The 47,684-nt window shown below is 66.4% G+C and carries 47 protein-coding genes (1 of these 47 only partly in view); 32 read left to right on the plus strand and 15 right to left on the minus strand.

The genetic code is table 11. From position 1 onward, the window contains the following. The 4 genes from AB4Z37_RS23895 to AB4Z37_RS23910 form a co-directional block, all read left to right on the plus strand. Positions 1-82 carry the 3' end of a hypothetical protein gene (locus tag AB4Z37_RS23895; protein WP_441519241.1) on the plus strand. It extends 1,037 nt beyond the left edge of the window, so only the last 82 of its 1,119 coding nucleotides appear in the window; its start codon lies off the left edge, out of view; it ends in the stop codon at positions 80-82. A 415-nt stretch (positions 83-497) separates the two neighbouring features. Continuing rightward, a complete protein-coding gene (gene ilvD / locus AB4Z37_RS23900; protein WP_441519242.1) occupies positions 498-2,222 on the plus strand; it encodes a dihydroxy-acid dehydratase in 1,725 nt (574 codons plus the stop codon). Next, on the plus strand, positions 2,209-3,027 hold the full coding sequence (locus tag AB4Z37_RS23905) for a tetratricopeptide repeat protein (RefSeq protein WP_441519243.1): 819 nt from the start codon (positions 2,209-2,211) through the stop codon (positions 3,025-3,027). Before ilvD ends, AB4Z37_RS23905 begins: the two co-directional genes overlap by 14 nt. Positions 3,028-3,113: 86 nt before the next feature. Beyond that, positions 3,114-3,296: a hypothetical protein gene (locus AB4Z37_RS23910; protein WP_393011743.1), complete on the plus strand. Its 183-nt coding sequence runs from the start codon at positions 3,114-3,116 to the stop codon at positions 3,294-3,296. Between the two features lie 87 nt (positions 3,297-3,383). Here AB4Z37_RS23910 and xth read toward each other — a convergent pair whose 3' ends face one another. Continuing rightward, positions 3,384-4,175 carry an exodeoxyribonuclease III gene (xth, locus tag AB4Z37_RS23915; RefSeq protein ID WP_441519244.1) on the minus strand — a complete coding sequence of 264 codons (792 nt, stop codon included), beginning with the start codon at positions 4,173-4,175 and terminating at the stop codon, positions 3,384-3,386. 194 nt (positions 4,176-4,369) lie between these two features. On the opposite strand from xth, the gene AB4Z37_RS23920 reads away from it, so the two are divergent. The 3 genes from AB4Z37_RS23920 to AB4Z37_RS23930 all read left to right on the plus strand — a co-directional run bounded on the left by AB4Z37_RS23920 (position 4,370) and on the right by AB4Z37_RS23930 (position 8,938). Further along, complete coding sequence (locus tag AB4Z37_RS23920; protein WP_441519245.1) at positions 4,370-5,500, plus strand: efflux RND transporter periplasmic adaptor subunit; 1,131 nt, start codon at positions 4,370-4,372, stop codon at positions 5,498-5,500. A 4-nt stretch (positions 5,501-5,504) separates the two neighbouring features. Then, positions 5,505-8,633, plus strand: coding sequence for an efflux RND transporter permease subunit (locus AB4Z37_RS23925; protein WP_441519246.1), 3,129 nt, complete (start codon positions 5,505-5,507; stop codon positions 8,631-8,633). Between the two features lie 65 nt (positions 8,634-8,698). After that, entirely contained in the window at positions 8,699-8,938 is a 240-nt protein-coding gene (locus AB4Z37_RS23930) for a hypothetical protein (RefSeq protein ID WP_441519247.1), read from the plus strand. Between the two features lie 66 nt (positions 8,939-9,004). Here AB4Z37_RS23930 and erpA read toward each other — a convergent pair whose 3' ends face one another. Next, on the minus strand, positions 9,005-9,334 hold the full coding sequence (erpA, locus tag AB4Z37_RS23935) for an iron-sulfur cluster insertion protein ErpA (RefSeq protein WP_441519248.1): 330 nt from the start codon (positions 9,332-9,334) through the stop codon (positions 9,005-9,007). 112 nt (positions 9,335-9,446) lie between these two features. Here erpA and AB4Z37_RS23940 point away from each other — a divergent pair, with 112 nt between their 5' ends. From AB4Z37_RS23940 to surE, 11 genes are all read left to right on the plus strand, one after another. Beyond that, positions 9,447-10,655 carry a deoxyguanosinetriphosphate triphosphohydrolase gene (locus AB4Z37_RS23940; RefSeq protein WP_441519249.1) on the plus strand — a complete coding sequence of 403 codons (1,209 nt, stop codon included), beginning with the start codon at positions 9,447-9,449 and terminating at the stop codon, positions 10,653-10,655. A gap of 46 nt (positions 10,656-10,701) precedes the next feature. Continuing rightward, complete coding sequence (argS, locus tag AB4Z37_RS23945) at positions 10,702-12,492, plus strand: arginine--tRNA ligase (RefSeq protein ID WP_441519250.1); 1,791 nt, start codon at positions 10,702-10,704, stop codon at positions 12,490-12,492. A gap of 122 nt (positions 12,493-12,614) precedes the next feature. Next, positions 12,615-14,108: an SPOR domain-containing protein gene (locus AB4Z37_RS23950; RefSeq protein ID WP_441519251.1), complete on the plus strand. Its 1,494-nt coding sequence runs from the start codon at positions 12,615-12,617 to the stop codon at positions 14,106-14,108. A 48-nt stretch (positions 14,109-14,156) separates the two neighbouring features. Beyond that, positions 14,157-15,185 (plus strand): beta-N-acetylhexosaminidase, encoded by a 1,029-nt coding sequence (gene nagZ, locus AB4Z37_RS23955; protein ID WP_441519252.1) that lies wholly within the window; start codon positions 14,157-14,159, stop codon positions 15,183-15,185. Further along, a complete protein-coding gene (locus AB4Z37_RS23960; RefSeq protein WP_441519253.1) occupies positions 15,182-16,021 on the plus strand; it encodes a segregation and condensation protein A in 840 nt (279 codons plus the stop codon). Before nagZ ends, AB4Z37_RS23960 begins: the two co-directional genes overlap by 4 nt. Positions 16,022-16,576: 555 nt before the next feature. Continuing rightward, positions 16,577-17,377 carry an SMC-Scp complex subunit ScpB gene (gene scpB, locus AB4Z37_RS23965; protein WP_441519288.1) on the plus strand — a complete coding sequence of 267 codons (801 nt, stop codon included), beginning with the start codon at positions 16,577-16,579 and terminating at the stop codon, positions 17,375-17,377. A 174-nt stretch (positions 17,378-17,551) separates the two neighbouring features. After that, positions 17,552-17,779: a twin-arginine translocase TatA/TatE family subunit gene (locus tag AB4Z37_RS23970; RefSeq protein WP_441519254.1), complete on the plus strand. Its 228-nt coding sequence runs from the start codon at positions 17,552-17,554 to the stop codon at positions 17,777-17,779. 70 nt (positions 17,780-17,849) lie between these two features. Beyond that, entirely contained in the window at positions 17,850-18,338 is a 489-nt protein-coding gene (tatB, locus tag AB4Z37_RS23975) for a Sec-independent protein translocase protein TatB (protein WP_441519255.1), read from the plus strand. Then, positions 18,335-19,156 carry a twin-arginine translocase subunit TatC gene (tatC, locus tag AB4Z37_RS23980; RefSeq protein ID WP_441519256.1) on the plus strand — a complete coding sequence of 274 codons (822 nt, stop codon included), beginning with the start codon at positions 18,335-18,337 and terminating at the stop codon, positions 19,154-19,156. Before tatB ends, tatC begins: the two co-directional genes overlap by 4 nt. Positions 19,157-19,313: 157 nt before the next feature. Further along, a complete protein-coding gene (gene serS, locus AB4Z37_RS23985; protein ID WP_441519257.1) occupies positions 19,314-20,753 on the plus strand; it encodes a serine--tRNA ligase in 1,440 nt (479 codons plus the stop codon). Positions 20,754-20,757: 4 nt separating this feature from the next. After that, positions 20,758-21,525, plus strand: a complete 768-nt coding sequence (gene surE, locus AB4Z37_RS23990; RefSeq protein WP_441519258.1) for a 5'/3'-nucleotidase SurE — start codon at positions 20,758-20,760, stop codon at positions 21,523-21,525. A gap of 137 nt (positions 21,526-21,662) precedes the next feature. On the opposite strand, the gene AB4Z37_RS23995 is transcribed toward surE, so the two are convergent. After that, positions 21,663-22,040: a response regulator gene (locus AB4Z37_RS23995; RefSeq protein ID WP_441519259.1), complete on the minus strand. Its 378-nt coding sequence runs from the start codon at positions 22,038-22,040 to the stop codon at positions 21,663-21,665. A 190-nt stretch (positions 22,041-22,230) separates the two neighbouring features. Here AB4Z37_RS23995 and AB4Z37_RS24000 point away from each other — a divergent pair, with 190 nt between their 5' ends. The 3 genes from AB4Z37_RS24000 to AB4Z37_RS24010 all read left to right on the plus strand — a co-directional run bounded on the left by AB4Z37_RS24000 (position 22,231) and on the right by AB4Z37_RS24010 (position 24,587). Further along, complete coding sequence (locus tag AB4Z37_RS24000; protein ID WP_441519260.1) at positions 22,231-22,884, plus strand: protein-L-isoaspartate(D-aspartate) O-methyltransferase; 654 nt, start codon at positions 22,231-22,233, stop codon at positions 22,882-22,884. Positions 22,885-22,957: 73 nt separating this feature from the next. Then, on the plus strand, positions 22,958-23,167 hold the full coding sequence (locus tag AB4Z37_RS24005; RefSeq protein ID WP_441519261.1) for a hypothetical protein: 210 nt from the start codon (positions 22,958-22,960) through the stop codon (positions 23,165-23,167). 22 nt (positions 23,168-23,189) lie between these two features. Further along, positions 23,190-24,587 (plus strand): peptidoglycan DD-metalloendopeptidase family protein, encoded by a 1,398-nt coding sequence (locus AB4Z37_RS24010; RefSeq protein ID WP_441519262.1) that lies wholly within the window; start codon positions 23,190-23,192, stop codon positions 24,585-24,587. A gap of 102 nt (positions 24,588-24,689) precedes the next feature. Here the strand turns inward: AB4Z37_RS24010 and AB4Z37_RS24015 are convergent, their stop codons facing one another. Then, positions 24,690-25,667 (minus strand): ATP-binding protein, encoded by a 978-nt coding sequence (locus AB4Z37_RS24015; RefSeq protein ID WP_441519263.1) that lies wholly within the window; start codon positions 25,665-25,667, stop codon positions 24,690-24,692. 207 nt (positions 25,668-25,874) lie between these two features. Here AB4Z37_RS24015 and yajC point away from each other — a divergent pair, with 207 nt between their 5' ends. From yajC to AB4Z37_RS24045, 6 genes are all read left to right on the plus strand, one after another. Beyond that, positions 25,875-26,222, plus strand: coding sequence for a preprotein translocase subunit YajC (gene yajC, locus AB4Z37_RS24020; protein WP_441519264.1), 348 nt, complete (start codon positions 25,875-25,877; stop codon positions 26,220-26,222). A 52-nt stretch (positions 26,223-26,274) separates the two neighbouring features. Further along, complete coding sequence (secD, locus tag AB4Z37_RS24025; protein WP_441519265.1) at positions 26,275-27,876, plus strand: protein translocase subunit SecD; 1,602 nt, start codon at positions 26,275-26,277, stop codon at positions 27,874-27,876. A 17-nt stretch (positions 27,877-27,893) separates the two neighbouring features. Then, positions 27,894-28,949, plus strand: a complete 1,056-nt coding sequence (secF, locus tag AB4Z37_RS24030) for a protein translocase subunit SecF (RefSeq protein ID WP_441519266.1) — start codon at positions 27,894-27,896, stop codon at positions 28,947-28,949. Next, a complete protein-coding gene (locus AB4Z37_RS24035) occupies positions 28,949-29,332 on the plus strand; it encodes an Mth938-like domain-containing protein (RefSeq protein ID WP_441519267.1) in 384 nt (127 codons plus the stop codon). The genes secF and AB4Z37_RS24035 overlap by 1 nt, the downstream gene beginning before the upstream one ends. Continuing rightward, entirely contained in the window at positions 29,329-30,186 is an 858-nt protein-coding gene (locus AB4Z37_RS24040; RefSeq protein WP_441519268.1) for a phytoene/squalene synthase family protein, read from the plus strand. The genes AB4Z37_RS24035 and AB4Z37_RS24040 overlap by 4 nt, the downstream gene beginning before the upstream one ends. A 190-nt stretch (positions 30,187-30,376) precedes the next feature. Beyond that, positions 30,377-31,303 carry a M12 family metallopeptidase gene (locus AB4Z37_RS24045; RefSeq protein ID WP_441519269.1) on the plus strand — a complete coding sequence of 309 codons (927 nt, stop codon included), beginning with the start codon at positions 30,377-30,379 and terminating at the stop codon, positions 31,301-31,303. Between the two features lie 27 nt (positions 31,304-31,330). Here AB4Z37_RS24045 and AB4Z37_RS24050 read toward each other — a convergent pair whose 3' ends face one another. The 3 genes from AB4Z37_RS24050 to AB4Z37_RS24060 all read right to left on the minus strand — a co-directional run bounded on the left by AB4Z37_RS24050 (position 31,331) and on the right by AB4Z37_RS24060 (position 34,211). Beyond that, entirely contained in the window at positions 31,331-32,407 is a 1,077-nt protein-coding gene (locus AB4Z37_RS24050; protein ID WP_441519270.1) for an AMP-binding enzyme, read from the minus strand. Positions 32,408-32,453: 46 nt separating this feature from the next. After that, a complete protein-coding gene (gene trmFO / locus AB4Z37_RS24055) occupies positions 32,454-33,887 on the minus strand; it encodes a methylenetetrahydrofolate--tRNA-(uracil(54)-C(5))-methyltransferase (FADH(2)-oxidizing) TrmFO (protein WP_441519271.1) in 1,434 nt (477 codons plus the stop codon). A 171-nt stretch (positions 33,888-34,058) separates the two neighbouring features. Continuing rightward, on the minus strand, positions 34,059-34,211 hold the full coding sequence (locus AB4Z37_RS24060) for a DUF1127 domain-containing protein (protein WP_441519272.1): 153 nt from the start codon (positions 34,209-34,211) through the stop codon (positions 34,059-34,061). Positions 34,212-34,700: 489 nt separating this feature from the next. Between AB4Z37_RS24060 and AB4Z37_RS24065 the strand changes: the two genes are divergently transcribed. Both AB4Z37_RS24065 and AB4Z37_RS24070 read left to right on the plus strand, forming a co-directional pair. Then, on the plus strand, positions 34,701-35,108 hold the full coding sequence (locus AB4Z37_RS24065; protein ID WP_441519273.1) for a hypothetical protein: 408 nt from the start codon (positions 34,701-34,703) through the stop codon (positions 35,106-35,108). Between the two features lie 47 nt (positions 35,109-35,155). Then, the gene (locus AB4Z37_RS24070; RefSeq protein ID WP_441519274.1) at positions 35,156-36,181 is read left to right on the plus strand and encodes a DUF1775 domain-containing protein; all 1,026 of its coding nucleotides are present in this window, start codon (positions 35,156-35,158) and stop codon (positions 36,179-36,181) included. 59 nt (positions 36,182-36,240) lie between these two features. Here the strand turns inward: AB4Z37_RS24070 and AB4Z37_RS24075 are convergent, their stop codons facing one another. The 3 genes from AB4Z37_RS24075 to AB4Z37_RS24085 all read right to left on the minus strand — a co-directional run bounded on the left by AB4Z37_RS24075 (position 36,241) and on the right by AB4Z37_RS24085 (position 39,009). Beyond that, complete coding sequence (locus AB4Z37_RS24075) at positions 36,241-37,056, minus strand: lytic murein transglycosylase (protein WP_441519275.1); 816 nt, start codon at positions 37,054-37,056, stop codon at positions 36,241-36,243. A gap of 127 nt (positions 37,057-37,183) precedes the next feature. Continuing rightward, the gene (locus AB4Z37_RS24080; RefSeq protein WP_441519276.1) at positions 37,184-38,020 is read right to left on the minus strand and encodes a patatin-like phospholipase family protein; all 837 of its coding nucleotides are present in this window, start codon (positions 38,018-38,020) and stop codon (positions 37,184-37,186) included. 74 nt (positions 38,021-38,094) lie between these two features. After that, entirely contained in the window at positions 38,095-39,009 is a 915-nt protein-coding gene (locus tag AB4Z37_RS24085) for a DUF2189 domain-containing protein (RefSeq protein WP_441519277.1), read from the minus strand. Between the two features lie 536 nt (positions 39,010-39,545). Between AB4Z37_RS24085 and AB4Z37_RS24090 the strand changes: the two genes are divergently transcribed. After that, positions 39,546-39,944: a DUF3597 domain-containing protein gene (locus AB4Z37_RS24090; RefSeq protein WP_441519278.1), complete on the plus strand. Its 399-nt coding sequence runs from the start codon at positions 39,546-39,548 to the stop codon at positions 39,942-39,944. A 184-nt stretch (positions 39,945-40,128) separates the two neighbouring features. Continuing rightward, positions 40,129-40,902 (plus strand): molybdate ABC transporter substrate-binding protein, encoded by a 774-nt coding sequence (locus tag AB4Z37_RS24095; RefSeq protein ID WP_441519279.1) that lies wholly within the window; start codon positions 40,129-40,131, stop codon positions 40,900-40,902. Positions 40,903-40,963: 61 nt separating this feature from the next. Here the strand turns inward: AB4Z37_RS24095 and AB4Z37_RS24100 are convergent, their stop codons facing one another. The 3 genes from AB4Z37_RS24100 to AB4Z37_RS24110 all read right to left on the minus strand — a co-directional run bounded on the left by AB4Z37_RS24100 (position 40,964) and on the right by AB4Z37_RS24110 (position 42,052). Beyond that, a complete protein-coding gene (locus AB4Z37_RS24100; protein ID WP_441519280.1) occupies positions 40,964-41,257 on the minus strand; it encodes a DUF2218 domain-containing protein in 294 nt (97 codons plus the stop codon). Positions 41,258-41,453: 196 nt separating this feature from the next. Beyond that, positions 41,454-41,753: a GNAT family N-acetyltransferase gene (locus AB4Z37_RS24105; protein WP_441519281.1), complete on the minus strand. Its 300-nt coding sequence runs from the start codon at positions 41,751-41,753 to the stop codon at positions 41,454-41,456. 23 nt (positions 41,754-41,776) lie between these two features. Next, positions 41,777-42,052 carry a GNAT family N-acetyltransferase gene (locus AB4Z37_RS24110; RefSeq protein ID WP_441519282.1) on the minus strand — a complete coding sequence of 92 codons (276 nt, stop codon included), beginning with the start codon at positions 42,050-42,052 and terminating at the stop codon, positions 41,777-41,779. Positions 42,053-42,247: 195 nt separating this feature from the next. On the opposite strand from AB4Z37_RS24110, the gene AB4Z37_RS24115 reads away from it, so the two are divergent. Continuing rightward, entirely contained in the window at positions 42,248-42,631 is a 384-nt protein-coding gene (locus AB4Z37_RS24115) for an SPW repeat protein (RefSeq protein ID WP_441519283.1), read from the plus strand. A gap of 41 nt (positions 42,632-42,672) precedes the next feature. Here the strand turns inward: AB4Z37_RS24115 and AB4Z37_RS24120 are convergent, their stop codons facing one another. Both AB4Z37_RS24120 and uvrA read right to left on the minus strand, forming a co-directional pair. Continuing rightward, entirely contained in the window at positions 42,673-44,040 is a 1,368-nt protein-coding gene (locus tag AB4Z37_RS24120) for a hypothetical protein (RefSeq protein WP_441519284.1), read from the minus strand. Between the two features lie 63 nt (positions 44,041-44,103). Next, a complete protein-coding gene (gene uvrA, locus AB4Z37_RS24125; protein ID WP_441519285.1) occupies positions 44,104-47,103 on the minus strand; it encodes an excinuclease ABC subunit UvrA in 3,000 nt (999 codons plus the stop codon). Positions 47,104-47,684 lie beyond the last annotated feature (581 nt).

A 47,684-nucleotide genomic window follows, 5' to 3' on the forward strand; every position in this document is an offset into this window, starting at 1 on the left:
CAAGCTGACCCGCGCCGAGCCGCAGAGCGTGCCGATCGACGGTCAGGAGCGTCTTGCGCGCGCGCTCGCGGAGCCGCGCTGACGGTCCGCGCGAGGGCGGCCTGCCGGCGAGATCGCGGAGAGGAGCGCATCAACGCCGCGCCGCCCGTCTCCAGCCCGCCCGGCATCGATCGCCTTTGCCATGTGTGTTTGGTCGGGGCGGTCATCCTGCCCGGGCGCTGCGGGGCTGAACCTTTCGGCCGGTCCGGCGGACGTACCCTGAGACTGCCGAGGAGGGGTTGCGTTAAAGGTTGCTCGGCGGCAACGGATGTTGCGCGTCTGCCACACTCATTGGACATTTAACCTTGGGCGCATGTCGCGCTTGTGTCCGCCGCGATTTAGCCACACCCCTCCATGAAGCGTAAGTTGCAGGCCAAACGCTGCGACAACAACAAGCGCTGTGGAAGATCCTCCTCCGAAGGGAGGCGGTCCAGCGGGTGGCCGGGGAAACAAGCGTGATGGACGCGAAGACCGACATCAAGGGCAGGCTGCCCAGCCGCCATGTCACCGAGGGGCCCGAGCGCGCCCCCCATCGGTCTTATCTGTACGCCATGGGCCTGACGACGGCCCAGATCCACCAGCCCTTCGTCGGCGTCGCGTCCTGCTGGAACGAGGCCGCGCCCTGCAACATCGCCCTGATGCGCCAGGCGCAGGCGGTGAAGAAGGGCGTCGCTGCCGGCGGCGGCACCCCCCGCGAGTTCTGCACCATCACCGTCACCGACGGCATCGCCATGGGCCATGACGGCATGCGCTCGTCGCTGCCGTCGCGCGAGTGCATCGCCGACTCCGTCGAGCTGACCATGCGTGGCCATGCCTATGACGCGCTCGTCGGCCTTGCCGGCTGCGACAAGTCGCTGCCGGGCATGATGATGGCCATGATCCGCCTCAACGTGCCGTCGATCTTCATCTATGGCGGTTCGATCCTGCCCGGCACCTTCCGCGGCCAGCAGGTCACGGTCCAGGACATGTTCGAGGCGGTCGGCAAGCACTCGGTCGGCGCCATGTCGGACGCCGACCTCGACGAGATCGAGCGCGTCGCCTGTCCGTCCGCCGGCGCCTGCGGCGCCCAGTTCACCGCGAACACCATGGCGACGGTTTCAGAGGCGATCGGCCTCGCGCTGCCATACTCGGCCGGCGCACCCGCGCCTTACGAGATCCGCGACGCCTTCTGCATGGCCGCCGGCGAGCAGGTGATGCAGCTCATCACCGCCAACATTCGCCCGCGCGACATCGTCACCCGCAAGGCGCTGGAGAACGCTGCCGCCGTTGTCGCGGCCTCGGGCGGCTCCACCAACGCGGCGCTGCATCTGCCGGCGATGGCTCACGAAGCCGGCATCAAGTTCGACCTGTTCGACGTTGCCGAAATCTTCAAAAAGACACCGTATGTCGCGGATTTGAAGCCGGGTGGCCGTTATGTCGCCAAAGATCTGTTTGAAGCTGGTGGCATACCGCTTCTGATGAAAACCCTGTTGGATCACGGCTATCTTCACGGCGACTGCCTGACCGTCACCGGACGGACGATCGCCGAGAATCTGAAGTCCGTGAAATGGAATTCCCATCAGGACGTGGTTCGCCCGGCTGATGCGCCGATCACCGTCACAGGCGGCGTCGTCGGGTTGAAGGGAAACCTCGCTCCGGAGGGAGCGATCGTGAAGGTCGCGGGTATGGCCAACCTGAAGTTCACCGGACCGGCGCGCTGCTTCGATCGCGAAGAGGATGCGTTCGCCGCGGTGAAGAACCGCACCTACCGCGAAGGTGACGTGATCGTGATCCGTTACGAAGGCCCGCGCGGCGGCCCCGGCATGCGCGAGATGTTGCAGACCACCGCGGCGCTGACCGGGCAGGGCATGGGCGGCAAGATCGCCTTGATCACCGACGGCCGTTTCTCGGGCGCGACCCGCGGCTTCTGCATTGGCCATGTCGGCCCTGAGGCTGCGATCGGTGGCCCGATCGCGCTCATTCAGGATGGCGACATCATCGAGATCGACGCCGAAGCCGGCAACCTGAACGTCCGGTTGTCAGATGCCGAGCTCAACGCACGCAAGGCGAGCTGGGTGCCCCGGGCGACCAGCCATACCTCGGGCGTGCTGTGGAAATATGCCCAGCAGGTGGGATCCGCCGTGAACGGCGCCGTGACGCATCCCGGTGGCGCCGCAGAGAAGCAGCAATATGCGGACATCTGACCATATCGCCGCCGTCGCGCTGATCTCAGCCGTGCTGTGCGCGGCGCCGGCGCTCGCGTTCGAGGGTACGGCGGTCAGCGGAGCGGACGCCGCCCTTCCGGTGGTCGCTGCGCAGCCGAATGGTGCTGCGACACTCAAGAAAGCGGTTGCGCCGGTGACCCAGCCCACCGCGCTGTCGTCGCTGCAGTATGCCGCCGAGGGCGGCCATCCGGTGGCCCAGTGGAAGCTCGGTCAGATGTACGCGACCGGCGACGGTGTCGCCCAGGACGACCTGCGTGCGTTCGACTATTTCAGCAAGATCGCCAATGCGCACGCCGAGGACAGCCCATCCGCGCCGCAGGCCGCGATTGTCGCCAATGCCTTCGTCGCGCTCGGCCGCTACTATCTCGACGGCATCCCCAATACCCGCGTGAAGTCGGACCCGGAGCGCGCCCGCGAGATGTTCTCCTACGCGGCGTCCTATTTCGGCAATGCGGATGCGCAGTACAATCTGGCGCGGCTCTACCTCGATGGCGTCGGCATCCCCAAGGATCCGAAATACGGCGTGCGCTGGCTTGGCCTTGCGGCCCAGAAGGGGCAGCATCAGGCCCAGGCCCTGCTCGGGCAGATGCTGTTCAATGGCGTCAACCTGCAGCGGCAGGCGGCGCGTGGGCTGATGTGGCTGACGCTTGCCCGCGACAGTGCCACCGCGGACGAGGGCTGGATCAAGGAAAGCTACAACGCGGCGCTCGCCAAGGCCTCGGAGAACGACCGCGCCATGGCGCTGCAGATGCTCGAGCGCTGGGTCCAGGGCCGCCGCGACTGACCGGGTGGCTTGGCGTTCAAGTGACTTGGCGTTCACGTGACTTGGCGTTCAGGTGATTGGGCGTTCAGGTGAACGGAGACATGCCGATGTTGACCGCCGTCGCCATTCTCGTGACCATTCCGTCGATGCACCTGTCGGCCGGCATGGCCCGGCGGCGCGGCCGCTCGGTGCACGGGTGGATGGTGGTTGCGGCCACCGTCGGCCCCCTTGGGTTGCCGTTGCTGTGGCTGTTGCCGGCGCGTTCCGCCTCCACCCCCATCCAGGCCTGAGCGCTGTCGCCGGGCTGCCGTCAGGCGCCCCGACCGTCGTTTGCGCGTCCGTGGAGCACGTCAGGCCGCTGCGACCCGTTGCCGCGGTCAGGCGGCATCGAGATCGAGATCAATCCACACCGGCACGTGATCCGACGGCTTCTCCCAGGCCCTGACGTGGCGATCGATGCCGACCGCGGTCAGACGGTCGCTGGCCTGGGGCGACAGCAGGAGGTGGTCGATGCGGATGCCGTTGTTCTTCGGCCAGGCGCCGGCCTGGTAATCCCAGAAGGTGTACTGGCCGGGCTCGTCAGTCACCGCACGCAGCGCGTCGGTGAGGCCGAGGTCGAGCAGGGCCTGGAAGCGCTCGCGCGTCGTCGGCAGAAACAGCGCGTCGGACGCCCAGGCGGCCGGGTTGTGGACGTCGCGCGGCTGCGGGATGACGTTGAAGTCACCTGCGAGGATGAATTGCTCTTCTGCTTGAAGGTGCTTCTTCGAATACTCAAGAAGTCGTGACATCCATTTGAGTTTGTAAGGATATTTATCCGTATCCGGCGGGTTGCCGTTGGGCAGGTAGAGGCAAGCGACCCGCAGGCTGCCGCCCTTCACCGACACGATCCCTTCGAGGAAGCGGGCGTGGACGTCGTCCGGATCGCCGGCGAGGCCGGGCTGCACCTCGTCAAACGGCAGGCGTGACAGCAGCGCCACGCCATTGAAGGTCTTCTGTCCGTGAGTGACGACATTGTAGCCGAGCGCCTCGATCGGCTCGCGCGGGAACGCGTCGTCGAGGCACTTGATCTCCTGCAGGCAGGCGATGTCCGGCGAGGTCTCCTTGAGCCAGGTCAGCAGGTGGTCCAGCCGTTGCCGGACCGAATTGACGTTCCAGGTTGCTATCCGCATGGGTCTGTGCGCCGCCTCGCGCTCGATGAATGGCAGGTGCCGTGGCGTACCACGACTGAAACGGATGTGATAAGCCGGACGCCGCAGTTCGCGGGGACGAGGCCGTGATTTCTGCGGATAACACCACCATTGGGGGCGTCGGCCGTTCTGCGTGAGCGGGGCTGGCCGAGCGGGCATTCAAGAAAAACAAGCGCATGAAAACACATCGTCTGCTGGTTGCGGCGGGCCTGATCGGGGCGATCGGGCTGGGCGCGGTGGTCACCCGCGCGTCATGGCTGGGAAGCTCCGAGCGGGCTCCGGGGCCTGCGAAGGCCCGGAGCGTCTCCGTCGAGGTGGCGCGGGCCGAGCGCAGGACGGTTCCTGTCGAGGTGGACGCCATCGGCACGGTGACCCCGGTCGCCAGTGTCGCCCTGAAGTCGCGGCTCGAGACCACCATTGTCGCGGTGCATTTCGAGGATGGCGCGCCGGTGCGGGAAGGCGACCTGCTGTTCACCCTCGATGCCCGCCAGCTCGACGCCCAGATCGCCCAGGCCGAGGGCTCGCTGGCGCGGGACCAGGCGCAGCTCGCCGGCGCCGAGCGTGATCTGCGCCGTTACAGCGACCTCGTCGCCAAGGGGGCGACCACCCAGGTCAATCTCGACAATGCCAAGACCCAGGTCGACGTGCTGCAGGCGACCATCCAGGCCGACCAGTCGGCGCTCGACAACCTGCGGGTCCAGAAGAGCTTCACCGTGATCCGGGCGCCGATCTCCGGCCGGATCAGCGCTGCCGCGGTCAAGGTGGGCAATTTCGTCCGTCCGGCGGATGTCGCGCCACTCGCCACCATCAACCAGATCGCGCCGGTCTACGTCGCCTTCGCCATCCCGCAGCGGACGCTCGGCGAGCTGCGCGATGCCATGGACGCGGGCGCATCGCGGGTGGTCGCGACCATTCCGGGCACGCAACGCTCCGAGACCGGCAAGGTGGCGATGGTAGAGAACACCGTCGATGCGACCACCGGCATGATCACGGTCCGCGGCATCATGGACAACACGGCCGAGACCCTGTGGCCCGGCACGCTGGTGTCGAGCAAGCTGATCGTGCGCACCGAGCATGCGGTGGTGGTTCCCTCGGTCGCGATCCAGCGCAGCCAGACCGGCAGCTTCGTCTTCGTGATCAAGGATAATGTCGCGCGGGTGCAGCCGGTGACGGTGCTCCGTACCGCCCAGGGCCTGTCGGTGGTGGAGACCGGTCTGGCCGGCGACGAGCAGGTGGTGGTGGACGGGCAGCTCTTGCTGCTGGAGGGCACGAGGGTCGAGGTCCGGCCGCGCCGGGCGGGAGCGTAACGCCATGAACCTGTCGGAGCTGTCCATCCGCCGGCCGGTGATGACGACGCTGCTGACGGCGTCGATCATCGCGTTCGGCGTGTTCGCCTTCCGCCTGCTGCCGGTGTCGGCGTTGCCGAAGGTGGATTTTCCGACCATCGCCGTCACGGCCACGCTGCCCGGCGCCAGCGCCGACACCATGGCGGCCTCCGTGGCCGGCCCGATCGAGCGCCAGCTCTCGACCATCGCCGGCATTTCCTCGATGTCGTCGTCCTCATCGCAGGGCGCGACCTCGATCACCATCCAGTTCGATCTTAACCGCAACATCGACGCGGCCTCGCTCGATGTGCAGACCGCGCTGACCATCGCCCAGCGCCGTCTGCCGGTCGAGATGATCACCCCGCCGAGCTTCCGGAAGGTCAATCCGGCCGATTTCCCGGTGCTGTTCATCGCGCTGGGCTCGGACACGCTGCCGCTGTCGAGCGTCAACGAGTACGGCGACATCACCATGGCGCAGGCGCTGTCGCAGATCCCGGGCGTCGCACAGGTGCTGATCTATGGCAGCCAGAAATTCGCCATCCGCGTCCAGGCCGATCCCGAGGCCGCGGCCGCCCGCGGCCTGTCACTGGAGGACATCCGTGCCGCGGTCCAGCGCGCCAACTCCTCGACGCCGGTCGGCACGCTGAACGGCCCGCAGCAGGACATCGCGTTGCAGGCCTCCGGCCAGCTCGACAAGGCGCAGGACTACAGCCAGGTGGTGGTGGCCTGGCGCAACGGCTCGCCCGTCAAGCTCGAGGAGGTGGCGCGGGTCTACGACAGTGTCGAGAACGATAAGATCGCGACCTGGCTCGACGGCAAGCGCGCTATCGTGCTGGCGATCCAGAAGCAGCCGGACGCCAACACCGTTGCGGTGGTCGATGCCGTGCGGGCGAGGCTACCGTCGTTGCGCGCGCAGATTCCGCCGTCGGTCGAGGTCAATGTGATGATGGACCGCTCGGTCTCCATCCGCCAGGCGGTGACCGACGTCGAGGAGACGCTGCTGATCGCGATCGCGCTGGTGATTCTGGTGATCTTTCTGTTCCTGCGCTCGGCCTCGGCGACGTTCATTCCTGCGCTCGCGGTGCCGATCTCGCTGGTCGGCACCTTCGCGGCGATGTACCTGCTCGATTTCTCGATCAACAACATGACGCTGCTGGCGCTGACGCTGTCGGTGGGGTTCGTGGTCGACGACGCCATCGTCATGCTGGAAAACATCGTTCGCCATATCGAGGAGGGCATGCGGCCCTATGAGGCCGCGCTCAAGGGCGCGCGCGAGATCGGCTTCACCATCCTGTCGATCACCTTTTCGCTGATCGCGGTGTTCATTCCCGTGCTGCTGATGGGCGGTATCGTCGGGCGTGTGTTCCGTGAGTTCGCGGTCACCATCTCGATGGCGATCGTGGTGTCGGGCTTCGTCTCGCTGACCCTGACGCCGATGCTGTGTGCCCGGCTGTTGAAGGGTCACGACGCCGCGCAGCGGCCGAACCTCGTGCTGCGTGCCTTCGAGGCGATGTTCGCCCAGTGGCTGCGCGCCTATGAATGGGCGCTCGACCGTGTGCTCGCGCACAAATTCGCCATGCTGCTGGTGACGTTTGCCACGCTCGCCGGCACGGTGTGGCTCTATATCGTGGTGCCCAAGGGCTTCTTCCCGCAGGAGGACACCGGCTTTCTGACCGGCATCACCGAGGCCGCGACCGACACCTCGTTCGAAGCGATGTCTGCGCGCCAGCAGGTGCTCGCGGGTATCCTCAAGCAGGATCCGGCGGTCGAGTACGTCAACAGCACCGTCGGCTCCGGCGGTCCCAACACCACCGCGAACTACGGACGGCTGTTCGTGGCGCTGAAACCGATGAACGAGCGCGAGCCGGCGCCGCTGGTGATGGCGCGCCTGCGTCAGAAGGCGACGCAGGTGCCTGGGCTGCGGGCCTACTTCCAGAGCATCCAGAACCTGAATATCGGCGGCCGGGTGTCCAAGGGACAGTACCAGTATGTGATGCAGAGCAGCGACACCGCCGCGCTGTATCGCCTGGCGCCGGAGATGCGTGACCGCATCGCTGGAATCCCCGGGCTGCTCGACGTCAACGACGACCTCTACATCAAGAACCCGCAGATGACGGTGGAGATCGACCGCGAGAAGGCGGCGGTCTACGGCGTCACCGCCGACCAGGTGCGCAACCAGCTGTTCAACGCCTATGGCGCGCGGCAGGTCGGCACCATCTACATGCCGACGAACGATTACCAGATCATCCTCGAGGTCCAGCCCCGGTTCCGGATCGATCCGACCGACCTGTCCAAGCTCTACATGAAGACGGCTGACAACCGCGTCATTCCGCTCGACGCGGTGGCGCGGCTGGTGCCGACCGTGGGGCCGCTGCAGATCAACCATCAGGGCCAGCAGCCCGCGGCGACGATTTCGTTCAACCTGCCGCCCGGCGTGTCGCTGGGCTACGCGGTCGACAAGATCACCGCGCTCGAGCAGGCGTCGAACCTGCCGCTGACCATCGCCACCGGATTTTCGGGCACCGCACAGGTGTTCCAGGAATCGTTGCGCGGGCAGGGGGTCCTGATCCTCGCCGCGGTGTTCGCCGCGTTCGTCATCCTCGGCATTCTCTACGAGAGCTTCATCCATCCGATCACCATCATCTCGGGCCTGCCGTCGGCCGGCATCGGCGCGCTGCTGACGCTGATGGCGTTCAACATGGACCTGTCGGTGATCGCGATGATCGGCATCGTCATGCTGGTCGGCATCGTCAAGAAGAATGCCATCATGATGGTAGATTTCGCGCTGGAGCGTCGGCGCGCCGGCCTCAGCGCCGAGCACGCCATCCGCGAGGCGGCGCTGCTCCGGTTCCGGCCGATCATGATGACGACATTCGCGGCGATCTTCGGCACGCTGCCGATCGCGCTCGGCGCGGGCGCCGGCGCCGAGCTGCGTCAGCCGCTCGGCATCGCGGTGGTCGGCGGTCTGTGCGTGTCGCAGATCCTGACGCTGTTCATCACGCCGGTGATCTACATCTACCTCGATCGCATCGATCGTCGTCTCAAGCGGCGGCTCGATCCGGAACTACGGGAGATGCAGGAGGCGGAGCAGCCGCGTATCGTCGCGGCGGAATGAGCGTCGCCTCGACCGCACGCTTGCTGTATACTGGCGCGCGTGCGGAGTGAAAGACGGAGCCAAGCATGGCGACGATCGAGCGCGAGTTCTACCGTGAGGCGCGGGGACCGGCCCCCGAGGACGTCGACACCTGGCGGCTGATTTTCGATCAGTCGTGCGCGCGCCTGCTGGTTTGTCATGAATGGCAGACGGCGCGGCATGCCGGCGTCGATGAATTTGCGATCGACGATTTCCTGGCGGAGAAGGGCGCTGCGCCCGAGGCGCTGCGGGTGCTGCTGTTCGGCGAGGTCGCGGCCGACGTATAACAAGCAGCCGACTGCGGCCGGTGGGCCTGCGCTAGGGCGGCCGCTCCAGCCGTCAGTTCAAACAGATCAGATCGAGAAGCTGGTTCCGCAGCCGCAGGACGCGGTGGCGTTGGGGTTGTTGACGCGAAACGACGCGCCGATCAGGTCGTCGACGAAATCGACCTCAGAGCCTGACAGGAAATTCACCGAGGTCGGGTCGACCAGCACCACCGCGCTGTCGCGTGCGATCACGAGGTCGTCGTCCGCCTTGTCGCGGGCGATGTCAAACTTGTACTGGAAGCCCGAGCAGCCGCCGCCCTCGACGCTGATCCGCAGCATGGCGCCGCCGCCCTCGGATTTCAGAATCTCTCCGATCCGCCTCGCGGCCCGCTCGGAAATTGTCACGCTGCCGGTCATGCGGTGCTCCGTCATCTTCGCGCGGGGATCGAGATGGCAAGGTTTGAATCTCCCGCAACTCATAGTTAAGTGCGGAACGACCCGGAATCAAATGCTGGAGAAGGGAAAAACCGTGTCCGTCGGAATGGCTGCCCCCCGCGCGGATTATGCCTGCGACCCGGACAACAGCCGGGGACGGCTGGTTGCCGAGCCGCCGAGCCGCACCCGCAGCCCGTTCCGCCGCGACTGCGACCGGGTGATCCATGCCAACGCCTTCCGCCGCCTCAAGCACAAGACCCAGGTGTTCGTCTTCCATGAGGGCGATCATTTTCGCACCCGCCTGACCCATTCGCTCGAGGTCGCCCAGATCGCCCGCGCCATCGCCCGCCAGCTCGGCGTCGACGAGGACCTTACCGAGGCGCTGGCGCTGGCCCATGATCTCGGCCACCCGCCGTTCGGCCATGCCGGCGAACGCGCGCTCGACGCCTGTCTCGAGGCGCATGGCGGCTTCGACCACAACGCGCAGGCGCTGCGGGTGGTGACCCAGCTCGAGCACCGCTATCCGCTGTTCGACGGCCTCAACCTGACCTGGGAGACGCTCGAAGGCATCGTCAAGCACAACGGGCCACTGGCGGAGCGTGACGGCCGGCCGGCCGGCCGCTACCGCGACCAGGGCATCCCGCTCGATATCGCCAACTATGTGGCGGGGCACGATCTGGAGCTGTGGAGCTTCGCCTCCCTCGAGGCCCAGATCGCGGCGGTCGCCGACGACATCGCCTACAACGCGCACGACATCGACGACGGCCTGCGCGCGGGCCTGTTCATCGTCGACGACCTCAAGGCGATCCCAGCGATCGCAGACATGATCGAGCGGATCGGACGGCGCTATCCTGGCCTCGACGAGGGGCGGCGCGGGGCGGAACTGGTGCGCGACCTGATCTCGTTTCAGATCGAGTCGGTGGTGGCGGAAGCCCGCCGGCGGCTGGCGGGGGCGCGTCCGGCGTCGGCGCAAGAGGTGCGGAACCAGCCGGCTGCGCTCGTCGCCTTCGGGGCGGCGGCGGCCACAGCGGATACCGCGATCAAGGGTTTCCTGTACGAGCGCATGTACCGCCATGCCCGGGTGATGCGGATCATGGGCGACGCCGAGGACATTATCTGCGAGCTGTTCGCCCGCTACCAGAAGACCCCGCGGGACCTTCCACCGGAATGGCTGGCCTTTGCCGGCGCTGCCGGGGAGGCCGACCGAACCCGCCGGATTGCCGATTTCATTGCCGGAATGACTGACCGTTTCGCCATGGTCGAGCACGCCCGCCTCTTTGACTCGACCCCGGATTTGCGTTAGGCGGCGGCTCATCGGCCCCGCCTGGCCGAAGGGATGACCGACGACCATGACCACTTCCACCGCTCACATTTTCGCCGACGTGCAGGCGCGGGTGCACGACATCTGCCGCGCTCTGATCGCCGAGGGGACGCTGCCGGAGACGGCGGACCTGTCCCGCGTCGTGGTCGAACCGCCGCGCGATGCCAGCCATGGCGACATGGCGACCAACGTCGCCATGGTACTGGCCAAGGACGCCAAGGCCAGGCCGCGGGACCTCGCCGAGAAGGTCGCCGAGCGGCTGCGCGCGGATGCGCTCGTCGAGGCGGTCGAGATCGCGGGGCCCGGCTTTATCAACCTGACGCTGAAGCCGGCCGCCTGGGCGGATGCGCTGCGCGCGATACTCGCTGCCGGCCGCGGCTATGGCCGCAGCCAGATCGGCGCGCAGGAGAAGATCAACGTCGAGTATGTCTCGGCCAACCCGACCGGGCCGATGCATGTCGGTCATTGCCGCGGCGCCGTGTTCGGCGACGCGCTGGCGAGCCTGCTCGACTTCGCCGGCTACGACGTCACCCGCGAGTACTATATCAACGACGCCGGCGCCCAGGTCGACGTGCTGGCGCGTTCGGCGTTCCTGCGCTACCGCGAGGCGCTCGGCGAGACCATCGGCGAGATCCCGGAGGGCCTCTATCCCGGTGACTACCTCAAGCCGGTCGGCGCCGAGCTGGCGAAGGAGTACGGCGACCGCCTGACCAAGCAGCCCGAAGCCGAGTGGCTGCCGGTGGTGCGCGACAAGGCCATCGCCATGATGATGGACGAGATTCGCCTGGATCTCGCCGCGCTCAACGTCCGCCATGACGTGTTCTTCTCGGAGCGCTCGCTGCAGGGGGCGAACGGCGGCGAGGTCGCAGCCGTGATCGAGGGGCTGCGTGCCAAGGGCGACGTCTACGAGGGGCGCCTGCCGCCGCCGAAAGGCGCGCCGGTCGAGGACTATGAAGATCGCGAGCAGACGCTGTTCCGCGCCACGGCGTTCGGTGACGACGTCGATCGCCCGCTGAAGAAGTCTGACGGCAGCTTCACCTATTTCGCCTCGGACATCGCCTACCACAAGAACAAGTTCGACCGCGGCTTCGCCAACATGGTCGACGTCTGGGGCGCTGATCACGGCGGCTACATCAAGCGCGTGCAGGCCGCGATCAATGCGGTTACCGCTGGCAAGGGCTCGCTCGACGTCAAGATCGTCCAGCTCGTGCGGCTGCTGCGCAACGGCGAGCCGGTGAAGATGTCGAAGCGCGCGGGCGACTTCGTCACCCTGCGCGAGGTGGTCGACGAGGTCGGCTGCGATTCCGTCCGTTTCATGATGCTGTTCCGCAAGAACGACGCGCTGCTGGACTTCGATCTGGCGGAAGTGATCAAGCAGACGAACGACAATGCCGTGTACTACGTGCAGTACGGTCATGCCCGCTGCCACTCGATCTTCCGCAGGGTGCGCCAGGAGGCCATGCCGGACTTTCCGGAGGATGAGGCCGCGCGGATCGCGCTGCTGCAGCGTGCCGATGTCAGCCAGCTGACCGATCCGGCCCAGCTCAGCCTGATCCGCCGCCTGGCGCTCTATCCGCGGATCGTGGAGGCGGCGGCGCTTGCGCATGAGCCGCACCGAATCGCGTTTTACCTGTATGATCTGGCCGGCGAGTTTAACGCGTTCTGGACCAAGGGGGCCAATTTGCCTCATTTACGCTTCATTATAACTAATGATGCAGAAATGATGCTCGCGCGACTGACTCTGGTTCAGGGCGTCGTCTCGGTGCTGGCATCTGGTCTCGCCGTGCTCGGCGTCCAGGCACCGGACGAAATGCGATAAGCAAGGGGGATGCGCCGGTCACACGGGGACTGTGATGGCGGTCAGCGGCAGCCGCTCCTGGTTCAAGAAGATAATTCTTGAATGGCGTTCGGCGGTTTGCCCGAAGGGTACGCAACATCACGATGGCGGATCGATACCAGGGTAACAGGTCATATCGTGCGGACGACGGCTATGACCGCGCACGCAATCAGGCGCCGCAGGCGTCGGAGAGCGATCCGCTTGCGGAGTTGGCGCGTCTGATCGGCCAGACCGATCCGTTCTCGACATTCGCTCGCGATGCCCGGGCCGCGGCGCAGCCGCCGGCGGGCGCACACGACGATCTGCCCGAAGATGATACGCAAGGCGCGTCGCAGGCGGATTTCGACGTGCGCCCTGGACGTCCGTCCTGGATGCAGCGGGTTGCCCAGCGCGAAGCTCACCACGACAGCTATGACGAGCCGGCACCGGTGGTGCAGCCGCCGGGTGATCCCTACGCCCAGCAGCATCCGGCCGATCCTTATCAGGCGGGCCACTATCAGGCCGCCCACTATCCGGACGATCCCTATCATCAGGGCGCCGCGGCGGCGCCGGGCTATGCGGCCGCAGACCATGGCCATGATCCGGTCTACGATCAGCACGCCGATCCCGCGCGCTATGACGAGGTGCTGTACGGGCCGTCCGACGATCCGCATGGCCAGCACTATGCGCAGGAGGGGGGCTACCCGGACGGCGCCTATGGTGAGGGTTACGACGAGGGGGCTGAAGCGCCCAAGAAGCGCGGCGGCATGGTGACGGTGATCGTCGTGCTGGCGCTGGCCTTCGTCGGCACCGCGGCGGCCTATGCCTATCGCACGTTCTCCGGCACGCCGCGCAGCGGTGAGGTGCCGATCATCAAGGCCGATACCGGCCCGAACAAGATCGTGCCGCCGACCCAGCAGGCGTCCGACAGCGCCAGCAAGCCGATCCAGGATCGTGTCAACACGACACCCGGCGCAGAGCGGATCGTGTCGCGCGAGGAGCAGCCGGTCGACGTCAATACCGCCAAGGCGACCGGGCCGAGGGTGGTGTTTCCGCCGCTGGCTCAGAACCCGAATCCCAATCCGGCTGGTGCGTCGACCCCGGCGATGCCGCCGCAACGGCCCGCCGCGGGCGCTGCCAGCGGCAATTTCGCCGGTGACGAGCCGCGCAGGGTCCGCACGCTTGCGATCCGGCCCGACCAGGCGGACGGCGCGCCCGCCCGTCCGGCGCCGCCTCCCGCCCGGGCTGCTGCTCCGGCGCCCGCCGCGGCTGCCGCCAGCGCGCCGATGTCGCTGACGCCTCAGGCTCCGGCCCAGACCCGCACGGCCTCCAACACGCCGGCGGCGGCCACCGGCAGCACGGGCATGTCCGGCGGCTATGTGGTGCAGATCTCGTCGCAGCGCAGCGAGGCGGACGCCCAGGCGTCCTATCGGGCGTTGCAGAACAAGTTCCCGAACGTGCTCGGGTCTCGTCCGCCGCTGATCAAGCGGGCGGATCTGGGCGACAAGGGCATCTACTATCGCGCCATGGTGGGCCCGTTCGGGAGCCCTGAGGAGGCGTCACAGGTCTGCGGCAGCCTGAAAAGTGCCGGCGGACAGTGCGTCGTCCAAAGGAATTAATCGCCGTTTCCTTGACCCTGATGGCCGGCGCGGGCTAATCGCCCGACTATGACCTCGCGCGCCTTCATCACTGGGGTTTCCGGCCTCGTTCTGACCGCGGACGAGCGCGCCTTTTTGCGCGCCGCGCGGCCATGGGGTTTCATTCTCTTCAAGAGAAATATCGATAGCCCGTCGCAAGTATCTGGCCTGGTGGATGAATTGAGGCGCTCGATCGATGACGAGGGCGCCCCGGTCCTGATCGACCAGGAAGGTGGCCGGGTACAGCGCCTCGGCCCGCCGCATTGGCCGGTCTATCCGCCGGGCGCCATCTTCGCGATGCTCTATGGCGCCGACCCGAAAGCGGGCACCCGCGCCGCGTTCCTGGCCAGCCGTCTGATCGCGGCGGATCTCACTGATCTCGGGATCACCGTCGATTGCCTGCCGCTGGCTGATGTTCCGGTTGCGGGCGCCGATGCCGTGATCGGGAACCGGGCTTATGGCACGACGCCGGACCAGGTTGCCGTGATCGCCCGGGCGGTGACTGACGGGCTGGAGCAGGGCGGTGTCCTGCCGGTGCTCAAGCATATCCCGGGGCATGGCCGCGCCACCGCCGATTCCCATCATCGCCTGCCGGTGGTGGACACCCCCGCCGCGGAGCTCGACCAGACCGACTTTGCCGCGTTCCGGCCGCTTGCGGACCTGCCGATGGCCATGACCGCACATGTTGTGTTTAGCGCCCTGGATGCCACCCAACCGGCGACGACTTCTGCGACAATGATTGAACGGGTGATTCGCGGATCGATCGGGTTCCAGGGTTTGTTAATGAGTGATGACGTGTCGATGAACGCGCTCCAGGGAACCATCGCGCTGCGCACCAGCGCAGCGCTCGCCGCCGGATGCGACATCGCCCTGCATTGCAACGGCATTCTGGACGAGATGCGCGAGGTCGCCGCTGCGGCGCCGCTCCTCGCCGGCCTGCCGCTTCAGCGCGCGGATGCGGCTCGGGCCGCGCGCAAGCCGGCGCAGCCGCTGGACCGTGCCGCCGCGCGGGCGGAGCTGAACGACCTCCTCGCCCGGGCAGAAGGGTTGAGCGCATGACCGCAGAAATCCTGTCCTTCGAGACCGGCCTGCCGGCCGCCGAGAACGCGTCCGATGAGCCGGCGCTGGTCGTCGATGTCGAAGGCTACGAGGGGCCGCTGGACCTGCTGCTCGCGCTGGCGCGGCAGCAGAAGGTGGACCTCTCGAAGATGTCCATCCTGGCGCTGGCCGACCAGTATCTCTCGTTCATCGAGGCGGCCCGCAAGATCCGCCTCGAGCTCGCCGCCGACTACTTGGTGATGGCGGCGTGGCTGGCGTTCCTCAAATCGCGCCTGCTGCTGCCCGAGCCGGCCAGCGCCGAAGGCGGCGGCCCGTCCGCCGAGGAGATGGCGGCCGCGCTCGCCAGCCGGCTGCGCCGTCTGGAGCTGATCCGCGAGGCATCCAACCAGCTGATGACCCGGCCGCAGCTGATGCGCGACATCTTCCCGCGCGGGCAGCCGGAAGAGATCGCCGAGATCAAGAAGCCGAAATTCACCGCCACGCTGTTCGACCTGCTCTCCGCGTATGCGGTGCAGCGCCAGCAGCGGGTGCTGGCGTCGGTGCATCTCGCCAAGCGTACGGTATGGTCGCTGGCGGAAGCGCGCGCCACCATCGAGCGCCTGGTCGGCATGGCCGAGGACTGGAGCTGCCTCGACGAGTATCTAATCGGGTACGTCGCAGATCCGACCCAGCGCGCCACCGTGTTCGCGTCGAGCTTCGCCGCCGCGCTGGAGCTGGTGCGTGAGGGCGAGGTCGAGATCAATCAGAAGCAAGCTTTCGCCCCAATTTATTTTCGCAAGCGCCGGGCGCAGGTCGCCGCCGACGCCGTGTCGGCGCCGGACCTGTCGGCAGAGTAAGTGGAAGAAGGAGACCGAGCCATGGCGAGCCTGGCGGAACGACGCATCGTCGAGATCGACGAGCCTTCCGAACCCGTTTCTTCCAAGCAGACCAAGCACGCGTCCCCGCGACCTGTTTCGGTCGAGGCGGTGCCGGATGTGTCTGCCGACGAACCTGAGGCCGTCGAGGCCCGGGTGAATCACGAAGCCGTCGAGATCGAGGCGTCCGAGACCGAGCAGGCCGAGGCAGGCGAGGCCGAAGCGGCCGATGCTGGCGTGGATGTCGAGGCCGTCGAAGCCGAGCTCGCGGAAGCCGAAGTGATCGAGGCGGCCGAGGTCGGGTTTGCTGAAGACGAGGCCGATGGCGACACGGTCGAGGACGCCGAAGCCATCGAGGCGGAGGCGCTGGACGTCGACAACGAGGACGACGACGAGGTCGACGAGGACGATGTCGTCGACGAAGCGGACGCCTCGGACGAAGACGAGGAAGTCGACGCGACCGAGGACGGTGACGACGAGCAGGTCACCGTCGACGAGGCCGTGGCTGAATTGCCGGCGGATGCCGACGCCGCCGAGCTGGTCGAAGCGGCGGCCGCCGCGGCCGACGAGACACCGGCAGAGCCTCAGGAGGTCGGCAGGGCCGAAGCGGATGCCGAGCCGGCCGAGGCCGCGGCCACCGCGGCCAGCCGTCCGGAAGAGCTGCGGCTGCTGGAAGCGCTGCTGTTCGCCGCGTCCGAGCCGCTCGATCAGTCGGCACTCGCCAAGCGCATGCCCCAGGGCGTGAACGTCAAGGCGGCGCTGGAACAGCTGCAGGCCGACTACGCGATGCGCGGCGTCAACCTGGTGCGGGTCGGCAACAAGTGGAGCTTCCGGACCGCCAGCGACCTGTCCTGGCTGATGACCCGCGAGACCCACGAGACGCGCAAGCTGTCGCGTGCGGCGATCGAGGTGCTGGCGATCATCGCCTATCACCAGCCTGTGACCAGGGCCGAGATCGAGGACATCCGCGGCGTCGTCACCTCCAAGGGGACGATCGACGTGCTGCTGGAAACCGGCTGGATCCGCCCGCGCGGCCGCCGCAAGACGCCGGGACGGCCGCTCACCTTCGGTACCACGGAAACGTTCCTGTCACAATTCAGCCTCGAGGCGCTGACCGACCTGCCGGGTCTGGAGGAGCTCAAGGGGACGGGCCTGCTCGACACCCGCCTGCCGTCAGGATTCAGCGTGCCGTCGCCGTCGGACGACCCACAGCTGCGCGAGGACGAGGAACCGCTGGAGCCCGGCGATCTGGAGCTCACGCTGGCACCGGCCGTGGAGCCGGAGCCCGAGCCGGAACCCGCGGCGAAGCCGGAGAGCAGCGGCGACGAGGAAGGCTGAAACAGGCGGGGGCGGCCGTTTCGGTCCGCGCCGGCTGCCATGGATTAACGCTCGCGCGCAATGCGTCGCTTCACCCGGCGAGCGCGCGCGTTAAGTCCTTGTTTTTGACACCTCTGCAGCCTATTTTCCGGTCAGATTTGGCCGCAGTGGCGGTTCGCGTTCGGAGGTTTTCAAATGGGTTTGAGCTTTCCACACATTCTCATCCTCCTGGTCGTTGTCCTGTTGCTGTTCGGCCGCAATAAGATCTCCGACCTGATGGGAGACTTCGCCAAGGGCATCAAGTCGTTCAAGAAAGGCTTGGCTGACGACGAGGTCGCTGAACAGCCGGAGCCGGTCAAGCGCATCGAAAGCGCGCCGTCGACGCCAGCGTCGCGCACAGACGTCGGCAGCAAGGCTGTCTGAGCAGTCTAACGTCTCGTTCCGGTGGGTTCATCTGTGAGGAGCGGGACGTAAGCCCGCAAGCGGATTCTGTATGTTCGACATCGGCTGGGGTGAGATGGTCGTGATCGGCGTGGTTGCGCTGGTCGTGATCGGCCCCAAGGAGCTCCCGGGAGTCCTGCGCACGGTCGGCCGGGTGGTCGGCAAGGCGCGCCGTATGGCATCGGAGTTTCAGGGCCAGTTCAACGAGGCGTTGCGTGAAGCCGAGATGGCGGACCTGAAGAAGTCGTTTGACGACGTGTCCGAGGCTGCCAAGGGATTCTCCGCCCGCAATATTCTCTCATCTGTTACCAAGGATGTAGAGGATGCGTTGCGGGTCGATCCACCCGCGACCACTCCACCCGCGACCACTCCACCCGCGACCACTCCGCCCGCGACCACTCCGCCCGCGACCACTCCGCCACCGACCCCACCGGCCACGTCGGAGCCGACGCCGCCGCTCATCGAGACCACGACGCACACGCCCGAGATCGCTCCGCCGGTGGTGCCGCAGGACGGACCCGAAGCCGGGAAGGCGCCATGAGCCAGGAAGACATCGACGCCACCAAGGCGCCGCTGATGGAGCACCTGATCGAGCTGCGCGGCCGTCTGATCAAGGCGCTGCTCGCCTTCGGCGTCGCGTTCGTCGTCTGCTTCTTCTTCGCCAAGCAGATCTACAATGTCCTGGTGTGGCCATTCGTGTGGGTGGCGGGGCCTGAAAACTCGAAATTCATCTACACCGCGCTGCTCGAATATTTCGTCACCCAGCTCAAGCTGGCGATGTTCGGTGCCGGCTTCATCTCGTTTCCGATCGTCGCCACCCAGATCTACAAGTTCGTCGCGCCGGGCCTCTACCGCAACGAGCGCCAGGCTTTCCTGCCCTATCTGATCGCGACGCCGTTCTTCTTCGCGCTGGGGGCGCTGCTGGTCTATTTCATCGTGCTGCCGATGCTGGTGCGGTTCTCGCTGGGCATGCAGCAGACAGCGGGCGCAGAGACCGCGCAAATTGCGCTGCTGCCCAAGGTTGGCGAATACCTCTCATTGTTGATGTCGCTGATCTTTGCCTTCGGCATCGCTTTTCAGTTGCCGGTCGTGCTCACGCTCCTCGGTCGTATCGGGGTCGTCACCGCCAAGCAGTTGCGCGAGAAGCGGCGCTATTTCATCGTCGCTGCGTTTGCCATCGCGGCGGTCCTGACCCCGCCGGACGTGATCAGTCAGATGTCGCTCGCGATCCCGCTGCTGGCGCTCTACGAGGGGTCGATCATCGCGGTCGCGATGGTGGAGAAGAAGGCGGCGGCTGCCGCGGCCCAGAACTCCACGACCCCGCCGGCGGACACGTCGGACGCCTCGTCGACATCCTGACACGGCGCTTCGTGCCGTCTGCTAAATTACTCAGATTGCGGCGATTCTCGCCGCGACGCGGGGCGGTTGGCCGCCCTGCGGCGTTGGCGGTTTCAATCGTCGCAGGTTCGCGGTACTTGATGCCCGCTCGCGGATGAACTCGTTGGGATAGCTTGCCATGCACGACATCAAATCGATCCGGGACAATGCCGCCGCGTTCGACGCCGCGCTGAAACGGCGCGGGCTCGCGCCCGTGGCTGCCGCGCTGCTCGCCATCGACGACCGCCGCCGTGCCGCGATCACCGAGGCCGAGCGCACCCAGGCCCGCCGCAACGCCGCCTCCAAGGAAATCGGCGATGCCAAGAAGGCCAAGGACGACGCCCGCGCGGCGGCGCTCATGGCCGAGGTCGGCGAGCTCAAGTCCCGCCTGCCGGAGCTCGAAGCTGCGGCCAAGCTGGCCGAGGCGGAACTGTTTGAGGCGCTGGGCGCCATTCCCAATCTGCCGCTCGACGAGGTGCCTGATGGCGCCGACGAGCACGGCAATGTCGAGCACCATCAGTTCGGCGCGAAGCGCAATTACGCCTTTGCGCCGAAGCCGCATTTCGAGCTCGGCGAGGCGCTCGGCTTCATGGACTTCGAGGCGGCGGCGAAGCTGTCGGGCGCGCGCTTCGTGGTGCTGAAGAAGGGGCTGGCGCGGCTCGAGCGTGCGATCGGCCAGTTCATGCTGGACCTGCACACCACCGCTCACGGCTACACCGAGATCAACCCGCCGCTGCTGGTCAAGGACGACGCCATGTTCGGCACCGGCCAGCTGCCGAAATTCCGTGACGACCAGTTCGGCGCCGCGCCGCCGGTCAACAAGGCCGAGGTCTACGAGCAGATCCGCGCCAAGGCCGTCGACATGGCGGTGCGCGAGCTCAACAAGCCGGCGGCCGAGCTGCAGCTCGACGATCTCTTCGTATTCGAGATGCGGGTGATCGAGGACCTGCCGCCGGAGGTGAACTACTGGCTCATTCCCACCGCCGAGGTGCCGCTGACCAACCTCGTGCGCGAGTCCATCCTCGACGAGAAGGAGCTGCCGCTGCGCCTGACGGCGCTGACGCCGTGCTTCCGCGCCGAGGCGGGGGCCGCCGGGCGCGACACCCGCGGCATGATCAGGCAGCACCAGTTCACCAAGGTCGAGCTGGTGTCGGTGACGACGCCGGAGACCAGCCGCGACGAGCACGAGCGCATGCTCGCCTGCGCCGAGGAAGTGCTGCGCAAGCTCGACCTGCATTACCGCGTGGTGACGCTGTGCACCGGCGACATGGGCTTCACCTCGCAGAAGACCTACGACATCGAGGTATGGATGCCCGGGCAGGGCGAGGGAGGCATGTACCGCGAGATTTCGTCGTGCTCGGTGTGCGGCGATTTCCAGGCCCGTCGCATGGATGCGCGCTCGCGCGGTCCGGACGGCAAGCCGCGCTTCGTCCACACGCTGAACGGCTCGGGCACCGCCGTCGGCCGCGCGCTGATCGCGGTGATGGAAACCTACCAGCAGGATAATGGCGCGATCGCCGTGCCTGAGGTGCTGCAGCCCTATATGGGCGGACTGAAGATCATCGAGAAGGGCATGTAAGGCGATGCGCATCCTCTGCACCAATGACGACGGCATTCATGCCTACGGCCTCAAGATCGTCGAGGAGATCGCGCGTGAGCTGTCCGACGACGTCTGGGTGGTGGCGCCCGAGCTCGATCAGTCCGGCGTGTCGCACTCGCTGTCGCTGAACGATCCGCTGCGTTTGCGCGAGGTGGGGCCGCGCCACTTCGCCGTGCGCGGCACGCCGACCGACTGCGTCATCATGGGCGCGCGCCACATTCTCGGCGACAAGAAGCCCGATCTCGTGTTGTCCGGCGTCAACAAGGGGCGCAACGTCGCTGAGGACGTGATCTATTCCGGCACCATCGCCGGTGCGATGGAAGGCGTGATCCTCGGCATTCCCTCGTTCGCGCTGTCGCAGGAGTTCGGCGTCGACAGCCGCCGCAACCCTCATTGGGACACCGGCCGCAAGCTTGGTCCCGACATCATCCGCAAGGTGCTGGCCGCCGGCGTGCCTGCCGACACCGTGATCAACATCAACTTCCCGAACTGCGCGGCTGAGGATGTTCAGGGCGTCACGGTGGCGCGGCAGGGCAAGCGCAACCAGGGCTTTCTCAAGATCGACGAACGCCGCGACGGCCGCGGCAATCCCTATTACTGGATCGGCTTCGAGCGTCTCGCCAACATCGACCCGCCGGGCGAGGGCACCGATCTCGCGGCGCTGGCGAACCGGCAGGTGGCGGTGACGCCGCTGCATCTCGACATGACCTCTGCCGGGTTTTCCGGCCGGCTGACCGAGGTGCTGAAATAGCCGTTCTGCGGCGGGTGGCGCCCGCGCAGGGCTGCACGGCAGATCAGCTGCGACGCCTGCGCGTTCAGCGCTCGCCCGACCATTTCCGGTTGTGAAAACTCGCCGTGGCCCGGCACCGGCCAGGTAACACCGCAGCGCTAATTGGTCTTGCGTTGCAAGGCGTCCTCGATCGCCTCCTGCAGCGTTTCGATCTTGAATGGCTTCTGCAGCGCCGGATAGTCGCGGTATTTTTCCGGCAGGCCTTCGGCGCCGTAGCCGGTGGCGAACACCAGCGGCAGATTGCGTAGCGCAACCACTTCGGCGACCGGCGAGATGTTCTTGCCGTTGACGTTGACGTCTAAAATAGCAAGGTCGAACTTGGTCGACTGGGCCAGCTTGATGGCCTGGTCGAGGTCACCCGCCTCAGCGGCAACAATATAACCGAGATCCGACAGCATGTCGGCCACGAGCATGCGGATCATGGTCTCGTCTTCGACCAGAAAAACCGAGCCGCGCGATGGCGCCGGTGCCGTCATCGGTGGAATGTTCCCGCTGCCACTGAACGTGGCCTGACTATGTCGGTGCGTCAGCCTATTGGCAATAAGCATTATTGCGACAAAGGCCGGCGGTGTGTGGCGAGGCTGCTGTTAGGGATCGCATGATCACCGGTTCGTGCTTGCCAGGGAAGCGCCGTTCGGTTTTCGTGGTCCGTGGGGGACGACAATGATGATCTCTGCACGACACGCTCCGCACGAAAAAATGGCATTCCAGCTGACGCTGCGCCGCCGCGGCATCAGCGATCAGGCTGTGTTGCGCGCCATGGAGGCGATCCCGCGCGAGGCATTCGTCGAGCAGGGCGACGAGGGGTACGCCTATCGTGACGCGGCGCTGCCGATCGCCTGTGGTCAGACCATCAGCCAGCCCTTCGTCGTCGCCTACATGACCGAACAGTTGCAGCTGAAGCCCTATCATCGCGTGCTCGAGATCGGGACCGGGTCGGGCTATCAGGCCGCGGTCCTGTCGCGCCTTGCGCGCGACGTCGTGACGCTGGAGCGCTTCCGCTTCCTGGCGGAGCGGGCGAAGTCCCGGCTCGCGGCACTGGGCTGTGGCAATGTCGAGGTCCTGATCGGCGACGGCTTCGACGTTCCCGACAGCGCCGGTCGGTTCGATCGCGTCATTGTGACGGCGGCGATGGAGGACATTCCGGAGGGGCTGCTGCGCCACCTCGCGCCGGAGGGCTTGCTGATCGCCCCGGTCGGGCCGCCGTCCGGCAGCCAGGTGCTGGTCAGGCTGCGCGGCACCGGTGATGGCTTCGAGCGCACCAACCTGATCGGGGTGCGGTTCGTGCCGGCGTTGCCGGGCATCGCCAGGGAAATGTAGCGAATTGATGGTCGGGCCGGCCCGTCGCGGTCCGCCGGAGCAACGGTTTCGGCATCCGGGCAGGTGACGGTCCGTGACCTCGCCGATGTTGCGGCAGCATGATCTGTGCATTGCAGCACAGGGCCACGCCGACGCCGAAAACGCGTTGGAATCACGCATTTGGCGGCCGTTGGTGTCGCCGATGCATGTCAATAAGCCGCTGCGCCAGCAAGCAAACTTGCCGCCGATCGCGGCAGGCTTAAGCGGTTGTTTACTGGGATTGTGTTTACTCAATTTCATGTGAGTTGCGTACCGAGTGAGTAACCATGTCCCGCGTTGTTGAGTTGCTTCGCTCGCGCCGTGTGCCCCAGATCGCGGCACTGGCGCTGGTTTCAGTTGGATTTGCCGGATGTAGCGCGGACACCTCGTCGCGCTTCTCGCAGAGTGGATTCGGCTGGCGCGGGCAGGAGGCCACGGGCTCCGTTCCGCAGCAGTACGCCCAGCCCCAGTATCAGCAGCCGCAATACGCCCAGCCGCAGTACGCGCCGGGCCCGGTCGAGAGCCGGCAGCTGCCGCAATACAACCGCCCGCAGTATTCGGCAGCCCCGATGCCGCCGATTGCAGCACCGCAGTCCTATCCGACGAGCGGTATGTCGTCGGGCGGTGGCGGGCATGGCATGGCGTCCTATACGCCGCCAGCCGCCTACATGCCTCCGCCGGCCAAGCCGATCGAGACCACTGCAACGGTGGCACCACGGTCGGTCGCGGCCGCGCCGGCCGCCGGAACGGCGATCATTGTCGGTACCAGCGATACCGTCGATGTGCTGGCACGCCGCTACAATGTGTCGCCCGCGGCGATCCTGCAGGCCAATCGTCTGTCGGGGCCGCGCGCGCTGCAGCCCGGCCAGCGTCTGATCATTCCGCATCCGACGGTTGCTGCCGCGCCGCCGGCACTGGCGCCGGCGCCGGCCACCCGTGCAGCGGCGGTCCCTGCCTCCGTGCACGTGGTCAATCGCGGCGATACGCTGATGAGCATCGCGCGCCGCAACAACGTTCCGCTGTCGCAGCTTGCCAAGGCAAACAATCTGCCGGCCAACTCGCAGCTTAAGATCGGCATGAAGATCAACGTTCCGGCCCGCACCGCCGAGGCCGCGCCGGTTGGTCAGCCGGGCGGAGCCGCTGCGCCGGCCGTCGCCGAGGCGAGGCCCGCGAGCGCTGCGCCCGTGTCCGCTGCGCCCACCAAGGTTGCGGCCGCCGAGCCGACCCAGAAGGCGCTGCTCGCCAATCCGACCGCGCCGGTCGCAGAGGCCGAACCGGTGAAGACGGCGGATGCCACCAGCGGGCTGCCGTCGTTCCGCTGGCCGGTGCGTGGCCGTGTGATCACCGCCTATGGCGCGAAGAACAACGGCAAGCAGAATGACGGCATCAACGTCGCCGTGCCCGAGGGGACGCCGATCAAGGCGGCCGAGGACGGCGTCGTGGCCTATTCCGGCAGCGAGCTGAAGGGCTACGGCAACCTGGTCCTGGTGCGACATTCCAACGGCTATGTGACCGCCTACGCCCATGCGAGCGAGCTGATGGTGAAGCGTGGCGAGGCGATCAAGCGCGGCCAGGTCATCGCCAAGTCCGGCCAGACGGGCGAGGTGGGGTCGCCGCAGCTCCACTTCGAGATCCGCAAGGGATCGTCGCCGGTCGATCCGCTCCAGTTCCTGAACGGCGCCTGATAGCCCCCCTCGTGACCGTTCATCAAGCGAAAGAGCCCCGGTCCTCTCGGACCGGGGCTCTTGCCTTTTCGTGCTTTCGGGCTGGGCCGAACGGCGTCGCGGTCAGGGCGCCTTTGCCGTCAGCCTGACGCCCTTGCGGCCGGCCACGTCCTGCACGAATTGCCATGCCACGCGCCCGGAGCGCGAGCCGCGGGTGGTGGCCCACTCCAGCGCGTCGCGCTCCAGTTCGGCGTCATCGAGGCTGATCTTGTAGTGGGCGCAGTAGGCGCGAACCATCGCCAGGTATTCGTCCTGGCTGCATTTGTGGAAGCCCAGCCACAAGCCGAAGCGATCCGACAGTGAAACCTTCTCCTCGACCGCTTCGCCGGGATTGATCGAGGTAGAGCGCTCGTTCTCGATCATGTCGCGGGCCAGCAGGTGCCGACGATTCGACGTGGCGTAGAGAATGACGTTGTCGGGCCGGCCCTCGATGCCGCCTTCCAGCACCGCCTTCAGCGACTTGTAGGAGGCGTCGTTGCCGTCGAACGACAGGTCGTCGCAGAACACGATGAAGCGCAGGTTCGAGGCACGTAGCGTGGTCATCAGGACCGGCAGGCTCTCGATGTCCTCGCGGTGGATTTCGATGAGCTTGAGCCGCCCGTCGACGTCCGGCCGGGCGTTGACGCTGGCATGGGCCGCCTTGACCAGCGACGATTTGCCCATGCCGCGCGCGCCCCACAACAGGGCGTTGTTGGCGGGCAGGCCGGTGGCGAAGCGCTCGGTGTTCTCGATCAGGATGTCGCGCATCCGCTCGATGCCCTTGAGCAGGCCGAGGTCGACCCGGCTGACCCGCGGAACCGGGGCGAGATGGCCGTCCGGATGCCAGACGAAGGCGTCCGCCTTGGTCAGGGAATCGGCGGCGGGGGACTTCGGGGCCGCCGCCGCGAGGCTTGCGGCGATGGCTTCGAGTGCGGTCACGATGCGCTCATCGAACCCGTTGCCGGCGGGGGCCGGCGGACGTTTTGTCGCGCGGCGGGGCTTGGGGGAGGGATTCGCTTTGGATGCCTTGCGAGGGCCTGTTTTATTGGGTTTTTTTGCCATCTTTCGCCTTTCTGCGGGCGCACCCTAATCGACCCCCGCGGGCTGCCGCAAGGCGTGCCCGGGACGGGCGGAGCAGCGTTGCAATTGGGCCGTTGGCCGCTATAGTCCCGCGCGAATTTGCCCGGATCGGGCCTTTTCCGGGCCCTTCCGCGGGGTCTGTCGCCAGACCCGCTGACACGCCCTCCCGACCCATTGAGGATCGTTCGAATGCTGATTACCCCTGCCTATGCCCAGGCCGCTGCCGGTGGCGACACCACCAGCATGCTGACGTCGCTGCTGCCGTTCGCCCTGATCTTCGTGATCATGTACTTCCTGGTGCTCCGGCCGCAGCAGAAGAAGGTCAAGGACCACAACGAACTGGTGAAGAACCTGCGCCGGGGTGACACGGTCGTGACCAGCGGCGGACTCGTCGGCAAGGTCACCAAGGTGGTCGACGACGATCAGGTCGAGGTCGAGATCGCCGACGGCGTGCGGGTGCGCCAGATGCGCCAGATGGTCTCCGGCGTGCGCACCAAGGGCGAGCCGGCCAAGGACGACAGCTCGGCGGCGAGCTGAGCGGGCTTCGCCCCGATCGCCGTCCCCTGGCCCTATCTGACAGGTCGAACCGATGTTGTACTTCACGCGGTGGAAAGCGCTGGCCATCCTGCTCACGGCGCTGGTCGTGTGCCTCTGCGCCGTGCCGAACTTCTTCTCCGAGGCCACCGTCAAGACCTGGCCGAAATGGGCGCAGCGTCACCTCGTGCTCGGTCTCGACCTGCAGGGTGGCTCGCACATCCTGCTCGAGGTCGACGGCAACGCGGTCCGCAAGGACAAGCTGAACCAGGTCGCCGACGATGCGCGCCGCGCCATGCGCGAAGCCCGTATCCGCTTCATTGGCGGCATCGGCGTGCGCGGCGACAATGTCGAGGTGCGGGTGGCCGACGGCGACACCCAGGCCGCGTTGACCAAGCTGCGTGAGCTGTCGCAGCCGCTCGGCGGCCTGCTGGGATCGACCGGCCAACGCTCGGTGGAGATTTCCGACGCCGGCGGCGGCCTGATTCGGCTCAGCGTGCCGCAGGCGGCCGTCACCGAGCGTTTGCGCCAGGCGGTCGAGCAGTCGATCCAGATCATCGAAAAGCGCGTCAACGATCTCGGCACCGTCGAGCCGCTGATCCAGCGCCAGGGCGTCGACCGCATCCTGGTGCAGGTGCCGGGCCTGCAGGACCCGAGCCGCCTAAAGGAAATCCTCGGCAAGACCGCGAAGATGGACTTCCGCATGGTCGACACCTCGGTGTCGCCCGACCAGGCCGCGCAGGGCCGGGTGCCGCCCGATTCCGAAGTCCTGCCGAGCGCGCAGTCTCCCAAGGTGCCCTATGTGATCAAGAAGCAGGTGCTGGTGTCGGGTGCCGACCTGACCGATGCGCAGCCCGGCTTCGACCAGCGGTCCGGCGAGCCGATCGTCAGCTTCCGCTTCAACACCTCCGGCGCACGCAAGTTCGCGCAGGCGACATCCGAGAATGTCGGCCAGCCGTTCGCCATCGTGCTCGACAACGAGGTGATTTCCGCTCCGGTGATCCGCGAGCCGATCACCGGCGGCTCGGGCCAGATCTCCGGCGGTTTCTCGGTGCAGCAGGCCAACGACCTCGCCATCCTGCTGCGCGCCGGCGCGCTGCCGGCGCCGCTGACCATCATCGAGGAACGTACCGTCGGCCCCGGCCTCGGCCAGGATTCGATCGCAGCCGGCGAGCTCGCCTCCTATGTCGGCTCGATCCTCGTCATCGTGTTCATGACGCTGACCTACCGCCTGTTCGGCCTGTTCGCCAACATCGCGGTGGCGATCAACGTCGCCATGATCTTCGGCGTGCTGTCGCTGCTCAACGCCACGCTGACGCTGCCCGGCATCGCCGGCATCGTGCTGACCGTCGGCATCGCGGTGGACTCCAACGTGCTGATCTACGAGCGCATCCGCGAGGAGCTGCGCGGCGGGCGGAATGCCATCTCGGCGATCGACGCCGGCTTCAGCCGCGCGCTCGCCACCATCCTGGACTCCAACATCACCACCTTCATCGCCGCTGCCGTGCTGTTCTACATCGGCACCGGCCCGGTGCGCGGCTTTGCCGTGACCCTTGGCATCGGCATCGTCACCACGGTGTTCACCGCCTTCACCGTGACCCGCCTGATCGTGGCGTGGTGGGTGCGGTGGAAGCGGCCGCAGGCCGTGCCGATTTGAGATAGAGAGTTGCGGCCGTGACCCATTGGATCATCATTTTACTGGCGGTATTCATCGTGGTGCTGACGGCGCTCAGCGTCTACGGCGTCATTCCGTCGCTGCGCATCGTGCCTGACGACACGAAGTTCGACTTCATCCGCTTCCGGCGCATCAGCTTCCCGATCTCGGCGGCGCTGTCGATCATCGCCATCGTGCTGTACTTCTCCCACGGGCTGAATTTCGGCATCGACTTCCGTGGCGGCACGCTGCTCGAGATCCAGAACAAGTCGGGCCCGGCGGATATCGCCCAGCTGCGCACGCAGCTGGGGTCGCTGGGACTTGGCGACGTGCAGCTGCAGCAGTTCGGCGGCCCTGCCGATGTGCTGATCCGCATCGCCGAGCAGCCCGGCGGCGATCAGGCGCAGCAGGCCGCGGTGCAGAAGGTGCGCGCCACGCTCGGCGAGGGCGTGGAGTATCGCCGCGTCGAGGTGGTCGGTCCGCGTGTCTCCGGTGAACTGCTCGCCAAGGGCATCATCGGCCTGATGATGGCGATCGTCGGCATCCTGATCTACCTCTGGTTCCGGTTCGAATGGCAGTTCGCGCTCGGCGCCATGATCGCCAACGTCCACGACATCGTGCTGACGCTCGGCTTCATGTCGGTGACGCAGATCGATTTCGACCTCACCAGCATCGCCGCGCTGTTGACCATCCTCGGCTACTCGCTCAACGACACCGTCGTCATCTACGACCGCATCCGCGAAATGCTGCGGCGCTACAAGAAGATGCCGATGCCGGAGCTGCTCAACGCCTCGATCAACTCGACGCTGTCGCGCTCCATCATCACCCACGTCACGGTGACGCTGGCGCTGCTCGCGCTGCTGCTGTTCGGCGGCAAGGCGATCCACAGCTTCACCGCCACCATGATGTTCGGCGTGGTGCTGGTCGGCACCTACACCTCGATCTTCATCGCGGCGCCCATCCTGATCTACCTGGGCGTCGGCGCGAACCGTCACGGCGATGACGACGGCGAGGAGGAGGCGGAGGCGGACAAGCCGGCCAAGTCCGGCAAGTCGGGCAAGCCTTCGAAACGGTGATGGCCAGCGGAGCGGAGGCGCCGCATCTCCCGAGATCCGCGCCGATCGACGCCTACGGCAACGGCGGCTTTCGCTTCGCCGACATGTCGCACCGTGGCTCGCTGCTGTGCCTGCCGGATTCGATCTGGGCCTGGCCGGTGACGAGCCCGGCGCAGATCGATCGTTATGCGCTGCAGCGGGTCTTCGATCAGGCCAACCAGATCGATACGCTGCTGATCGGCACTGGCACGGAAGTCTGGCTGCCGCCCGCATCGCTGCGCGAGGCGCTGCGGGCGCTGCATGTCGGTGTCGATGCCATGCTCACCGGGCCCGCGATCCGGACCTACAACATCATGATCGGCGAGCGGCGGCGGGTCGCCGCAGCACTGATCGCCGTGCCATGAGCGGCGAGGCTCCACAGGCCGATGCCGCAGCGTTCTGCGCCGGCGAGGTCCGCGCGCACGACTTCGGGCAGTATGCGACCACGCTGTTCGCCGCACCGGCCCAGCGTCGGGCGCTGCTGGCGCTGCACGCGTTCCACGGCGAGGTGACACGCGTGCGCGATCACATCTCCCAGCCCTTGCCGGGCGAGATTCGCCTGCAGTGGTGGAGTGACACGCTGGCTGGCGCCGGCCATGGCGGGGTCGAGGGGCACCCGGTCGCTGCCGAGCTGCTCGCGGCCGTCACGGCATTCGGCCTGCCGGTCGCGGAGCTGGAGAAGGTGATCGAAGCGCATCGCTTCGATCTCTATGACGACGCGATGCCGACCATGGAGGCGCTGGAGGCCTATCTACACGACACCACGTCGACGCTGTTGGCGCTGGCGGCCCGGGTCGGCGGCGGCGAGGTGCCGGCGGCACTGGCGCATCACGCCGGCCTTGCCGTGGGGCTGGTGCGTGTGCTCGGGCTGTTGCCGGTGCATGCGGCGCGGCGGCAGCTCTACCTGCCGCAGCAACTGCTCGACCTCAACGGTGTCGACCGCGCCGACATTTTCGCCGGGAAGATTTCGCCGCAGCTGCGCACGGTGCTCGCCTATCTTCGCCGCGAGGCGCGTGGACATTGCGATCTGGCGCTGCAGGCGCTGGTCACGGTGCCGCAGCCGGTGCGCGCCGCGTTCCTGCAACTGGCGCTGACGTCGCGCGCGCTGCGACAGATGGAGAAGGACGAGGCTGATCCGTTTCATCCTCAGCCGCCGTCGCGCCTCGCGGTGCTCTGGACGCTGTGGCGGTCGTCGCGGGGCGCGCCCTGGCGCGGATAGCGCGGGCGCAGCGCATGAAAGGCTGCGCGCGCGTGTTCTCAAATCGGCAATTCGTGGTAGACTGCGCTGGGTCGATCGGAGCGATCGACTGCCGCGCGTTTTGTTTTTATTGCCGAGATTTTTAGCGCTGCGCGGAACCCATTGTTTGTGCTGATGGCTTTGTCGGCCCCTGGCCGGGAGGCGATTGCTCATGGACGATTGCGCGATCTGCACACCGAAGTCTCTCCCCAGTAATTTGCTCGATCGCGCGGCGAAAACTGCGATCGAGATCAATCCGCTGAATGCGGCGCCCGTGCATCGGCTGTCCGCGCTGATTGCCAACGGGCCGCCGCTGGTCGCGTATATCTCGGTGCTCACCAGCAAATACTGGCACACCAAGGGGGTGCGGCTGACGGTCGGATTCCTCGACAATCCGCCGGCCGACCTGCGCGCGCGGATCCTGCTGCACATGAATGCGTGGTCGACGCGGCTCAACGTCGCCTTCGTCGAAAGCAAGGCCGAGCCCATGGTCCGTATCGCGCGGGCCGAAAAGCATGGCTACGCGTCCTATGTCGGGACCGACATCCTGCATATCCCGGCCGGTGAACCCACCATGAACCTGGAGGCGTTCACCATGAAGACGCCGGAATCCGAATTCGTGCGTGTGGTGCGCCATGAGACCGGACACACGCTCGGATGTCCGCACGAGCACATGCGGCGCGAACTGGTCGAGCGGATTGATCGGCAGAAGGCCATTACCTTCTTCCAGGCGACACAGGGCTGGTCGGAGGAGGCCGTGGTGCAGCAGGTGCTGACCCCGATCGAGGAGGGCTCGTTGTGGGGGACCGGCCACAGCGATCCGAATTCGATCATGTGCTATCAAATTCCCGGCGCGATCACCAAGGACGGCAAGCCGATCCCCGGAGGCACCGACATCGACGAGCAGGACTTCGCCTTCTTGGAGAAGATCTATCCGAAGACACTGGTGGCGGCAGGACGCCCGGACAGCGGCCGCGAGCCGCATGTGCGCGCTGCTGTGCCGCTGGAGATCGATTATGCCGCACAGGTCGCGCGGCTCGAGCGCGAGAACAGCATTCTCAAGCAGACCATCGGGATATTCGCCCGCGATCAGGCCTGAGCGGCGATCGCCGCGGCGGGGCGGGCGTCAGAAGCTGAAGCGGTCGCGCAGGTTCTTGCGTTGATCGAGGATGCTCTTCATGAAGGTGCGGTCGTCGGCGCTGGTCAGCAGCGGCTCGATCAGGTCGATCTGATTCATGGCGACGAGCTGCAGGATTTCGGTCCGCACGCCGCCCGAGGCATCACGCGGCAATGCCGGGACGACCTGGATGTGCTCCGGGGGCTTGGGCAGGCCACGCGTGACGTTCAATGACGAGCTGATCTCGGTTTCGATCGCGGGGGCGTTGGCCTCGACGAAGGCGTAGAGGCCGACCCCGGTGCGGCGGTCGGCGAAGGCGACGATCGCGGCGTCCCGCACCTCGGGATGGGATTTGATCCGCTCCACCAGCACTGGCGCGTCGTTGACCAGCCGCCGGCCGCCGCCTTCGCGATCGGTGAAATTGAAGATCCCGCGGGTGATCGCCTTGTAGACCTTCTTGCCGGTCATCAGCCAGATCCGCGCCGGCAGCGACTTGCGTGCGAGAATCCTGGTTTCCTTCGGTGTCAGTGCTTCCGGACAGTAACGGCGCTTGTGCTTGAGCAGGTGGCGCAGATCTTCGTAGGCCGCGATACGGAACAGGCGGCTGCGGCGGTTGAAGCCATGCGCGAGCTGAAAGTCGATGAGATAAGCCTTGCCGTCGGCGCCGCGCAGCCAGTTCTGCTCCTTGGCGAGGTCGTTATGGCAGATGCCCGTGCGGTGCATCCGGCGCAGCGCCAGCTTGGCGGATGCGAAGTAGGCGCGATCGCCGAACGGCCGCGCGAGATGCAGCGCGACGCCATTGATGAAGCCGCGCACCAGCACCTTGTCGCCGGCCCACAGCAAGGGTGGCCCGATGCCGAGGTCGCGGGTGCGCAGCAGCGCGGAACGCTCGCGCTGGAACAAGTGGCGCGCCAGCGGGTGCGACCACCACGGCACCTGGTCGAGCCGTCGCAGCACGGCGCCGACTTCGCCTTCGGGCGTGCGAAAACGGCCGCGTTCGACGGTCGAGAACACGTCGCGCTTCAGCAGGACCCCGTCGATCCAGCGCTCGGACAGGGCAGTGATGTCCTGTTTCGGTAGGGCCATCCGTGATCCAATGACTTTCAGAAAAACGATGCGGCGGACGTCACCCTCAGGCGGCGGCCGGGGTATGCCGGGTCTCGGCGATCCAGCGGTCGATGTCGGCGAGCGCGCGGGCGCACAGCGCCTGCTTCTTGGCGATGCTCTTCTCGTTGCCGCGCAGCCGCGTGCCGTCGCTCTTGCGCGTCGGCGGCGACGCCAGCGGCGGGAACAGGCCGAAATTGATGTTCATCGGCTGGAACGAGCGCGGGCCCGCATCGATGGTCTCGATGTGGCCGCCGGTGATGTGGCCGAGCAGCGACCCCAGGGCCGTGGTCGCCGGCGGCGACGCAAAGTCCTGGCTACGCGCCTCGGCCGCGGCGAACAGGCCCGCGAGCAGGCCGATGCTGGCGGATTCGACATAGCCTTCGCAGCCGGTGATCTGGCCGGCGAAGCGCAGGCGCGGCTGAGCCTTCAGGCGGAGCTGGCCGTCGAGCAGTTTCGGCGAGTTGAGGAAGGTGTTGCGGTGCAGGCCGCCGAGCCGGGCGAATTCCGCTTGGTCGAGGCCGGGAATGGTGCGGAAGATGCGTGTCTGCTCGCCGTGCTTCAGCTTGGTCTGGAATCCGACCATGTTGTAGAGCGTGCCGAGCTTGTTGTCCTGGCGCAGCTGGATGATGGCGTAGGGCTTCACCGTCGGGTTGTTGGGGTCGGTCAGGCCCACCGGCTTCATCGGGCCATGGCGCAGCGTCTCGCGGCCGCGCTCGGCCATCACTTCGATCGGCAGGCAGCCGTCGAAGTAGGGGGTGTTGGTCTCCCACTCCTTGAAGTCGGCTTTTTCCCCGGCGATCAGGTGATCGACGAAGGCGTCGTACTGCTCGCGGGTGAGGGGACAGTTGATGTAGTCGGCGCCGGTGCCGCCGGGACCGACCTTGTCGTAGCGCGACTGGAACCAGGCGACGCTCATGTCGATGGAATCGCGGTGCACGATCGGTGCAATGGCATCGAAGAAGGCGAGTGAGTCCTCGTCCGTCAGCGCACGGATCGCTTCGGCCAGCGGCGCCGAGGTCAGCGGGCCGGTCGCGATGATGACACGGGCCCAGTCGGCCGGCGGCAGGCCGGCGACTTCGGCGCGGTCGATGGTGATTCGAGGGTGGTTTTCGAGTGCCTGGCTGACGGCGGCGGAAAAGCCATTGCGATCGACCGCGAGCGCGCCACCGGCGGGCACCTGATTGGCGTCGGCGGCACGCATGATCAGCGAACCGAGCCGGCGCATTTCGGCGTGCAACAGCCCGACCGCGTTATTCTGTGCGTCGTCGGAGCGAAACGAGTTGGAGCAGACCAGCTCGGCGAAGCCGGAGGTGTGATGGGCGTCGGTCATGCGCACGGGGCGCATTTCATGCAGCACCACGCGCAGGCCAGCCTCGGCGATCTGCCAGGCGGCTTCAGAGCCGGCAAGGCCGGCGCCGATGATATGAATGGGTTCCAAACTATCGTGTGCGGTCGTCATGGCCCACACCTAGAACCTGACCGACGGCAAGGCAACCTCGACAGTGGATGACTGCGGGCTCGCGTCCCCGGTCGTGCGGAGATCGGCCCCACACGGGGCGCGGAAGCCGCAAAAACGAAAACGCCCGCCGATGGAGCGGGCGTTGTCCGGTCTTCGATCAGATCGAAGCGGTCAGCCGTTGTAGGAACCAGCGGCAACCCGCGGAATGTCCGAACGATCGAGGCCGATATCGGCCAGTTCGCGATCGCTCAAGCGAGACAGCTCATTCAGGTTGCGCTGATAATCCCGAAACGCCTGGATCATGCGGATCAGTGACATCAACATCGTTCTAGTCTCCTTCGAATATCCGGATTCAGCCCTTGGAGGGAAGCCGCTCCGTTGCAAAGAATATAGGGGACGAATCTGCGATGCAGCATAGCTTATGTTGCGATGCAGCTAAGCTATATTCGCATGCCTCAGGCAAGGACTGATTAACTATTCGGCGGAGGTAACGAGGGTTCATACAGTCCATGGAAATGCCCGTAGTTCATAGTTTATACAAGCAATATCATTCATGTAGTCACTATTTTGTCATGATTTAGCGCGCTGTCGGCAAAGCGCCGACGTGCAAAAATAGGTTGCCAAGATCAAATACATGGCATGTCGCCACTATGATTATTTCGCATGGAACGGCGTAACAATGATTTTTAATTCGTTTTTTGGAGGCCAATGAAGGCTTCATCCTCGATACGGCTCGGGAGGACGCGGCTGCAACGCATCATCAAAGTGGCCAGCCAATGGACGGCGGGGCCACCACATGGCATAGCCAAGACCATGCTGTGGCACGCCCTGTCGCGACGTCTGCCTGTTCTCGCCCTGATCTATGCGCTTGCGCTGCAGGGCATCGCGGCGGGCTGGACCGGTGCTGGAAACGGGCCGGGACTTGGCGCCACAGGCCAGCAAGCCGGAATGGGGGGCTTTGCGGTGCTGTGCCGGCCGGCGGCCGGCCTTGCCGCGCGTCTCGATGTCGACGGGCCTGCGGCGCCAACGGCCCCGGACCATGATCACGGCTGCGCGCAGGCCTGTCTGTCGGCCGCTGGCGGCGCGCCGGCGCAGACCGCGCAGCCTGCGCCTCGCCGCATGATGGCCGCGGCGGTGCTGTCGCCAGGCGCCAATCATTTTCCACATCTGACTGTCGTCGCGGCCGCGTTTGCCGCACGCGCACCTCCTTCTGTGACCTGATCCGTCGTCGTCATACCGTTCAGATCACATCGCAGAGGACTATTCCCATGACCGACAATTCATATGGCGGCTTCAAGCCGCTGCTGGGCGCGACCAGCGCCGCGCTGGCGCTCGCGCTGTCGCAGACCACGGCCTTCGCCCATGTCACGCTGGCCGCCTCGGAGGCGCGCCCCGGCAGCTACTACAAGGCCGTGCTGCAGGTGCCGCACGGCTGCGCCGGCGAGGCGACTGAGGCGGTTCGCGTCCAGATTCCGGAAGGCGTCATCGGCGTGAAGCCGATGCCGAAGCCCGGCTGGACGCTCACCACCACCCGCGGCGACTATGCCAGAACCTACCAGAGCCATGGCGAAACCGTGAAAGCGGGCGTCAAGGAGATCGTCTGGGCCGGCGGCAATCTCGCCGACGACAACTACGACGAGTTCGTGTTCGCAAGCTTCCTCAGTGGCGATCTGAAGCCGGGGCAGGCGATCTACTTCCCGACAGTCCAGAAATGCGCCAAGGGTGAGGCGCGGTGGATCGACGTCCCAGCCGAGCAGCAGTCACCGCATGACCTGAAGACCCCCGCACCGCAGCTGCGCCTGATCGCCGACACGACCACCGTCGCGCAGGCCCAGATGGACCACAGCGGCCATGGCGGGATGGCGATGCCGGCTGCCGGCAGCGACAACTACAAGGTCGGCGACCTGACGGTGTCAGCGCCATGGACCCGCGCTACGCCGGGCGGCGCCAAGATCGGCGGCGGCTATCTCAAGATCACCAACAGCGGCACCACAGTCGATCGGCTGGTCGGCGTGAGCGCGGCCTTTGCCGACCATGCCGAGATTCACGAAATGTCGATGACCGACGGGGTGATGAAGATGCGGCCGTTGCCGAACGGCATCGAGATCAAGCCGGGTGAGACCGTCGAACTGAAGCCGGGCGGCTTCCATGTCATGTTCATGGACATCAAGCAGCCGTTCAAGCAGGGCGACAGCCTGAAGACGACGCTGCAGTTCGAGAAGGCCGGCAAGCTGGACGTCACCTTCACGGTCAATGCCGTGGGGGCGAGCGGCGCCATGCAGCACCAGCACTGAGGCATGATCGTCGCGTGGCCCGGCATTGGCCGGGCCACGTCACGATGTCGCGGGCTGCGTCACGGCGCCTCGAGCTGGCTGGCGAAATAGGCAATGGTCTTCGAATAGACCTCGCTCTTGTTCCACTGCTGCAGCACGCTGAAATTGGCTGTGCCCGGATCCCAGGGCTGGCCGCGCTTCCATCCGTAGCTTGCGAGGTAATTGGCCGTTGACGCCAGCACGTCTGCTGCGCTGTGCAGCAGGTCGCGATGGCCGTTGTCATCGAAGTCGACGGCGAACTTGATGTAGGACGACGGCATGAACTGGGTCTGGCCAATTTCGCCGGCCCAGGCGCCGCGCATGTCGGCGGGGGAGAGATCGCCGCGGTCGACGATGCGCAGCGCATCCATCAACTCGCCCCTGAACATCTCGGAGCGGCGGCAGTCATAGGCCAGCGACGCGATCGAGCGGATGGTCTGGAATTTGCCGATGTTGACGCCGAAGTCGGTCTCCAGCCCCCAGATCGCCACCAGCACCGAGCCAGGCACACCGTAGCGCTGCTCGATGCGCGACAGCACCGAGCCGTGCTGCTTCATCAGGTTGCGCCCGCGGGTCAGGCGCGGCGGCACCATGCGGCCCGAAAACGCCTCGAAACTCTGCTGGAAGACCTTCTGACTGCGATCGCGCGAGATCACCGCCTGGTCCAGCGTCACGCCGTTGAGGCCGGTGTCGACCGCGTGCTGCGAGATGCCTTGTGAGATGGCGTCGCGCTTGAAGTCCGCGAGCCAGGCGTCGAAGCCGCCGGTGCCGCAGGCGGTGGCGGCGCCGGCGGCCGGGACGGAGGCGAGCAGGAAGGAGGCGAGCAGGGTGGCCGACAGAGGCAGGCGAACGGTCATTGCGATCCTTCATGGCAGCAGGCCCGCGAGCCGGCGCGACTCACAAGCCAATTCGATTTGCACAGCAAATCATCATGCTCCGGATTGTGTGAATTTTGATGGCAAGGGCGGCCAAAACAAGGCGCTGTCATCTCCTGAACGTGTGGGCAAAGGCGTCGCCGTCCTTGCACCCGAGTTCGAACGCGCGGCGGATGCCGTCGGGATCGGTAATGTCGAACTGCTTCACCGTGATTGTTTCCGACGGCTGCACATAGAGCCGGTTCTTGACCGACGGCAACGCCTTGTAGCGCCTGGTCAGCAACACCAGGGTACGGCCGCCGGCCATCTCGATCTCGGTCAGCGGTTCGACCGGGACATTGTCGACCAGGCCGCCGTCGAAGGCGGGGCGATCGCCGACCTGAGTCACCGGCATGAACGGCGGCACGCCCCCGCTGGCGATCAGCGCGTCGCGCATCTGCTGCGGGTCGCGGAGGCTGCGGGCGGCGACAAATTCGCTGCGAAAGCCGAGCGCGCGGCCGAAGCGCGGATGCACCGGATGAAACAGATGCTTTTCGAGCTGATAGGCGCCGATCCCGACGGCGGCGCCGAGCGCCGGGGAGAGGCCGCGCGGCAGCCGCGCCACAGCGATATGGAAGTCCGTCAGCGCGTTGATGCGGTCGAGCGCGGCGCTGTCGACTGTTTCGGCCAGCAGCGCCTCATACATCGGGCCGACCGGGCACAGCGGCTCGCCCCGCCGCCAGGCCGCGAGATCGAAGTTCTTCAGGTGCGGCCCGCAGGCCCCGATCACGCCGCGGCGGACCTCGGGGCCGATCCCGAGCAGGCTGTAGGTGGCGGCGAATGCGCCGGCGCTGGCACCGACCACCAGCTTCGGTGCGAGGCCAAGCCGGTCGGCGGCGGCCTCGAAGAAGCCGCCCTGCCAGTAACATCTGTTGCCGCCGCCGGCGAATGCGATCGCGTCAAACATGAAGCCGCGCTGGTTATGAGTCCAACGCGGCTTCCTTGCCAAACCCGATGGCGGTGATCAACCCGGACGCTGTGTTACGACGGATCCTTCTCGCGGCTCCATGGCAGCAGATTGGCCGGGAAATCGGCGGCATAGCGGCGCCCCTGGCGCGGCGGGGGCGGGGGCGCGCGATAGGGATTGGGGTCGGGCTCCAGCACCTTGCGGTACAGATGCCAGGTGGCGTGACCGAGCACGGGGACGACCACGGCAAGGCCGAGGAAAGCGGGGATCGAGCCGATCACCAGCAGCACTGCCACGATCAGGCCCCAGACCGCGATCGGCAGCGGATTGGCCATGGCCACCCGCAGCGACGTCAGGATGGCGTCGGTGGCGCTGGCATGCCGGTCGAGCATCAGTGGGAACGACACCACGCTGATGCACAGTGCGGCCAGCGCAAACAGGAAACCAACGCCGCACCCGACGAGGATCAGCGTCCAGCCCTGGGGGGTGGTCAGGATACGGGAGATGAAGTCCGGAATGCCGGCGGCCGGGGCGTAGCCGAAGGTCGCCACATAGATCGCCTGGGCGGTGGCCACCCACACCACGAACAGCGTGAGCAGGATCGTTCCGAGCCCGAGCATGGCGCCGAACGAAGGCGAGCGCAGCACGGCGAGAGCCTGCGAAGCCGAGACGTCCTCGCCGTTCTCGCGGCGGCGGCTCAGCTCATAGAGGCCGACGGCGGCGAACGGACCGAGCAGGGCGAAACCTGCGGCGAGCGGGAAGAGCAGCGGCAGTACCGAGTGGCCGAGCACCAGGCGGGCGATCACAAGGCCGAGCACTGGATAGATCAGGCACAGCATGATGGCGTGGCTTGGCACCGCCTTGAAGTCGTCCCATCCCCGCTGCAGCACGTCGCCGAGATCGGCAACGCTGATCTTGCGGACGACCGGTGCCGTCGGGGCGCCTGCTGTCGCCTGCGTCGGCGCATGGCCTGGATACGGAATGCCCATGATCGTTTCTCCCTTGGTGCGCGAACGTCGAGCGCACATGCCCGCCCGTGGCGCTGCCGGCGTTAAGCCGGAGCGATCACGATCAAGCCGATGCCGGCGGATCAGCTTCGCGGACCAAAGGCAACAACAACCAAGTGCAACGGAAAAAGCTCTGCCGGGCAGGACTTGTCGCAACCTGTCACAACAGACTAACGCCGATGGAACCAAAAGGTTCTCACGGTTCGGTGATTTTGTTTTGTGCAGGCGCAACATCGAGCGGCAAGCGAGTCGGCGCTGTCGCGTCCGGGACAATCTCATGTCGTGTCAACGTCATGGGATTGTAATGGAAGGCGGCGCGATGTGCATGAATTCCAGTCATTCCAGCACGCCCTTACCGGTGTCCGCAGGGAACTTGGTGGGTGCGTAGTTTCGCACATTGGCAAGTCATTTTGGCACGTCTAGAGTTGCCGCGATCTGGCGCGATGCTCGTGGCCTCAAGTGCAGAGTCGTGCCTGATCGAGGAGCGATCCGGTTCAAAGTGATTTGGGAGCGACATCATGAGCATCTTTGGAAAAATTCTGGGCGCCATTTTCGGCACCAAGGCTGAAGCCGCGCCAGCTGCCCCTGACGCAGCGCCGACGGCGTCGGCACCGGCTGCGACCCCGGCGGCAGGCGGCGGTGCCGCGGCGCCCACGCAGACCGTGGATGTCGCTGCCATCCTTGACAAGGCTGTCGCCGCGCAAAAGGAGAAGCTGGAGTGGCGCACGTCGATCGTCGATCTGATGAAAGCGCTCAATCTCGACTCCAGCCTCGCCGCGCGTAAGGAGCTCGCCAAGGAGCTGCACTATGATGGCGACACCAACGACTCGGCCAAGATGAACATCTGGCTGCACAAGCAGGTGATCACCAAGCTCGCCGAGAACGGCGGCAAAGTGCCCGATGACCTGAAGACCTGAACCGGTCGCGTCACGTTTCATCTTTGATCGCATCATCTTTGATCGCAGGGGCCCGTTCGCGGGCCCTTGTCGTTTGTGCCTTCGATCGGCCCTCCGACACCGCATGCGTGCACGTATCAGGCTGGTGGTCCGTAGACTTTGATGCTCAACTGCTGCGTCTGGTGGCGGGAGCGATAGCAGCGGCATGATCCGGTGGCGGACGACGGGACGGCGGGCAGTTGCGGTGCTGTTGGGCCTTGCGATGCTGACCTGCGCACGCCCGGGTCATGCGGATACGCTCAAGGTGCTGACCGCCGGTGCGTTCAAGCAGGTGCTGCTCGCTGGTCTGCCGCAGCTCGAGGCTGCCGCGGGCATGTCGATCGAGCTCGAGGCGGATACGGTCGGTGGCCTGGTCCGCCGCATCTCGGAGGGCGAACATTTTGATGTACTGGTCGCTTCACCGCAGGCGCTCGATGCGCTCAAGCCGGGCGGGGCCATTGCCAGCCGTATCGTCAATCTCGCGCGGGTCGGCGTCGGGGTGAAAGACGGCGCTGAACGGCCTGCACTGGCGACCATCGGCCAGTTTCGCGACGCGCTGCTGAAGGCGAAGGCGGTCGCCTATGTCGATCCTGCTGCGGGAGGGACGAGCGGCATCTATCTCTCGCTCCTGATCGATCAGCTCGGCATCGGACCGCAGGTCCGCGCCAAGGCGGTGCTGGTCAAGGGTGGCAGTGCCGCGGAGCGGATCGTCAGCGGCGAGGCGGATCTCGCGCTGCAGCAGATCAGCGAAATCCTGCCGGTGAAAGGCGTGGTCCTGGTAGGGCCGCTGCCGGCGGAGATCCAGAGCTACACCACCTATTCCGTAGCGGTCGCTGCGGCGACCGCCCAGTCCGCGGCTGCCGAAGCCGTGGTGTCCTGGCTGCGCGGCAGGGCTGCGGCGGAACTCATTCGTGGCAAGGGCATGGAGCCGCTGCCCTGAATGGCGCAGCGGGCTGATCGATTGTTGTGCCCGCAGCGATGCCGACGTTGCGAGTGGCGGCCTATTGTGCCCGCGTCCAGCGGATGTCGCCGAGGTCTTCGCGGAACGAGAAGCGCTTGAGATGCTCGACGACGACGCCTTCCATCCGCGCCAGCGTCTCGGCGTCGGCTGCCTCGATCCGCATGGTCAGGGTATCGGCGGTGGCTTCCAGCAGTGCGGTGCGATCATCGGCAAACGGGATGCGGCCCTTCTCGGGCGTGAACTCGACCGCGAATTTGTGGCTCCAGTGCTTGCAGAGCTGCTGCAGGTAGCGACTGGCGGAGGCGGTGGCGACCTGCGCTTCGGTGGAAAGCATGCTTTGATGTCCTTGACTGGCGCGCCCGGGGCGGTGCGCGACGAGAAATGGTCGGATGGTTTCCGAGCCCGGGAGGCGCCCGGCGCGTGACGAAAACATCACAAGACTCCAACGAGGTAGGGGGCGTGATACCACGCCGCAAGCATGCGCCCGGCTGTTTGGAGGCATTCCAGGCGGCACCCGCGGGGCGCCGCGATCACCCCTCCAGCGCGCGCCACTCCGGGTGCCGATGCAGGTAGTCGACCACGAAACTGCAGCCGGCAACGACCTTCTGGTTCCTGGCAGCGATCAGGCGCAGGGCGCCCTCGACCAGTTGCGAGGCGATTCCGTGGCCGCGCAGCGCCCGCGGGGTTTCGGTATGGGTGATGATGACGTTGCCGCCGGCGACGCGATAGTTGGCGAAGGCGAGGGCATCGCCGACATCCAGTTCGAAGCGCCGCTGGTCAGGATTGTCACGGACCGCGCCGGCGGTCGGATGGGAAGCATGGTCGGTCATCGGGGATCGCACCGCGGATCGGGTCAAGCCAGCAGATCGGCCTCGGCCGGGTGCTTCTCGATATAGGCCTTCACGAACGGACACTGAGGCACCACCTTGAGCCCGTCCCGCCGCACCTGATCGAGGGCGCCTTTCACCAGGCGGGAGCCGACCCCCTTGCCGCCGAGCTCCTTGGGCACCTCGGTGTGGATGAAGGTGATTACCCCGGCCTTGATGTCGTAATAGGTTGCCGCCATGTGGCCCTCCACCGTCAGCTCGAAGCGATGCTTGTCCGTATTGTTGACGACGTCGGCGCTCATGCGGTCTCCTCAGGTTCAGCGCGACATCAAACCATGGCGCCCGGCGTCTTGCAAAGTTGCGGCCGCCGCCTATGTGCTTTTCTAGACATACGTTTGCGGTTGTGGCCGGCCCAGCGGTTTCGGCTGCCGTTCGTAAGTCATGGCGCTGGGACCGTTCGTTCCGACGTATGCCGCTTCCGGAAGGAGGAGGCAGACATGTTGAATACGCGTCTCTTCGGTACCCATCGCGCCTGGGAAGATTGGCTCGGCATGCTCGCCGGCCTTCTGATCGCGCTGTCCCCGTGGTTCGCAAGTCAGACCAGCCTGCGCATGGCCGTGGCCAATGCTTTCATCGTTGGTGTCCTGGTGTTCTTCCTCGCGCAGCTGGAATATGTCGTGCTGCAGCGCTGGGAGGAGGTGGCGGAAGCCGGGCTTGGCATCTGGCTGGCGACATCGCCCTATTTGTTCGGCTATGCCGGCGAGGGAATGTTGCGCTACTGGCATTCGAGCCTGGGCGGCATCGTGATTTTGCTGGCAGCGCTCAAGCTGTGGCAGGACTGGGAGCTGAGCGACGATGAGCTGGCGCGGCACGGGCAGTAGGAGCCGTGCGCCCGGTCGCCTGACCAGCTTACCCGACCGACCTAGTCGGTGCGGTCTCGACGCGACCGCGCCACGGACAAGTCGTCGGGGTGTGACATCCCCGCGCCTGGTGTCCCCACATCGGGCGTCGATCTCGGCGCCGCTCCCAGCGCCACCTCTGGCACCGGCGTCGGGTGCAGCGCTTCGAACATCGCCTTCTGCCGCATCTTGAGGTCGCAGAAGGTCTGCAGCTTGCCGGTCGGATCGGCCACCACCGCTGGATTTCCGGTGAGGAATTCCGACAGCGTCGCTTCTTCTTCCCTCAGCCGTCCACCGATGTGCCGGAAGCCCGCATGGGCGGGATCCACATCGGCCGCCTTGCGGCCGGTTTCCGCGGAGTGACAGCCGTTGCAGGTCAGCATCGCAAAATTGTGCCGCAGCACGTTGTTGGCGATGCCCATCGCCGGCCAGCGAAAATCCGGGCCGGGAATGTCTGCATTGCCGCCGAGAAAGCGTGGCGGGAGGTCGTTGCCGCGATTGTCGTTGACGAAGGCGGACAGCTCTGACGGGGTCGCGATCAGGCTGAGATGCGGGGTGTTGCTGACAGCGGCGTCGACCAGCCGTCCGGTGCCGCTGTCGCGGCGGAACTCGCGCAACTGCCACGGCGGCGCCAGGCCGTCATTCGTCCGCAGCCGCACGGTGGTGCGGGCGGATGCACCATCGAAGGCATCCGTGATGCTCTGCAGCGCGGCGTTGTAGGCCATGCCGAACGGCAGGCGGCCGAGGGCGTGCCAGCGCTCGGCCCAGTTCCTGACCGCATCGCGATCGGTCGCGGGCAGGGTGTACTCGACGATCAGGGTGAACGGCAGCGGGGGCGCGCGGGCGATGTCGGGGATCACCGCGAGATCGAGCGCAGTGAACACCAGCCGCGCCTCGCCGGCATTGGCGATCGCATTGTCGCGGCCGACGATGCCGAGATCGGGGCGGTAGACGACCGCCAGCAGCCGGAACGGGGCGTGGGCGAAATTGGGCGTCCAGGTCTCCATCGACGCCGCGCCGTCCATCGCCATCCATGGACGCACGATCCTGTCCCGGACGGCGGGGCGGGCCGGCAGCGGGAAGCCGTTGACGGCGCCGGGGGTGTCCCAGGTCTGCAGCCAGGCCTTGACCAGGGAACTGGCCCTGCCGTCATCAGCCAGCGCGGTCATCAGGCGGCCGAGCGACCAGGCGCCGTCGGGGCCGTCTACCCGCATGTCATTGACCACCGACAGATCGGTGATCATCAGCTCCCTGGCGACGTCGATATCGGGGGGCGTCTTGAAGCCGCAGTCCTCGGCATGCGCCACCGCCGTCTCGGCCGCGATCATCACCGCGGCTGCCGCGACCAGTGTCCGGACCGTCGCGGCGGACTGCTGCAGGAAACACGTCATGTGCGATCAACAGCTCATGCGCCGGAAAATTCCCGGCGCTGAAGAGCAAGGCGGCGTGGGTGTTTACTCCGCCGCCTCGCCGGCCACGTCATCGTCGCTCGCTACCGCCGCCGGCTTGCGCCGCCGCGGCTTGTTGGCCTTGGCCAGCACCGGCGCGAGGAATTTGCCGGTGTAGCTGCGCGGCGCCTTGACGATGTCCTCGGGCGGTCCCCAGGCGACGATCTCGCCGCCGCCGTCGCCGCCCTCGGGGCCGAGGTCGATGACCCAGTCCGCGGTCTTGATGACCTCGAGGTTGTGCTCGATCACCACCACCGTGTTGCCCTGGCTGACCAGCTCGTGCAGCACCTCCAGCAGCTTGGCGACGTCGTGGAAGTGCAGGCCGGTGGTCGGCTCGTCGAGGATGTAGAGCGTGCGGCCGGTGGCGCGCTTGGACAGCTCCTTGGCGAGCTTGACGCGCTGCGCCTCGCCGCCGGACAGCGTCGTCGCCTGCTGGCCGACATGGATGTAGTCGAGGCCGACGCGATGCAGCGTCTTGAAAGTCTCGCGCACCCGCGGCACCGCCTTGAAGAACTCGGCGGCTTCCTCGACCGTCATGTCGAGCACGTCGGCGATCGACTTGCCCTTGAACAGCACCTCCAGCGTCTCGCGGTTGTAGCGCTTGCCCTTGCAGGTGTCGCAGGTGACGTAGACGTCAGGCAGGAAGTGCATCTCGATCTTGATGACGCCGTCGCCCTGGCAGGCCTCGCAGCGGCCGCCCTTGACGTTGAACGAGAAGCGGCCGGGCTCGTAGCCGCGGGCCTTGGCTTCCGGCAGGCCGGCGAACCACTCGCGGATCGGCGTGAACGCGCCGGTGTAGGTCGCCGGGTTGGAGCGCGGCGTGCGGCCGATCGGCGACTGGTCGATCTCGATGATCTTGTCGATGTGCTCGAGGCCCTCGATGCGATCGTGCGGCGCCGGGCCCTCGCTGGCGTTGTTGAGCTTGCGCGCGATCGCCTTGTACAGCGTGTCGATCAGCAGCGTCGACTTGCCGCCGCCGGACACGCCGGTGACGCAGGTGAACAGCCCCAGCGGAATTTCCGCCGAGACGTTCTTGAGGTTGTTGCCCGACGCATTGATCACCTTGATGGTGCGGCGGTGGTTGGGCGGCCGCCGCTCGGGGACCTCGACCGCCATCTCGCCGGTGAGATACTTGCCGGTCAGCGACTTCGGGTTGCTCATCACCTCGGCGGGCGTGCCCTTGGCGACGATCTGGCCGCCATGGATGCCGGCGCCGGGGCCGACGTCGACGACGTAGTCGGCGAGGCGGATGGCGTCCTCGTCATGCTCGACCACGATCACGGTGTTGCCGAGGTCGCGCAGCCGCTTGAGCGTATCGAGCAGGCGGGCGTTGTCGCGCTGGTGCAGGCCGATCGACGGCTCGTCCAGCACATAGAGCACGCCGGTGAGGCCCGAGCCGATCTGCGAGGCGAGGCGGATGCGCTGGCTCTCGCCGCCGGACAGCGTGCCCGACGAGCGTGACAGCGTCAGGTAGTTGAGGCCGACGTCGATCAGGAACGACAGCCGCTCGCGGATCTCCTTGAGAACGCGCACCGCGATCTCGTTCTGCTGGGTGTTGAGCAGCGACGGCACGTTCTCGAACCACTCGCCGGCCTTCTTCACCGAGAGCTCGGAGATTTCGCCGATGTGCTTGCCGCCGATCTTGACGCACAGCGCCTCGGGCTTCAGCCGGTAGCCGTGGCAGCCCTTGCAGGGGATGTCGCTGAAGTACTTGCCGAGTTCCTCGCGCGCCCACTCGCTCTCGGTCTCGCGGAAGCGGCGCTCGATATTGGTGACCACGCCCTCGAACGGCTTCTTGGTCTCGTAGGAGCGCACGCCGTCCTCGTAGGCGAACTTGATCTCGTCGTCGCCGGAGCCGAAGAGAATGGCGTTCTGGGTTTTCTTCGGCAGGTCCTTCCACTTGGTGTCGAGGGTGAATTTGTAGAACTTGCCGAGCGCCTGCAGCGTCTGCACGTAGTACGGCGACGACGACTTCGCCCATGGCGCGATCGCGCCCTTGCGCAGGGTCGCGTCCTTGTCAGGAATGACGAGGTCGGCGTCGATGTGCTGCTCGACGCCGAGGCCGCCGCACTCGGGGCAGGCGCCATAGGGATTGTTGAACGAGAACAGCCGCGGCTCGACCTCGGGAATGGTGAAGCCGGACACCGGGCAGGCGAACTTTTCCGAGAACAGCAGCCGCTCGGGGCCGCTCTTGTCATGGATCTTGGCGGTCTTCTTGTCGGACTTCTTCTCGGGTTCCGCCGGCGCGTCCGCGAATTCCACCACGGCGAGGCCTTCGGCGAGCTTCAGCGCGGTCTCGAACGATTCCGCGAGGCGCTGGGCGATGTCGGGCCGCACCACGATGCGGTCGACCACGACATCGATGTCGTGGGGAAACTTCTTGTCGAGCGCCGGCGCCTCGGCGAGCTCATGGAAAGCGCCGTCGATCTTGACCCGCTGAAAACCCTTCTTGAGATACTCGGCGAGCTCCTTGCGGTACTCGCCCTTGCGGCCGCGCACCACCGGCGCCAGCAGGTAGAGGCGGGTGCCCTCGGGCAGCGCCAGCACACGGTCGACCATCTGCGACACGGTCTGGCTCTCGATCGGCAGGCCGGTCGCCGGCGAATAGGGCACGCCGACACGCGCCCACAACAGGCGCATGTAGTCGTAGATCTCGGTGACAGTGCCGACCGTCGAGCGCGGGTTCTTCGACGTCGTCTTCTGCTCGATGGAGATCGCCGGCGACAGGCCGTCGATCTGGTCGACGTCCGGCTTTTGCATCATCTCCAGGAACTGGCGCGCATAGGCCGACAGCGACTCGACATAGCGGCGCTGGCCTTCGGCATAGATGGTGTCGAACGCCAGCGACGATTTGCCGGAGCCGGACAGGCCGGTCAGCACCACCAGCTTGTCGCGCGGGATTTCCAGGTTGACGTTCTTGAGATTGTGCTCGCGCGCGCCGCGGACGCTGATCACGCGGCTGTTGGCGGCGTTGTTCTTGCGGCTCGCCTTGAGAACTTCATCCATGAGGGCATTCCCAGCGCGTCGGCCGCGCGGTTGTCGGGTTGTGTTTCATTCGCTGCGCTCGCGATCCCGGCGACGCGGTGGCGGTCTCCGGCGGTCGCGCGACCCAGCGTCGCTCGTCATCTGTCCGTCGGCCGAGCACAATCACCGGGAGGCTTGAGGCTTCCCGCTATCGTACACCGGGGGCTGATCGCCGGAAGGCCGGGGACTCAGAACGGTCGATTTGTCCACGGAACATATCAGGAACAATGCTGGGCTTCCAGCCCTGGTGCGCGGCGAACGGCCCGGACCGGGCGAAAGACCGATGCGGCTCATCGCCATGTGGGCGTGGATCCTCCGCCGGACAAGGGTGCCCCAGCGTGATCACGGCCCCAGAAACGCGAAAAGCCCGGCTTGCGCCGGGCTTCTGCTGGTCCTGACAGATCAGGTGCCGAAGTACTGAAGATCAGTACTGATCTCAGTACTTGGCGACGACCGGGCCACCCCAGTTGAAGCGGTAGTTGATACCGGCCTTCACGGTGTGGACGTCGCGATCGTAGCTGACGGCGGTGGCCAGACCGGTGCCCGGAGCAACCAGGTTCACG

The sequence above is a fragment of the Bradyrhizobium sp. 2TAF24 genome, from assembly GCF_052115025.1.
GTDB lineage: Bacteria > Pseudomonadota > Alphaproteobacteria > Rhizobiales > Xanthobacteraceae > Bradyrhizobium_A.

Excerpts from the sequence above, each read along its gene's own strand:
- AB4Z37_RS24075 (WP_441519275.1), bottom strand. The coding sequence starts at position 37,056 with ATGACCGTTCGCCTGCCTCTGTCGGCCACCCTGCTCGCCTCCTTCCTG.
- nagZ (WP_441519252.1), top strand. The coding sequence starts at position 14,157 with ATGACCTCGCGCGCCTTCATCACTGGGGTTTCCGGCCTCGTTCTGACC.
- AB4Z37_RS24045 (WP_441519269.1), top strand. The coding sequence starts at position 30,377 with ATGGACGATTGCGCGATCTGCACACCGAAGTCTCTCCCCAGTAATTTG.
- tatB (WP_441519255.1), top strand. The coding sequence starts at position 17,850 with ATGTTCGACATCGGCTGGGGTGAGATGGTCGTGATCGGCGTGGTTGCG.
- AB4Z37_RS24035 (WP_441519267.1), top strand. The coding sequence starts at position 28,949 with ATGGCCAGCGGAGCGGAGGCGCCGCATCTCCCGAGATCCGCGCCGATC.
- AB4Z37_RS23910 (WP_393011743.1), top strand. The coding sequence starts at position 3,114 with ATGTTGACCGCCGTCGCCATTCTCGTGACCATTCCGTCGATGCACCTG.
- AB4Z37_RS24090 (WP_441519278.1), top strand. The coding sequence starts at position 39,546 with ATGAGCATCTTTGGAAAAATTCTGGGCGCCATTTTCGGCACCAAGGCT.
- AB4Z37_RS24085 (WP_441519277.1), bottom strand. The coding sequence starts at position 39,009 with ATGGGCATTCCGTATCCAGGCCATGCGCCGACGCAGGCGACAGCAGGC.
- AB4Z37_RS24000 (WP_441519260.1), top strand. The coding sequence starts at position 22,231 with ATGATCTCTGCACGACACGCTCCGCACGAAAAAATGGCATTCCAGCTG.
- AB4Z37_RS24015 (WP_441519263.1), bottom strand. The coding sequence starts at position 25,667 with ATGGCAAAAAAACCCAATAAAACAGGCCCTCGCAAGGCATCCAAAGCG.
- AB4Z37_RS23920 (WP_441519245.1), top strand. The coding sequence starts at position 4,370 with ATGAAAACACATCGTCTGCTGGTTGCGGCGGGCCTGATCGGGGCGATC.
- AB4Z37_RS23950 (WP_441519251.1), top strand. The coding sequence starts at position 12,615 with ATGGCGGATCGATACCAGGGTAACAGGTCATATCGTGCGGACGACGGC.
- ilvD (WP_441519242.1), top strand. The coding sequence starts at position 498 with ATGGACGCGAAGACCGACATCAAGGGCAGGCTGCCCAGCCGCCATGTC.
- AB4Z37_RS23995 (WP_441519259.1), bottom strand. The coding sequence starts at position 22,040 with ATGACGGCACCGGCGCCATCGCGCGGCTCGGTTTTTCTGGTCGAAGAC.
- AB4Z37_RS24080 (WP_441519276.1), bottom strand. The coding sequence starts at position 38,020 with ATGTTTGACGCGATCGCATTCGCCGGCGGCGGCAACAGATGTTACTGG.
- AB4Z37_RS24120 (WP_441519284.1), bottom strand. The coding sequence starts at position 44,040 with ATGACGTGTTTCCTGCAGCAGTCCGCCGCGACGGTCCGGACACTGGTC.
- serS (WP_441519257.1), top strand. The coding sequence starts at position 19,314 with ATGCACGACATCAAATCGATCCGGGACAATGCCGCCGCGTTCGACGCC.
- AB4Z37_RS24040 (WP_441519268.1), top strand. The coding sequence starts at position 29,329 with ATGAGCGGCGAGGCTCCACAGGCCGATGCCGCAGCGTTCTGCGCCGGC.
- AB4Z37_RS24110 (WP_441519282.1), bottom strand. The coding sequence starts at position 42,052 with ATGAGCGCCGACGTCGTCAACAATACGGACAAGCATCGCTTCGAGCTG.
- AB4Z37_RS24010 (WP_441519262.1), top strand. The coding sequence starts at position 23,190 with ATGTCCCGCGTTGTTGAGTTGCTTCGCTCGCGCCGTGTGCCCCAGATC.
- surE (WP_441519258.1), top strand. The coding sequence starts at position 20,758 with ATGCGCATCCTCTGCACCAATGACGACGGCATTCATGCCTACGGCCTC.
- AB4Z37_RS24070 (WP_441519274.1), top strand. The coding sequence starts at position 35,156 with ATGACCGACAATTCATATGGCGGCTTCAAGCCGCTGCTGGGCGCGACC.
- argS (WP_441519250.1), top strand. The coding sequence starts at position 10,702 with ATGACCACTTCCACCGCTCACATTTTCGCCGACGTGCAGGCGCGGGTG.
- xth (WP_441519244.1), bottom strand. The coding sequence starts at position 4,175 with ATGCGGATAGCAACCTGGAACGTCAATTCGGTCCGGCAACGGCTGGAC.
- yajC (WP_441519264.1), top strand. The coding sequence starts at position 25,875 with ATGCTGATTACCCCTGCCTATGCCCAGGCCGCTGCCGGTGGCGACACC.
- uvrA (WP_441519285.1), bottom strand. The coding sequence starts at position 47,103 with ATGGATGAAGTTCTCAAGGCGAGCCGCAAGAACAACGCCGCCAACAGC.
- AB4Z37_RS23925 (WP_441519246.1), top strand. The coding sequence starts at position 5,505 with ATGAACCTGTCGGAGCTGTCCATCCGCCGGCCGGTGATGACGACGCTG.
- AB4Z37_RS23960 (WP_441519253.1), top strand. The coding sequence starts at position 15,182 with ATGACCGCAGAAATCCTGTCCTTCGAGACCGGCCTGCCGGCCGCCGAG.
- erpA (WP_441519248.1), bottom strand. The coding sequence starts at position 9,334 with ATGACCGGCAGCGTGACAATTTCCGAGCGGGCCGCGAGGCGGATCGGA.
- AB4Z37_RS23970 (WP_441519254.1), top strand. The coding sequence starts at position 17,552 with ATGGGTTTGAGCTTTCCACACATTCTCATCCTCCTGGTCGTTGTCCTG.
- AB4Z37_RS24065 (WP_441519273.1), top strand. The coding sequence starts at position 34,701 with ATGCTGTGGCACGCCCTGTCGCGACGTCTGCCTGTTCTCGCCCTGATC.
- AB4Z37_RS23905 (WP_441519243.1), top strand. The coding sequence starts at position 2,209 with ATGCGGACATCTGACCATATCGCCGCCGTCGCGCTGATCTCAGCCGTG.
- AB4Z37_RS24100 (WP_441519280.1), bottom strand. The coding sequence starts at position 41,257 with ATGCTTTCCACCGAAGCGCAGGTCGCCACCGCCTCCGCCAGTCGCTAC.
- AB4Z37_RS24060 (WP_441519272.1), bottom strand. The coding sequence starts at position 34,211 with ATGTTGATGTCACTGATCCGCATGATCCAGGCGTTTCGGGATTATCAG.
- trmFO (WP_441519271.1), bottom strand. The coding sequence starts at position 33,887 with ATGACGACCGCACACGATAGTTTGGAACCCATTCATATCATCGGCGCC.
- secD (WP_441519265.1), top strand. The coding sequence starts at position 26,275 with ATGTTGTACTTCACGCGGTGGAAAGCGCTGGCCATCCTGCTCACGGCG.
- AB4Z37_RS23930 (WP_441519247.1), top strand. The coding sequence starts at position 8,699 with ATGGCGACGATCGAGCGCGAGTTCTACCGTGAGGCGCGGGGACCGGCC.
- AB4Z37_RS24095 (WP_441519279.1), top strand. The coding sequence starts at position 40,129 with ATGATCCGGTGGCGGACGACGGGACGGCGGGCAGTTGCGGTGCTGTTG.
- AB4Z37_RS24050 (WP_441519270.1), bottom strand. The coding sequence starts at position 32,407 with ATGGCCCTACCGAAACAGGACATCACTGCCCTGTCCGAGCGCTGGATC.
- tatC (WP_441519256.1), top strand. The coding sequence starts at position 18,335 with ATGAGCCAGGAAGACATCGACGCCACCAAGGCGCCGCTGATGGAGCAC.
- AB4Z37_RS24115 (WP_441519283.1), top strand. The coding sequence starts at position 42,248 with ATGTTGAATACGCGTCTCTTCGGTACCCATCGCGCCTGGGAAGATTGG.
- AB4Z37_RS24105 (WP_441519281.1), bottom strand. The coding sequence starts at position 41,753 with ATGACCGACCATGCTTCCCATCCGACCGCCGGCGCGGTCCGTGACAAT.